Source organism: Pseudomonas sp. C1C7, assembly GCF_013359595.1.
GTDB lineage: Bacteria > Pseudomonadota > Gammaproteobacteria > Pseudomonadales > Pseudomonadaceae > Aquipseudomonas.
The window spans coordinates 1-55267 of the sequence record NZ_JABFMP010000011.1; the positions used below are offsets into that span (position 1 = coordinate 1).

At 57.5% G+C, this 55267-nt stretch carries 64 protein-coding genes and 4 tRNA genes (1 of these 68 cut by a window edge); 55 read left to right on the forward strand and 13 right to left on the reverse strand.

The window, feature by feature from the left end:
- Positions 1–139: 139 nt before the first annotated feature.
- The 49 genes from birA (at position 140) to bfr (ending at position 35513) form a co-directional block, all read left to right on the forward strand.
- On the forward strand, positions 140–1099 hold the full coding sequence (birA, locus tag HNO86_RS11275; protein WP_175377077.1) for a bifunctional biotin--[acetyl-CoA-carboxylase] ligase/biotin operon repressor BirA: 960 nt from the start codon (positions 140–142) through the stop codon (positions 1097–1099).
- Positions 1089–1838, forward strand: a complete 750-nt coding sequence (locus tag HNO86_RS11280) for a pantothenate kinase (protein WP_175377078.1) — start codon at positions 1089–1091, stop codon at positions 1836–1838. Before birA ends, HNO86_RS11280 begins: the two co-directional genes overlap by 11 nt.
- Positions 1839–1845: 7 nt before the next feature.
- Positions 1846–2286 (forward strand): hypothetical protein, encoded by a 441-nt coding sequence (locus HNO86_RS11285; protein WP_175377079.1) that lies wholly within the window; start codon positions 1846–1848, stop codon positions 2284–2286.
- Between the two features lie 142 nt (positions 2287–2428).
- A tRNA-Tyr gene (locus HNO86_RS11290) sits at positions 2429–2513 on the forward strand.
- 23 nt (positions 2514–2536) lie between these two features.
- Positions 2537–2610: transfer RNA gene (locus HNO86_RS11295), tRNA-Gly, on the forward strand.
- Positions 2611–2636: 26 nt separating this feature from the next.
- A tRNA-Thr gene (locus HNO86_RS11300) sits at positions 2637–2712 on the forward strand.
- 167 nt (positions 2713–2879) lie between these two features.
- A tRNA-Trp gene (locus HNO86_RS11305) sits at positions 2880–2955 on the forward strand.
- A 45-nt stretch (positions 2956–3000) separates the two neighbouring features.
- The gene (gene secE, locus HNO86_RS11310) at positions 3001–3369 is read left to right on the forward strand and encodes a preprotein translocase subunit SecE (RefSeq protein WP_110965138.1); all 369 of its coding nucleotides are present in this window, start codon (positions 3001–3003) and stop codon (positions 3367–3369) included.
- Positions 3370–3378: 9 nt separating this feature from the next.
- Positions 3379–3912, forward strand: coding sequence for a transcription termination/antitermination protein NusG (nusG, locus tag HNO86_RS11315; RefSeq protein ID WP_007957598.1), 534 nt, complete (start codon positions 3379–3381; stop codon positions 3910–3912).
- Positions 3913–4029: 117 nt separating this feature from the next.
- On the forward strand, positions 4030–4461 hold the full coding sequence (gene rplK, locus HNO86_RS11320; protein ID WP_007933726.1) for a 50S ribosomal protein L11: 432 nt from the start codon (positions 4030–4032) through the stop codon (positions 4459–4461).
- Entirely contained in the window at positions 4461–5156 is a 696-nt protein-coding gene (gene rplA, locus HNO86_RS11325; protein WP_166226257.1) for a 50S ribosomal protein L1, read from the forward strand. Before rplK ends, rplA begins: the two co-directional genes overlap by 1 nt.
- A 198-nt stretch (positions 5157–5354) precedes the next feature.
- Entirely contained in the window at positions 5355–5855 is a 501-nt protein-coding gene (gene rplJ / locus HNO86_RS11330) for a 50S ribosomal protein L10 (protein ID WP_175377080.1), read from the forward strand.
- A gap of 78 nt (positions 5856–5933) precedes the next feature.
- On the forward strand, positions 5934–6299 hold the full coding sequence (gene rplL / locus HNO86_RS11335; RefSeq protein WP_007957596.1) for a 50S ribosomal protein L7/L12: 366 nt from the start codon (positions 5934–5936) through the stop codon (positions 6297–6299).
- Positions 6300–6517: 218 nt separating this feature from the next.
- Positions 6518–10591: a DNA-directed RNA polymerase subunit beta gene (gene rpoB / locus HNO86_RS11340; protein WP_175377081.1), complete on the forward strand. Its 4074-nt coding sequence runs from the start codon at positions 6518–6520 to the stop codon at positions 10589–10591.
- A gap of 64 nt (positions 10592–10655) precedes the next feature.
- Positions 10656–14855 (forward strand): DNA-directed RNA polymerase subunit beta', encoded by a 4200-nt coding sequence (rpoC, locus tag HNO86_RS11345; protein WP_175377082.1) that lies wholly within the window; start codon positions 10656–10658, stop codon positions 14853–14855.
- A gap of 216 nt (positions 14856–15071) precedes the next feature.
- Entirely contained in the window at positions 15072–15443 is a 372-nt protein-coding gene (gene rpsL, locus HNO86_RS11350; protein WP_003186084.1) for a 30S ribosomal protein S12, read from the forward strand.
- Positions 15444–15552: 109 nt separating this feature from the next.
- Positions 15553–16026 (forward strand): 30S ribosomal protein S7, encoded by a 474-nt coding sequence (gene rpsG, locus HNO86_RS11355; protein ID WP_007957592.1) that lies wholly within the window; start codon positions 15553–15555, stop codon positions 16024–16026.
- A gap of 30 nt (positions 16027–16056) precedes the next feature.
- Positions 16057–18156 carry an elongation factor G gene (gene fusA / locus HNO86_RS11360; RefSeq protein ID WP_175377083.1) on the forward strand — a complete coding sequence of 700 codons (2100 nt, stop codon included), beginning with the start codon at positions 16057–16059 and terminating at the stop codon, positions 18154–18156.
- Between the two features lie 38 nt (positions 18157–18194).
- On the forward strand, positions 18195–19388 hold the full coding sequence (gene tuf, locus HNO86_RS11365; RefSeq protein WP_010220303.1) for an elongation factor Tu: 1194 nt from the start codon (positions 18195–18197) through the stop codon (positions 19386–19388).
- Between the two features lie 156 nt (positions 19389–19544).
- On the forward strand, positions 19545–19856 hold the full coding sequence (rpsJ, locus tag HNO86_RS11370) for a 30S ribosomal protein S10 (protein ID WP_003186070.1): 312 nt from the start codon (positions 19545–19547) through the stop codon (positions 19854–19856).
- A gap of 80 nt (positions 19857–19936) precedes the next feature.
- Complete coding sequence (gene rplC, locus HNO86_RS11375; protein WP_175377084.1) at positions 19937–20572, forward strand: 50S ribosomal protein L3; 636 nt, start codon at positions 19937–19939, stop codon at positions 20570–20572.
- A 12-nt stretch (positions 20573–20584) separates the two neighbouring features.
- The gene (gene rplD, locus HNO86_RS11380) at positions 20585–21187 is read left to right on the forward strand and encodes a 50S ribosomal protein L4 (protein WP_080925911.1); all 603 of its coding nucleotides are present in this window, start codon (positions 20585–20587) and stop codon (positions 21185–21187) included.
- On the forward strand, positions 21184–21483 hold the full coding sequence (gene rplW / locus HNO86_RS11385; protein ID WP_002555488.1) for a 50S ribosomal protein L23: 300 nt from the start codon (positions 21184–21186) through the stop codon (positions 21481–21483). The genes rplD and rplW overlap by 4 nt, the downstream gene beginning before the upstream one ends.
- Before the next feature lie 14 nt (positions 21484–21497).
- Complete coding sequence (gene rplB, locus HNO86_RS11390) at positions 21498–22322, forward strand: 50S ribosomal protein L2 (RefSeq protein WP_007924198.1); 825 nt, start codon at positions 21498–21500, stop codon at positions 22320–22322.
- A 16-nt stretch (positions 22323–22338) separates the two neighbouring features.
- The gene (rpsS, locus tag HNO86_RS11395) at positions 22339–22614 is read left to right on the forward strand and encodes a 30S ribosomal protein S19 (protein ID WP_002555486.1); all 276 of its coding nucleotides are present in this window, start codon (positions 22339–22341) and stop codon (positions 22612–22614) included.
- A gap of 11 nt (positions 22615–22625) precedes the next feature.
- A complete protein-coding gene (rplV, locus tag HNO86_RS11400; RefSeq protein ID WP_003103908.1) occupies positions 22626–22958 on the forward strand; it encodes a 50S ribosomal protein L22 in 333 nt (110 codons plus the stop codon).
- A 13-nt stretch (positions 22959–22971) separates the two neighbouring features.
- Positions 22972–23658, forward strand: a complete 687-nt coding sequence (gene rpsC / locus HNO86_RS11405; protein ID WP_007924192.1) for a 30S ribosomal protein S3 — start codon at positions 22972–22974, stop codon at positions 23656–23658.
- Between the two features lie 12 nt (positions 23659–23670).
- Positions 23671–24084, forward strand: a complete 414-nt coding sequence (rplP, locus tag HNO86_RS11410) for a 50S ribosomal protein L16 (RefSeq protein ID WP_003228729.1) — start codon at positions 23671–23673, stop codon at positions 24082–24084.
- Complete coding sequence (gene rpmC, locus HNO86_RS11415; RefSeq protein WP_002555481.1) at positions 24084–24275, forward strand: 50S ribosomal protein L29; 192 nt, start codon at positions 24084–24086, stop codon at positions 24273–24275. Before rplP ends, rpmC begins: the two co-directional genes overlap by 1 nt.
- A 2-nt stretch (positions 24276–24277) precedes the next feature.
- Positions 24278–24544 carry a 30S ribosomal protein S17 gene (gene rpsQ / locus HNO86_RS11420; RefSeq protein WP_003444370.1) on the forward strand — a complete coding sequence of 89 codons (267 nt, stop codon included), beginning with the start codon at positions 24278–24280 and terminating at the stop codon, positions 24542–24544.
- Positions 24545–24567: 23 nt separating this feature from the next.
- Positions 24568–24936 carry a 50S ribosomal protein L14 gene (gene rplN, locus HNO86_RS11425; protein WP_002555479.1) on the forward strand — a complete coding sequence of 123 codons (369 nt, stop codon included), beginning with the start codon at positions 24568–24570 and terminating at the stop codon, positions 24934–24936.
- Positions 24937–24947: 11 nt separating this feature from the next.
- A complete protein-coding gene (gene rplX / locus HNO86_RS11430) occupies positions 24948–25262 on the forward strand; it encodes a 50S ribosomal protein L24 (protein WP_003186046.1) in 315 nt (104 codons plus the stop codon).
- Between the two features lie 20 nt (positions 25263–25282).
- Entirely contained in the window at positions 25283–25822 is a 540-nt protein-coding gene (rplE, locus tag HNO86_RS11435) for a 50S ribosomal protein L5 (protein WP_003210069.1), read from the forward strand.
- Positions 25823–25835: 13 nt separating this feature from the next.
- On the forward strand, positions 25836–26141 hold the full coding sequence (rpsN, locus tag HNO86_RS11440) for a 30S ribosomal protein S14 (RefSeq protein WP_003228726.1): 306 nt from the start codon (positions 25836–25838) through the stop codon (positions 26139–26141).
- A gap of 209 nt (positions 26142–26350) precedes the next feature.
- Complete coding sequence (gene rpsH, locus HNO86_RS11445) at positions 26351–26743, forward strand: 30S ribosomal protein S8 (protein WP_003228724.1); 393 nt, start codon at positions 26351–26353, stop codon at positions 26741–26743.
- 12 nt (positions 26744–26755) lie between these two features.
- On the forward strand, positions 26756–27289 hold the full coding sequence (gene rplF, locus HNO86_RS11450) for a 50S ribosomal protein L6 (RefSeq protein ID WP_175377085.1): 534 nt from the start codon (positions 26756–26758) through the stop codon (positions 27287–27289).
- A gap of 10 nt (positions 27290–27299) precedes the next feature.
- A complete protein-coding gene (rplR, locus tag HNO86_RS11455; RefSeq protein WP_010443919.1) occupies positions 27300–27650 on the forward strand; it encodes a 50S ribosomal protein L18 in 351 nt (116 codons plus the stop codon).
- A 3-nt stretch (positions 27651–27653) separates the two neighbouring features.
- Entirely contained in the window at positions 27654–28154 is a 501-nt protein-coding gene (gene rpsE, locus HNO86_RS11460) for a 30S ribosomal protein S5 (protein WP_175377086.1), read from the forward strand.
- A gap of 2 nt (positions 28155–28156) precedes the next feature.
- A complete protein-coding gene (gene rpmD, locus HNO86_RS11465) occupies positions 28157–28333 on the forward strand; it encodes a 50S ribosomal protein L30 (RefSeq protein WP_003176408.1) in 177 nt (58 codons plus the stop codon).
- A gap of 3 nt (positions 28334–28336) precedes the next feature.
- Positions 28337–28774: a 50S ribosomal protein L15 gene (gene rplO / locus HNO86_RS11470; protein WP_011336169.1), complete on the forward strand. Its 438-nt coding sequence runs from the start codon at positions 28337–28339 to the stop codon at positions 28772–28774.
- Complete coding sequence (secY, locus tag HNO86_RS11475) at positions 28775–30103, forward strand: preprotein translocase subunit SecY (protein ID WP_003228718.1); 1329 nt, start codon at positions 28775–28777, stop codon at positions 30101–30103.
- Between the two features lie 27 nt (positions 30104–30130).
- Positions 30131–30247, forward strand: a complete 117-nt coding sequence (gene rpmJ, locus HNO86_RS11480) for a 50S ribosomal protein L36 (protein WP_002555468.1) — start codon at positions 30131–30133, stop codon at positions 30245–30247.
- Positions 30248–30377: 130 nt separating this feature from the next.
- On the forward strand, positions 30378–30734 hold the full coding sequence (rpsM, locus tag HNO86_RS11485; protein ID WP_008374135.1) for a 30S ribosomal protein S13: 357 nt from the start codon (positions 30378–30380) through the stop codon (positions 30732–30734).
- Between the two features lie 30 nt (positions 30735–30764).
- Positions 30765–31154, forward strand: a complete 390-nt coding sequence (gene rpsK, locus HNO86_RS11490; protein ID WP_002555466.1) for a 30S ribosomal protein S11 — start codon at positions 30765–30767, stop codon at positions 31152–31154.
- A gap of 18 nt (positions 31155–31172) precedes the next feature.
- Positions 31173–31793, forward strand: coding sequence for a 30S ribosomal protein S4 (gene rpsD, locus HNO86_RS11495; protein ID WP_122852423.1), 621 nt, complete (start codon positions 31173–31175; stop codon positions 31791–31793).
- Positions 31794–31815: 22 nt separating this feature from the next.
- The gene (rpoA, locus tag HNO86_RS11500; protein WP_007924176.1) at positions 31816–32817 is read left to right on the forward strand and encodes a DNA-directed RNA polymerase subunit alpha; all 1002 of its coding nucleotides are present in this window, start codon (positions 31816–31818) and stop codon (positions 32815–32817) included.
- 42 nt (positions 32818–32859) lie between these two features.
- Entirely contained in the window at positions 32860–33246 is a 387-nt protein-coding gene (gene rplQ / locus HNO86_RS11505; RefSeq protein ID WP_110965127.1) for a 50S ribosomal protein L17, read from the forward strand.
- Positions 33247–33444: 198 nt separating this feature from the next.
- Positions 33445–34899, forward strand: a complete 1455-nt coding sequence (locus HNO86_RS11510) for a catalase (protein WP_175377087.1) — start codon at positions 33445–33447, stop codon at positions 34897–34899.
- 149 nt (positions 34900–35048) lie between these two features.
- On the forward strand, positions 35049–35513 hold the full coding sequence (bfr, locus tag HNO86_RS11515) for a bacterioferritin (protein WP_110965125.1): 465 nt from the start codon (positions 35049–35051) through the stop codon (positions 35511–35513).
- A gap of 62 nt (positions 35514–35575) precedes the next feature.
- Here the strand turns inward: bfr and uvrA are convergent, their stop codons facing one another.
- The gene (gene uvrA, locus HNO86_RS11520) at positions 35576–38413 is read right to left on the reverse strand and encodes an excinuclease ABC subunit UvrA (RefSeq protein ID WP_175377088.1); all 2838 of its coding nucleotides are present in this window, start codon (positions 38411–38413) and stop codon (positions 35576–35578) included.
- A 191-nt stretch (positions 38414–38604) separates the two neighbouring features.
- Here uvrA and HNO86_RS11525 point away from each other — a divergent pair, with 191 nt between their 5' ends.
- Together HNO86_RS11525 and HNO86_RS11530 are read left to right on the forward strand one after the other, a co-directional pair.
- Positions 38605–40002, forward strand: coding sequence for an MFS transporter (locus tag HNO86_RS11525; protein WP_175377089.1), 1398 nt, complete (start codon positions 38605–38607; stop codon positions 40000–40002).
- Between the two features lie 9 nt (positions 40003–40011).
- A complete protein-coding gene (locus HNO86_RS11530; RefSeq protein WP_110965122.1) occupies positions 40012–40524 on the forward strand; it encodes a single-stranded DNA-binding protein in 513 nt (170 codons plus the stop codon).
- Positions 40525–40593: 69 nt separating this feature from the next.
- Here the strand turns inward: HNO86_RS11530 and HNO86_RS11535 are convergent, their stop codons facing one another.
- The 7 genes from HNO86_RS11535 to HNO86_RS11565 all read right to left on the reverse strand — a co-directional run bounded on the left by HNO86_RS11535 (position 40594) and on the right by HNO86_RS11565 (position 45789).
- Complete coding sequence (locus HNO86_RS11535) at positions 40594–41751, reverse strand: glutathionylspermidine synthase family protein (protein WP_175377090.1); 1158 nt, start codon at positions 41749–41751, stop codon at positions 40594–40596.
- Between the two features lie 12 nt (positions 41752–41763).
- On the reverse strand, positions 41764–42477 hold the full coding sequence (locus tag HNO86_RS11540; protein WP_175377091.1) for a DUF1190 domain-containing protein: 714 nt from the start codon (positions 42475–42477) through the stop codon (positions 41764–41766).
- Positions 42478–42493: 16 nt separating this feature from the next.
- Entirely contained in the window at positions 42494–42922 is a 429-nt protein-coding gene (locus HNO86_RS11545; protein WP_175377092.1) for a DUF350 domain-containing protein, read from the reverse strand.
- Between the two features lie 14 nt (positions 42923–42936).
- Entirely contained in the window at positions 42937–43617 is a 681-nt protein-coding gene (locus HNO86_RS11550) for a DUF2491 family protein (protein WP_175377093.1), read from the reverse strand.
- Between the two features lie 71 nt (positions 43618–43688).
- Positions 43689–44387 (reverse strand): PspA/IM30 family protein, encoded by a 699-nt coding sequence (locus HNO86_RS11555; RefSeq protein WP_175377094.1) that lies wholly within the window; start codon positions 44385–44387, stop codon positions 43689–43691.
- 36 nt (positions 44388–44423) lie between these two features.
- Positions 44424–45005: a YjfI family protein gene (locus HNO86_RS11560; protein ID WP_175377197.1), complete on the reverse strand. Its 582-nt coding sequence runs from the start codon at positions 45003–45005 to the stop codon at positions 44424–44426.
- 232 nt (positions 45006–45237) lie between these two features.
- Positions 45238–45789 carry a cysteine hydrolase family protein gene (locus tag HNO86_RS11565; protein WP_175377095.1) on the reverse strand — a complete coding sequence of 184 codons (552 nt, stop codon included), beginning with the start codon at positions 45787–45789 and terminating at the stop codon, positions 45238–45240.
- A 102-nt stretch (positions 45790–45891) separates the two neighbouring features.
- Here HNO86_RS11565 and HNO86_RS11570 point away from each other — a divergent pair, with 102 nt between their 5' ends.
- The 3 genes from HNO86_RS11570 to HNO86_RS11580 all read left to right on the forward strand — a co-directional run bounded on the left by HNO86_RS11570 (position 45892) and on the right by HNO86_RS11580 (position 49040).
- Positions 45892–46884, forward strand: a complete 993-nt coding sequence (locus HNO86_RS11570) for a GlxA family transcriptional regulator (protein WP_175377096.1) — start codon at positions 45892–45894, stop codon at positions 46882–46884.
- Between the two features lie 298 nt (positions 46885–47182).
- On the forward strand, positions 47183–48292 hold the full coding sequence (locus HNO86_RS11575) for a DUF3182 family protein (RefSeq protein WP_175377097.1): 1110 nt from the start codon (positions 47183–47185) through the stop codon (positions 48290–48292).
- Entirely contained in the window at positions 48282–49040 is a 759-nt protein-coding gene (locus HNO86_RS11580) for a S9 family peptidase (RefSeq protein WP_175377098.1), read from the forward strand. The genes HNO86_RS11575 and HNO86_RS11580 overlap by 11 nt, the downstream gene beginning before the upstream one ends.
- Positions 49041–49176: 136 nt before the next feature.
- On the opposite strand, the gene HNO86_RS11585 is transcribed toward HNO86_RS11580, so the two are convergent.
- The 5 genes from HNO86_RS11585 to HNO86_RS11605 all read right to left on the reverse strand — a co-directional run bounded on the left by HNO86_RS11585 (position 49177) and on the right by HNO86_RS11605 (position 54543).
- The gene (locus HNO86_RS11585; RefSeq protein WP_175377099.1) at positions 49177–50163 is read right to left on the reverse strand and encodes a lysylphosphatidylglycerol synthase domain-containing protein; all 987 of its coding nucleotides are present in this window, start codon (positions 50161–50163) and stop codon (positions 49177–49179) included.
- Complete coding sequence (clsB, locus tag HNO86_RS11590; RefSeq protein WP_175377100.1) at positions 50150–51442, reverse strand: cardiolipin synthase ClsB; 1293 nt, start codon at positions 51440–51442, stop codon at positions 50150–50152. The genes HNO86_RS11585 and clsB overlap by 14 nt, the downstream gene beginning before the upstream one ends.
- Positions 51439–52236, reverse strand: a complete 798-nt coding sequence (locus tag HNO86_RS11595; RefSeq protein ID WP_175377101.1) for an endonuclease/exonuclease/phosphatase family protein — start codon at positions 52234–52236, stop codon at positions 51439–51441. Before HNO86_RS11595 ends, clsB begins: the two co-directional genes overlap by 4 nt.
- Entirely contained in the window at positions 52233–53159 is a 927-nt protein-coding gene (locus tag HNO86_RS11600; RefSeq protein ID WP_175377102.1) for a DUF72 domain-containing protein, read from the reverse strand. Before HNO86_RS11600 ends, HNO86_RS11595 begins: the two co-directional genes overlap by 4 nt.
- 181 nt (positions 53160–53340) lie before the next feature.
- The gene (locus tag HNO86_RS11605) at positions 53341–54543 is read right to left on the reverse strand and encodes an MFS transporter (RefSeq protein WP_175377103.1); all 1203 of its coding nucleotides are present in this window, start codon (positions 54541–54543) and stop codon (positions 53341–53343) included.
- A 177-nt stretch (positions 54544–54720) separates the two neighbouring features.
- Between HNO86_RS11605 and HNO86_RS11610 the strand changes: the two genes are divergently transcribed.
- Positions 54721–55267, forward strand: partial view of a mechanosensitive ion channel family protein gene (locus tag HNO86_RS11610; RefSeq protein ID WP_175377104.1) — the 5' portion only. 1565 nt of this gene lie beyond the right edge of the window; the window shows 547 of its 2112 coding nt (coding positions 1–547); its start codon is at positions 54721–54723; its stop codon lies beyond the right edge, outside the window.

A 55267-nucleotide genomic window follows, 5' to 3' on the forward strand; every position in this document is an offset into this window, starting at 1 on the left:
AAGATTAAATTCCGAAACCCCAATTGCGAAAGCAGTTGGGGTTTTGTTTTTGCGCGCGGAAAAGTTCGTTTCGCCACATTTCTATGCAATAGCTCCGGGCGTGGCTATCATGCGGGCCTCATGGTGAGGCGAGACTTGCATGCTGACGTTGTTAAAGCTTCTTAAGGATGGTCGATTTCACTCGGGCCAAGCTCTGGGTTCTGCCTTGGGTGTCAGTCGCAGTGCTGTATGGAAGCAGCTTCAACAGCTAGAGGCTGAGCTGGGGCTGACCATTCACAAAGTGCGAGGGCGTGGCTATCAATTGTCTGCGCCGCTGACGCTACTTGATCCCGCAGAAATCAAGAAAATGCCGCCGTACCGCGATTGGCCTGTGCTGGTCTTCGACTCAATCGACTCTACGAACGCTGAGGCCCTGCGGGCGATCGAGCGGCTTCAGGCTGCGCCATTTCTGGTGCTCGCTGAGCGGCAGACAGCTGGGCGCGGGCGGCGCGGTCGGAAGTGGGTAAGTCCGTTCGCGGAAAACGTCTACTACAGCCTGGTGCTGCGTATTGATGGTGGGATGCGCCAGCTTGAAGGCCTGAGCCTTGTTGTTGGGCTCGCCGTTATGCAGTCTTTGCGTGAGCTTGGTGTTCCTGGTGTGGGCTTGAAGTGGCCTAACGATGTCTTGGTCGGCCAAAAGAAAATCGCAGGGATATTGCTTGAGTTGGTTGGTGATCCTGCTGATGTGTGTCACGTGGTGCTGGGTGTCGGTATAAATGTGAACATGCAGATGACTGATGAGGTTGATCAGCAGTGGACCTCTATGCGCTTGGAGGCCAGCAGGGCCTTCGATCGTAATCGTTTGGTTGCAGAGCTGGGGGGGATGCTTCAGAAATACCTCGAACAGCATCGGGTCGGCGGGTTTGCAGCAGTCCAGGCTGAGTGGGAGCAAAACCATCTATGGCAGGGGCGCGCAGTGTCGCTAATTGCAGGGGCCAACCAGATCGATGGTGAAGTATTAGGTATCGATAGTCAGGGCGCCTTGCGTCTGAAGGTAGGTGGTGTGGAAAAGGTCTTCAGTGGCGGCGAGCTCAGCTTGAGGTTGCGCAATGATTCTTGAGCTTGACTGTGGAAACAGCTTTATCAAGTGGCGTGTACTCGGCGCGAATGCCTGCCTGCTGGTGGGGGAGGGTGTTGCCGATTCTGATCATGCGCTGATTGACGGTTTGAATGCGCTGGGTGGGTTGTCCTTGAAGTTTTGTCGGCTGGTGAGTGTCCGCACTGCCGAGGAAACTGGTGTGTTAATCGCATTGCTAAAGGCATCCTTTGATGTTTCGGTGGTCTGTGCCACTCCAGTACAGGAAATGTCCGGCGTTCGTAATGGTTACGAAGAATTTGAGCGGCTGGGACTTGATCGCTGGCTCGCCTTGTTGGGGGGGTATCACCTGGCTGCGGGCGCGTGCCTTGTATTGGATTTTGGTACGGCAGTTACAGCGGATTTCGTTGCCGCGGATGGCGAGCATCTTGGTGGGTTCATTTGTCCGGGGATGCCGTTGATGCGTAATCAGCTCCGTACCCATACCCGGAAAATTCGCTATGGCGATGCTGCGGCTGAACGTGCGTTGGAGAACCTTGTCCCGGGTCGTACGACGGTTGAGGCGGTCGAGCGTGGTTGTCTGCTGATGTTGCGTGGTTTCGTTCTCACTCAGCTTGAATTGGCGCGCGACTATTGGGGGCAAGACTTCACGGTCTTTCTTACAGGTGGGGATGCATCCCAGGTCTCGGAGATGGTGTCGCAGGCCAAGGTGGTTCCGGATCTGGTATTTGTTGGCTTGGCCATGGCTTGTCCCTTGCCCTGAGGTCTTTATGCGCTGGTTGTTTTTACTGCTGCTTGTTCTGAACGTCTTTTACTATATCTGGCATCAGCAAGAGGCTCCTTTGCGGGCAAAGGACGTAACGCCTCTGAGTTTATATAAAGGAGGGCAGCAGGATATTCGGCTTCTGAGTGAGGCACCTGACACAGCTAGGGAGAAGGGCAAGGTGGTTCAGGCTGATGGTGGTTGTCTTTACTTGGGTGGTTTTGCTCGGCAGGACGCAGCTCAGGGGCTTGAGCGCAGGTTGACGGGTATGGAAGTCAAGTTTCAAAGTTTGCCCAGGGCGGGCTCGGAAACCGCGTCGTACTGGGTGCGTGTTGCCCCGGAAAGCAGGCGCTGGCTGGATGACCTGCAGCTGATAAACCTTTCTAAAGAATTCAATGAGTTAAAACATAAAATAATGCCTTGCGAGGGGGTTGCGCCTTCCGAATAGTTTGCATAGAATGGCGCCCGCTCCACAGCGAAGACCTAAAGCGGTAAGCGGTGTGAAGCGAAGTCAAAGCAGCTAACCTCAAGATTTTAATGAGAAAATGCTTGACAGAAGGCTGGCATAGTATAGAATGCCGGCTCGCTTAGGAGGGGTTCCCGAGCGGCCAAAGGGATCAGACTGTAAATCTGACGTCTACGACTTCGAAGGTTCGAATCCTTCCCCCTCCACCATTTTAGCGAGAGCTGCAAGCCTCGCGGGTATAGTTTAGTGGTAGAACCTCAGCCTTCCAAGCTGATGATGCGGGTTCGATTCCCGCTACCCGCTCCAAGTTTGCAGGTTTTGCATAGTGTTACGCTCTTGTAGCTCAGTTGGTAGAGCACACCCTTGGTAAGGGTGAGGTCAGCGGTTCAAATCCGCTCAAGAGCTCCATATGACAAGGCAGATATGAAAATATCTGCCTTTGTTTTAATGGCCTGCAGTGGTTGTGTTGGGTTCGGCAGTGTTGTACCGCTGGATTCCTGTATAGACCGGGTCATTGATTAAGCTGTTGTAAAGTCTCCTTCAGGTCAGCATAATGGTCGGCCTGATTTTGTTTTAGGTCAGTAGCTCAATTGGCAGAGCGACGGTCTCCAAAACCGTAGGTTGGGGGTTCGATTCCCTCCTGACCTGCCAGATTCACCAGGTGTATCTGGCTTTCTTTTCACAGGATCTTCATAGATGACTCCTAAAGCTGAAGCTCAAGGCTCTCGCTTCGATCTGCTCAAGTGGCTAGTGGTAGTCGCTTTGGTGGTTGTTGGCGTTGTTGGCAATCAGTACTTCTCTGCTTCGCCGATCCTGTACCGTGTGCTTGCTTTGCTCGTGATTGCTGCTGTCGCTGCGTTTGTGGGTTTGCAGACTGTCAAGGGTAAGTCTTTCTTTGTTCTGGTGAAGGAAGCGCGCACCGAAATTCGTAAAGTCGTATGGCCAACTCGTCAGGAAACCACTCAGACCACGTTGATCGTTGTGGCTGTTGTACTGGTTATGGCGTTGCTGTTGTGGGGTCTTGATTCCCTGCTCGGCTGGCTTGTTTCCTTGATTGTCGGTTAAGGGTGTCCCGTGGCTAAGCGTTGGTATGTTGTTCATGCTTACTCGGGTTACGAGAAGCACGTAATGCGCTCATTGATCGAGCGTGTAAAGCTGGCTGGTATGGAAGATGGCTTCGGCGAGATTCTGGTCCCCACTGAAGAGGTGGTTGAGATGCGGAATGGCCAGAAGCGCAAAAGTGAGCGCAAATTCTTTCCAGGCTATGTGTTGGTCCAAATGGATATGAACGAGGGTACTTGGCACTTGGTCAAGGATACTCCTCGTGTCATGGGCTTTATCGGTGGGACCGCTGATAAACCTGCGCCGATTACTGACAAAGAAGCAGAGGCAATTCTGCGTCGTGTCGCTGATGGTAGCGATAAGCCGAAGCCTAAGACTCTGTTTGAGCCGGGTGAGACTGTTCGTGTCAACGACGGTCCGTTCGCTGACTTTAATGGCGTTGTTGAAGAAGTTAACTACGAAAAGAGCCGGATCCAAGTGGCAGTGCTCATTTTCGGTCGCTCTACTCCGGTAGAGTTGGAGTTCAGCCAGGTCGAAAAGGTCTAGTTGAGCAAGCATCCCAACCCCGCAGCCATAGGCTGTGGGGTTTTGTCGTCACTGGGATAAACGCGCAAGCAACCGGGGAGCCTTTCGAGGCGTTTGAACCCGTAATTGGAGTGCCTCATGGCCAAGAAGATTACCGCTTACATCAAGCTGCAAGTGAAGGCCGCTCAGGCTAACCCAAGCCCACCTGTTGGTCCTGCTCTGGGTCAGCACGGCGTGAACATCATGGAATTCTGCAAGGCTTTCAACGCCCGTACTCAGGGTCTTGAGCCAGGTCTGCCGACTCCAGTGATCATCACTGTTTACAGCGACCGTAGCTTCACGTTCGAAACCAAATCCACCCCTGCTTCGGTTCTGCTGAAGAAGGCGGCAGGTCTGACCAGCGGTTCCGCTCGTCCGAACACCGTTAAGGTTGGCACCGTAACTCGTGCTCAGCTGGAAGAAATCGCGAAAACCAAAAACGCGGATCTGACTGCAGCTGATATGGAAGCAGCCGTGCGTACTATCGCCGGTTCTGCTCGTAGCATGGGCCTTAACGTGGAGGGTGTGTAATGGCTAAGCTGACCAAGCGTCAAAAGGCTATCGCCGGCAAAATCGAAGCAGGCAAGGCCTACAACATTGTAGACGCCGCTGCACTGCTGGCCGAGCTGTCGACTGTCAAGTTCAGCGAGTCGTTCGACGTTGCTGTAAACCTGGGCGTTGACCCACGTAAATCCGACCAGGTCGTTCGTAGCGCTACCGTGCTGCCGCACGGCACTGGCAAGACCGTTCGCGTTGCCGTGTTCACCCAGGGTCCAGCTGCTGAGGCCGCTCTGGCTGCCGGCGCTGACCGTGTAGGTATGGACGAACTGGCTGCCGAAATGAAAGGTGGCGACCTGAACTATGACGTAGTGATTGCATCTCCTGATGCAATGCGTGTCGTAGGTCAGCTGGGTCAGATCCTCGGTCCACGTGGTCTGATGCCTAACCCTAAAGTCGGCACCGTAACGCCAGACGTAGCTACCGCGGTTAAAAACGCCAAGGCTGGTCAGGTTCGTTATCGCACCGATAAAAACGGCATCATCCACACTTCCGTTGGCAAGATCGGCTTCGACGCCGTCAAGCTGAAGGAAAACGTTGAAGCCCTGATCGCTGACCTGAAGCGTATCAAGCCAGCTTCTTCGAAAGGTATCTACGTCAAGCGCGTAACCCTGAGCACCACCATGGGCCCAGGTCTGGTGATCGACCAGAGCTCGCTGGACGCGTAAGACGCGAATTGGCGCAAGCGATTGCGCCAATTGAAAAATTGGGGTCCCTGCCTGGCGGGGGCTGTCCAAGACCGTAGGCGACGAAAGTCTTAAACCACAAGCCTACGCAGATGGTGCTCCCGGTTCCTTACCGAATCAGACACCAAAACGACATCCGGTTTCGACTGGATGAAACGGTAACAAGCAGGAGTTAAACCCGTGGCAATTAAACTCGAAGACAAGAAGGCCATCGTCGCTGAAGTCAACGAGGCTGCCAAAGTCGCTCTGTCCGCTGTCGTGGCTGATGCCCGTGGCGTAACAGTAGGCGCAATGACCGGACTCCGTAAAGAGGCTCGTGAAGCTGGCGTTTATGTACGTGTCGTACGTAACACCCTGCTTAAGCGCGCTGTTGATGGCACTGAGTTCAGTGTTCTCAACGACGTGTTCACCGGCCCTACCCTGATCGCTTTCTCCAACGAACACCCGGGCGCTGCTGCTCGTCTGTTCAAAGAGTTCGCCAAGGGTCAGGACAAGTTCGAGATCAAGGCAGCTGCGTTTGATGGCAAGTTCCTTGCCGCTAACCAGATCGACGTGTTGGCTACTTTGCCGACCCGCGACGAAGCTATTGCGAAACTGATGAGCGTGATCCAAGGCGCTACCAGCAAGCTGGCTCGTACCCTGGCAGCCGTTCGCGACCAGAAAGAAGCTGCTGCAGCCTAAGGCGCAGTCGAATCTTTCAAAATCATATGTTTAATTTGATGGCTGCGTAGGCTGTCACCCCAATACAGGATTCAAGTCATGTCTCTGACTAACGAACAAATCATCGAAGCAATCGGCCAGAAAACCGTTCTGGAAGTTGTTGAGCTGATCAAAGCAATGGAAGAAACCTTCGGCGTGACCGCTGCTGTTGCTGCTGCTGGTCCAGCTGCTGCTGCCGCTGTTGTTGAAGAGCAAACCGAGTTCAACGTTGTTCTGGTTGAAGCCGGCGAGAAGAAAGTAAACGTGATCAAGGCAGTTCGTGAACTGACCGGTCTGGGCCTGAAAGAAGCCAAAGAGAAAGTCGACGGCGCTCCTCAGGTTGTAGCTGAAGGCGTTTCGAAAGAAGCTGCTGAAGACGCTAAGAAGAAGCTGGAAGAAGCAGGCGCTAAAGTCGAGCTGAAGTAAGCATCGACTTTGCTCCTCCAGCCCGAGCGTCAAGCGAAAGGCTGATGGCTGGTGGCTTTTGCCACCGGCCTTTTTCCGTTATTGGCGCTCGACTGGGTCGGCGCCTATAACGAGCTGTACCACCCGATGCGGTGGCGCAAACCATGGGGTTTGCACGATTTTCTGGCTACTCCCGTCGGGAGGGCCAAACAAGCAGGTGACCAAGCTGGGGAACGCTGATGGCTTACTCATACACTGAGAAAAAACGTATCCGCAAGGACTTTAGCAAGTTGCCGGACGTCATGGATGTGCCTTACCTCCTGGCCATCCAGCTGGATTCGTATCGTGAATTCTTGCAAGCGGGAGCGACTAAAGATCAGTTCCGCGACGTGGGCCTGCATGCGGCCTTCAAATCCGTTTTCCCGATCATCAGCTACTCCGGCAATGCTGCGCTGGAGTACGTCGGTTATCGTCTGGGCGAACCGGCATTTGATGTCAAAGAATGCGTATTGCGCGGTGTAACTTACGCCGTACCTTTGCGGGTAAAAGTGCGCCTGATCATTTTCGACAAAGAATCGTCGAACAAAGCGATCAAGGACATCAAAGAGCAAGAAGTCTACATGGGTGAAATCCCCCTGATGACTGAAAACGGTACCTTCGTAATCAACGGTACCGAGCGTGTGATCGTTTCCCAGCTGCACCGTTCTCCGGGTGTGTTCTTCGACCACGACCGTGGCAAGACGCACAGCTCCGGTAAGCTGCTGTACTCCGCGCGCATCATTCCTTACCGCGGTTCGTGGCTGGACTTCGAGTTCGACCCGAAAGACTGCGTATTCGTGCGTATCGACCGTCGTCGCAAGCTGCCTGCATCGGTATTGCTGCGCGCGCTCGGCTACACCACTGAAGAAGTGCTGGACGCGTTCTACACCACCAACGTATTCCACCTGAGCGGCGAAACGCTCAGTCTGGAACTGGTGCCTTCCCGCCTGCGTGGCGAAGTTGCTGTTCTGGACATCCAGGATGCCAGCGGCAAAGTCATCGTTGAGCAGGGTCGTCGTATTACCGCGCGCCACATCAACCAGATCGAAAAAGCCGGCATCAAGATGCTGGACGTGCCTCTGGACTACGTCCTGGGTCGTACTACCGCCAAGGCGATCGTGCATCCGGCTACCGGCGAAATCCTGGCCGAGTGCAACACCGAGCTGAGCACCGAGATTCTGGCAAAAATCGCCAAGGCTCAGGTCGTTCGCGTCGAGACGCTGTACACCAACGACATCGACTGCGGTCCGTTCATCTCCGATACGCTGAAGATCGACTCCACCAGCAACCAATTGGAAGCGCTGGTCGAGATCTATCGCATGATGCGTCCAGGCGAGCCGCCAACCAAAGACGCTGCCGAAACGCTGTTCAACAACCTGTTCTTCAGTCCTGAGCGCTATGACCTGTCCGCGGTCGGCCGGATGAAGTTCAACCGTCGTATCGGTCGTACCGAAATCGAAGGTTCGGGCGTGCTGTGCAAGGAAGACATCGTCGCGGTACTGAAGACTCTGGTCGACATCCGTAACGGTAAAGGAATCGTCGATGACATCGACCACCTGGGTAACCGTCGTGTTCGCTGTGTAGGCGAGATGGCCGAGAACCAGTTCCGCGTTGGCCTGGTGCGTGTTGAGCGTGCGGTCAAAGAGCGTCTGTCGATGGCGGAAAGCGAAGGCCTGATGCCGCAAGACCTCATCAACGCCAAGCCAGTGGCTGCGGCGGTCAAAGAGTTCTTCGGTTCCAGCCAGCTGTCCCAGTTCATGGACCAGAACAACCCGCTGTCCGAAATTACCCACAAGCGTCGTGTTTCCGCACTCGGCCCAGGTGGTTTGACTCGTGAGCGCGCCGGCTTTGAAGTTCGTGACGTACACCCGACTCACTACGGTCGCGTATGCCCGATTGAAACGCCGGAAGGTCCGAACATCGGTCTGATCAACTCCCTGGCTGCGTATGCGCGCACCAACCAGTACGGCTTCCTCGAGAGCCCGTACCGCGTGGTGAAAGACGCTCTGGTCACTGACGACATCGTATTCCTCTCCGCCATCGAAGAAGCTGATCACGTGATCGCTCAGGCTTCGGCCACGATGAACGAGAAGAAGTACCTGGTCGATGAGCTGGTAGCCGTTCGTCACCTGAACGAGTTCACCGTCAAGGCGCCAGAAGACGTCACCTTGATGGACGTATCGCCGAAGCAGGTTGTTTCGGTTGCAGCGTCGCTGATCCCGTTCCTCGAGCACGACGACGCCAACCGTGCGTTGATGGGTTCGAACATGCAGCGTCAAGCTGTACCAACCCTGCGTGCTGACAAGCCGCTGGTAGGTACCGGTATGGAGCGTAACGTGGCTCGCGACTCCGGCGTTTGCGTCGTGGCTCGTCGTGGCGGCGTGATCGACTCTGTCGACGCCAGCCGTATTGTTGTTCGTGTTGCAGATGACGAAGTTGAAACCGGTGAAGCCGGTGTGGACATCTACAACCTGACCAAATACACCCGCTCCAACCAGAACACCTGCATCAACCAGCGTCCGCTGGTGCGTAAAGGTGATCGGGTTCAGCGCAGCGACATCATGGCCGACGGTCCGTCCACCGACATGGGTGAACTGGCTCTGGGTCAGAACATGCGCATCGCGTTCATGGCATGGAACGGCTTCAACTTCGAAGACTCCATCTGCCTGTCCGAGCGTGTGGTTCAGGAAGACCGTTTCACCACGATCCACATTCAGGAACTGACCTGTGTGGCGCGTGACACCAAGCTTGGCCCAGAGGAAATCACTGCGGACATCCCGAACGTGGGTGAGGCTGCACTGAACAAGCTGGACGAAGCCGGTATCGTGTACGTTGGTGCCGAAGTTGGCCCGGGCGACATCCTGGTTGGTAAGGTCACTCCGAAAGGCGAGACCCAACTGACTCCGGAAGAGAAACTGCTGCGCGCGATCTTCGGTGAGAAGGCCAGCGACGTTAAAGACACTTCCCTGCGCGTACCAACCGGTACCAAGGGTACTGTCATCGACGTTCAGGTCTTCACCCGCGATGGCGTTGAGCGCGACAGCCGTGCCCTGTCCATCGAGAAGAGCCAGCTCGACGAGATCCGCAAGGATCTGAACGAAGAGTTCCGTATCGTTGAAGGCGCTACCTTCGAGCGTCTGCGTTCCGCTCTGGTCGGCCACGTAGCCGAAGGTGGCGCAGGTCTGAAGAAAGGTCAGGTCATCTCTGATGAAGTCCTCGACGGTCTTGAGCATGGTCAGTGGTTCAAACTGCGCATGGCTGAAGATGCTCTGAACGAGCAGCTCGAGAAGGCTCAGGCCTACATCGTTGATCGCCGCCGTCTGCTGGACGACAAGTTCGAAGACAAGAAGCGCAAACTGCAGCAGGGCGATGACCTGGCTCCAGGCGTGCTGAAAATCGTCAAGGTGTACCTGGCAATCCGTCGTCGCATCCAGCCGGGCGACAAGATGGCCGGTCGTCACGGTAACAAGGGTGTGGTCTCCGTGATCATGCCGGTTGAAGACATGCCGCACGATGCCAACGGCACACCGGTCGATGTGGTCCTCAACCCGTTGGGCGTACCTTCGCGTATGAACGTTGGTCAGATTCTCGAAACCCACCTGGGCTTGGCGGCCAAAGGTCTGGGCGAGAAGATCAACCGCATGGTCGAAGAGCAGCGTAAGGTCGCTGAACTGCGCACCTTCCTGGATGAGATCTACAACCAGATCGGTGGTCGTAACGAAGCGCTGGATACGTTCTCCGACCAGGAAATCCTGGATCTGGCTCAGAACCTGCGCAACGGTGTTCCTATGGCCACTCCGGTATTCGACGGTGCCAAGGAAGTTGAAATCAAGGCCATGCTGAAACTGGCTGATCTGCCAGAAAGCGGCCAGATGCAGCTGACCGACGGCCGTACCGGCAACAAATTCGAGCGCCCGGTTACCGTTGGCTACATGTACATGCTGAAGCTGAACCACTTGGTAGACGACAAGATGCACGCGCGTTCTACCGGTTCGTACAGCCTGGTTACCCAGCAGCCGCTGGGTGGTAAGGCGCAGTTCGGTGGTCAGCGTTTCGGGGAGATGGAGGTCTGGGCACTGGAAGCATACGGTGCTGCATACACTCTGCAAGAAATGCTCACAGTGAAGTCGGACGATGTGAACGGTCGGACCAAGATGTACAAAAACATCGTGGACGGCGATCACCGTATGGAGCCGGGCATGCCCGAGTCCTTCAACGTGTTGATCAAAGAAATTCGTTCCCTCGGCATCGATATCGATCTGGAAACCGAATAACACGTGACGCGAATCGAGAGCGGGGCAGGATTGCCCGCTCTCTGCTCCGCCAGGAGGAAAGGCCTTGAAAGACCTACTGAATTTGCTGAAAAACCAGGGTCAAGTCGAAGAGTTCGATGCCATCCGTATCGGATTGGCATCGCCTGAGATGATCCGTTCGTGGTCGTTCGGTGAAGTTAAAAAGCCGGAAACCATCAACTACCGTACGTTCAAGCCTGAGCGTGACGGTCTGTTCTGCGCCAAGATCTTTGGCCCGGTAAAGGATTACGAGTGCCTGTGCGGTAAGTACAAGCGCTTGAAGCACCGCGGTGTGATCTGCGAGAAGTGCGGCGTTGAAGTTGCGCTGGCAAAAGTTCGTCGTGAGCGCATGGCGCACATTGAACTGGCATCGCCGGTTGCCCACATCTGGTTCCTGAAGTCGCTGCCGTCCCGTATCGGGTTGCTGATGGACATGACCCTGCGTGATATCGAGCGCGTTCTCTACTTCGAGAGCTACGTCGTTATCGACCCAGGCATGACCACCCTTGAAAAAGGTCAGCTGCTGAACGACGAGCAGTACTTCGAAGCCCTCGAAGAATTCGGTGACGATTTCGATGCCCGCATGGGTGCCGAAGCTGTCCGCGAACTACTGCACGCCATCGATCTGGAACACGAGATTGGCCGTCTGCGTGAAGAAATTCCGCAAACCAACTCCGAAACCAAAATCAAGAAGCTGTCCAAGCGTCTGAAGTTGATGGAAGCCTTCCAGGGTTCCGGCAACCTGCCAGAGTGGATGGTGTTGACCGTTCTGCCGGTTCTGCCGCCAGATCTGCGTCCACTGGTCCCACTGGATGGCGGTCGTTTCGCGACTTCCGACCTCAACGATCTGTATCGTCGAGTGATCAACCGTAACAACCGCTTGAAGCGTCTGCTCGATCTGTCCGCTCCGGACATCATCGTGCGCAACGAAAAGCGTATGTTGCAGGAAGCTGTCGACGCACTGCTCGACAACGGTCGTCGTGGCCGCGCTATCACCGGTTCCAACAAGCGCCCTCTGAAATCCCTGGCTGACATGATCAAGGGTAAGCAAGGTCGTTTCCGTCAGAACCTGCTCGGTAAGCGTGTTGACTACTCCGGTCGTTCGGTAATTACCGTAGGTCCGACCCTGCGTCTGCACCAGTGCGGTCTGCCGAAGAAAATGGCTCTCGAGCTGTTCAAGCCGTTCATTTTCGGCAAGCTGGAAATGCGTGGTCTCGCAACCACCATCAAGGCCGCCAAAAAGATGGTCGAGCGCGAGCTGCCGGAAGTTTGGGACGTTCTCGCTGAAGTGATTCGCGAACACCCGGTCCTGCTCAACCGTGCACCGACCCTTCACCGTCTGGGTATCCAGGCGTTTGAACCGGTACTGATCGAAGGTAAGGCTATCCAGTTGCACCCGCTGGTCTGTGCTGCGTACAACGCCGACTTCGACGGCGACCAAATGGCCGTGCACGTACCGCTGACACTGGAAGCCCAACTGGAAGCGCGTGCGTTGATGATGTCGACCAACAACATTCTGTCGCCAGCCAACGGTGAGCCGATCATCGTTCCGTCGCAGGACGTTGTATTGGGTCTGTACTACATGACTCGTGAAGCGATCAACGCCAAGGGCGAAGGTCGTGTGTTCGCGGATCTGCAGGAAGTTGACCGCGTATTCCGCGCTGGCGAAGCCGCGCTGCACGCGAAAGTCAAAGTGCGGATCAACGAAACTGTTAACGATCGTGATGGCGGCAGCGTGACCAGCACCCGTATCGTCGACACCACCGTCGGCCGTGCGCTGTTGTTCCAGGTCGTACCAAAAGGTCTGTCTTTCGACGTCGTCAACTTGCCGATGAAGAAAAAGGCGATCTCGAAGCTGATCAACCAGTGCTACCGCGTGGTTGGTCTGAAAGAGACCGTGATCTTCGCTGACCAGTTGATGTACACCGGTTTTGCCTATTCGACCATTTCCGGCGTTTCCATCGGTGTTAACGACTTCGTTATCCCTGATGAAAAAGCCCGCATCATCGGTACCGCTACCGACGAAGTGAAAGAGATCGAAAGCCAGTACGCTTCCGGCCTGGTAACCCAGGGCGAGAAGTACAACAAGGTGATCGACCTCTGGTCCAAGGCGAACGACGAAGTTTCCAAGGCGATGATGGCCAACCTCTCGAAAGAGAAAGTCATCGACCGTCACGGTGACGAAGTCGACCAGGAATCCTTCAACTCGATGTACATGATGGCCGACTCGGGTGCGCGGGGTTCTGCTGCGCAGATCCGTCAGCTCGCCGGTATGCGTGGTCTGATGGCCAAGCCGGACGGTTCCATCATCGAGACGCCGATTACTGCGAACTTCCGTGAAGGTTTGAGCGTACTTCAGTACTTCATCTCCACTCACGGTGCTCGTAAGGGTCTGGCGGATACCGCTTTGAAGACTGCGAACTCCGGTTACCTGACTCGTCGTCTGGTAGACGTGGCGCAGGATCTGGTTGTAACCGAGATCGATTGCGGCACTGAGCACGGCCTGCTGATGACTCCGCACATTGAAGGCGGTGACGTTGTAGAGCCGCTGGGTGAGCGCGTATTGGGTCGTGTTATCGCCCGTGATGTATTCAAGCCAGGTACCGAGGACGTCATCGTTCCTGCCGGCACGCTGGTTGACGAGAAGTGGGTTGAGTTCATCGAGCTAAACAGCATCGACGAAGTGATCGTGCGTTCGCCGATCAGCTGCGAAACCCGCTATGGCATTTGCGCCAAGTGCTACGGCCGTGATCTGGCTCGTGGTCACCAGGTGAACATCGGTGAATCGGTCGGCGTTATCGCTGCCCAGTCCATTGGTGAGCCGGGTACCCAGCTGACAATGCGTACGTTCCACATCGGTGGTGCTGCAAGCCGGACCTCCGCAGCCGACAGCGTTCAGGTGAAGAATGGCGGTACCGTCCGTCTGCACAACCTGAAGCACGTTGAGCGAGCAGATGGTCACCTGGTGGCGGTATCCCGTTCCGGTGAGCTGGCTATCGCTGATGACTTCGGTCGTGAGCGCGAGCGTTACAAGCTGCCATACGGTGCTGTGATTTCGGTTAAAGAAGGTGACAAGGTCGACGCCGGCGCCATCGTGGCCAAGTGGGATCCGCACACTCACCCGATCGTTACCGAAATGAAAGGTACCGTGACCTACGTGGGTATGGAAGAAGGCATCACGATCAAGCGTCAGACTGACGAATTGACCGGTATGACCAACATTGAAGTACTTGATCCGAAAGATCGTCCAGCTGCTGGCAAGGATATCCGTCCTGCCGTGAAGATGGTCGACGACAACGGCAAGGATCTGTTGCTGCCAGGCACTGACGTTATCGCTCAGTACTTCCTGCCAGCTAACGCCTTGGTCGGTGTTGCGGACGGTGCGAAAATCGCGATCGGTGACGTTATTGCGCGTATTCCGCAAGAAACTTCGAAGACTCGTGACATCACCGGTGGTCTGCCGCGTGTTGCCGACTTGTTCGAAGCTCGTCGTCCGAAAGAGGCTTCGATTCTGGCGGAAGTCAGCGGTACCATCGCATTCGGTAAAGAGACCAAAGGCAAGCGCCGTCTGGTCATTACCCCGAACGACGGTAGCGATCCGTATGAGGAGCTGATTCCGAAGTGGCGTCACCTGAACGTCTTCGAAGGCGAACAAGTGAACCGCGGCGAAGTTATCTCCGACGGTCCAAGCGATCCACACGACATCCTGCGTCTGCTGGGTGTGAGTGCGCTGGCCAAGTACATCGTTAACGAGATCCAGGACGTTTACCGTCTGCAAGGCGTGAAGATCAACGACAAGCACATCGAGACCATCCTGCGTCAGATGCTGCGTAAAGTTGAGATCTCCGAGTCCGGCGACTCCAGCTTCATCAAGGGCGACCAGATGGAACTGACTCACGTACTGGTAGAGAACGAGCGTCTGAACGCGGAAGACAAGTTTGTCGCCAAGTTCACCCGCGTTCTGCTGGGTATCACCAAGGCGTCGTTGTCCACCGAATCGTTCATCTCGGCGGCTTCCTTCCAGGAAACCACTCGCGTACTGACCGAGGCGGCGGTAACCGGCAAGCGCGATTATCTGCGCGGCCTGAAAGAAAACGTAGTCGTGGGTCGCCTGATCCCGGCTGGTACCGGTCTGGCTTATCACAGCGAGCGTAAGCGTCGCCGTGATGCAGACAAACCGTTGCGCGTTAGCGCCAGTGAAGTGGAAGCTGCACTGACCGAAGCGCTGAACTCGAGCGGTAACTGAGTTCTGCGGTAAATAAGCGTTAGGCCCTGGCCGCTCCGTTCATCGAATCCAGACAAATTGTCGAGGTTGGATATGCGGGGAGGGCGGGGCCTTGCCTTGACTGGGGGCAGGATCCTCTTTAGACTCTTGTACCCCTAAATTTGGCGGGGATTCGTTCCTGCCATTTTGCTTTTCTTGCAAGACAATAGCGTCGCAAGACAACAGTGGAGCTAGTAGATGGCAACTATCAACCAGCTGGTACGTCAGCCGCGTAAGCGTATCGTCGAGAAATCCGACGTGCCTGCGCTGCAGAACTGCCCGCAACGTCGTGGCGTGTGCACCCGTGTGTACACCACCACGCCGAAAAAACCTAACTCGGCACTGCGTAAAGTATGCCGTGTGCGTCTGACCAACGGTTTCGAGGTTTCCTCGTACATCGGTGGTGAAGGCCACAACCTGCAAGAGCACAGCGTGGTACTGATCCGCGGCGGTCGTGTAAAAGACTTGCCAGGTGTTCGTTACCACACCGTTCGCGGTTCTTTGGATACTTCCGGCGTTAAAGGTCGTAACCAGGGTCGTTCGAAGTACGGTACCAAGCGTCCGAAGTAATCGGCCGCTCTGCAGTTATCTATTTTATTGAGTCGATAAGAGTAAGGTCGGGCACGCATCTCTCGAGATCTGTTCCGAACTAACCTGAAGACCGTTTGAGGGCTTATCAATGCCAAGACGTCGCGTAGCAGCAAAGCGTGAGATTCTGGACGATCCGAAATACGGAAGCCAAATCCTCGCCAAATTCATGAACCACGTTATGGAAAGCGGCAAGAAAGCCGTTGCCGAGCGTATCGTTTATGGTGCCCTGGAAACCGTTGCGGCTCGTAAGACCGGCACCGATCCCCTGGAACTCTTCGAAAAAGCACTCGACGCCATCGCTCCGCTGGTCGAAGTGAAGTCGCGCCGCGTTGGTGGTGCTACTTACCAGGTTCCGGTCGAGGTTCGTCCTTCCCGTCGTAACGCTCTGGCAATGCGCTGGTTGGTAGACTTCGCCCGTAAGCGTGGCGAGAAGTCTATGGCTCTGCGTTTGGCTGGCGAACTGCTGGATGCCGCTGAAGGTAAAGGTGCTGCAGTTAAGAAGCGTGAAGACGTGCACCGTATGGCTGAAGCCAACAAGGCTTTCTCGCACTACCGCTTCTAATTTTAGCGTCACTCATTTTGCGAGGGCTTTATGGCTCGTACTACACCGATTAATCGCTACCGTAACATTGGTATCGTTGCACACGTGGATGCTGGTAAAACCACCACCACCGAGCGCGTCCTTTTTTACACTGGCAAAAGCCACAAAATGGGCGAGGTGCATGACGGCGCCGCGACCACAGACTGGATGGTTCAGGAGCAGGAGCGTGGTATTACCATTACTTCTGCTGCGATCACCACGTTCTGGCAGGGTTCCCAGAAGCAATTCAAGGACCAGCACCGTTTCAACGTCATCGACACCCCAGGCCACGTAGACTTCACCATTGAGGTTGAGCGTTCCCTGCGTGTACTCGACGGCGCGGTCGTTGTGTTCTGCGGTACTTCTGGCGTTGAGCCACAGTCCGAAACCGTATGGCGTCAAGCCAACAAGTACGGTGTTCCACGTCTTGTTTATGTAAACAAGATGGACCGTGCCGGTGCCAACTTCCTGCGCGTGATCGGTCAGATCAAGCAGCGTCTGGGTCACACTCCGGTGCCGATCCAGCTGGCTATCGGTTCGGAAGACAACTTCCAGGGTCAGATCGATCTGATGACCATGGAAGCGGTTTACTGGAACGATGCCGACAAGGGTACCGTGCCGCGTCGTGAGGCTATCCCTGCTGAACTGCAGGAGCTGGCTGAAGAGTGGCGCAACAACATGGTTGAGGCTGCGGCCGAAGCCAGCGAAGAGCTGATGAACAAGTACCTGGAAGGCGAAGAGCTGTCGATCGAAGAGATCAAAGCCGCTCTGCGTCAGCGTACTATCGCCGGCGAAATCGTTCTGGCCGTTTGCGGTTCGTCCTTCAAGAACAAGGGTGTTCCCCTGGTTCTCGACGCCGTTATCGACTTCCTGCCTGCTCCGACCGACATTCCTGCGATCAAGGGTTCCAACCCGGATGATCCGGAACAAGAGATGGAGCGTCATGCAAGTGACGACGAGCCATTCTCGGCTCTGGCGTTCAAGATCGCTACCGACCCATTCGTGGGTACTTTGACTTTCGTCCGTGTTTACTCGGGCGTGTTGAACTCCGGCGACGGCGTTATCAACTCGGTCAAAGGCAAAAAAGAGCGTGTCGGTCGTATGGTGCAGATGCACGCAAACAACCGTGAAGAGATCAAGGAAGTACGCGCTGGTGACATCGCGGCCCTGATCGGCATGAAGGACGTCACCACTGGTGAAACCTTGTGCAATGCTGAAAAGCCAATCATCCTCGTTCGCATGGACTTCCCGGAGCCGGTTATTTCGGTGGCCGTTGAGCCTAAGACCAAGGATGACCAGGAAAAAATGGGTATCGCACTGGGCAAACTCGCTCAGGAAGACCCTTCTTTCCGCGTCAAGACTGATGAAGAGACCGGTCAAACGATCATCTCTGGCATGGGCGAGCTGCACCTGGACATCCTGATTGACCGGATGCGCCGCGAGTTTAACGTCGAAGCCAACATCGGTAAGCCTCAGGTTTCCTATCGTGAGAAGATCACGAAGAACTGCGAAATCGAAGGCAAGTTCGTTCGTCAGTCCGGTGGTCGTGGCCAGTTCGGTCACTGCTGGATTCGTTTCGCCCCTGCTGACGATGGTCAGGAAGGTCTGGTGTTTGCGAACGAAGTAGTGGGTGGTGTGGTTCCTAAGGAATACATCCCGGCTATCCAGAAGGGTATCGAAGAGCAGATGAAGAACGGCGTCGTTGCCGGCTATCCGCTTATCGGTCTGAAGGCTACCGTGTTTGATGGTTCTTACCACGACGTCGACTCCAACGAGATGGCGTTTAAGGTGGCTGCTTCCATGGCGACCAAGCAACTGGCCCAGAAGGGTGGCGGTGTGGTGCTTGAGCCGATCATGAAGGTAGAGGTTGTTACACCTGAAGACTATATGGGTGACGTGATGGGCGACCTTAACCGTCGTCGCGGCATGATTCAGGGTATGGAAGATACGGTCTCCGGCAAGGTAATTCGCGCCGAAGTTCCGCTGGGCGAGATGTTCGGTTATGCGACCGACGTTCGCTCCATGTCCCAGGGTCGCGCAAGTTACTCTATGGAATTCGAGAAGTACTCTGAAGCTCCGTCGCACATCGTCGAAGCTATTGTTAAAAAATAAGGCTGTTTCAGTCCCCTTTAGGCAAGGAGTTAATTGTCGTGGCTAAAGAAAAATTTGATCGTTCCCTACCGCACGTAAACGTTGGCACCATCGGTCACGTTGACCACGGTAAAACCACTCTGACCGCTGCTCTGACTCGCGTCTGCTCCGAAGTTTTCGGTTCGGCCGTAGTTGAATTCGACAAGATCGACAGCGCTCCAGAAGAAAAAGCTCGCGGTATTACCATTAACACCGCGCACGTTGAGTACAACTCGAACATTCGTCACTACGCTCACGTTGACTGCCCAGGTCACGCTGACTACGTGAAGAACATGATCACTGGTGCTGCCCAGATGGACGGCGCGATCCTGGTTTGCTCGGCTGCCGATGGTCCGATGCCGCAAACCCGTGAGCACATCCTGCTGTCCCGTCAGGTAGGCGTTCCGTACATCGTGGTTTTCCTGAACAAGGCTGACCTGGTAGACGACGCTGAGCTGCTGGAACTGGTTGAGATGGAAGTTCGCGACCTGCTGAGCACTTACGACTTCCCAGGTGATGACACTCCAATCATCATCGGTTCCGCTCGTATGGCGCTGGAAGGCAAAGACGACAACGAAATGGGCACTACCGCTGTTAAGAAGCTGGTAGAAACTCTGGACAGCTACATCCCAGAGCCAGAGCGTGCTATCGACAAGCCGTTCCTGATGCCAATCGAAGACGTATTCTCGATCTCCGGTCGTGGTACTGTTGTGACTGGTCGTATCGAGCGCGGTATCGTTCGCGTTCAAGACGCACTGGAAATCGTTGGTCTGCGTGACACCACCACCACCACCTGCACCGGTGTTGAAATGTTCCGCAAGCTGTTGGACGAAGGTCGTGCTGGCGAGAACTGCGGCGTTCTGCTGCGTGGTACCAAGCGTGACGACGTTGAGCGTGGTCAGGTTCTGGTTAAGCCGGGTTCGGTTAAGCCGCACACCAAGTTCACCGCAGAAGTTTACGTTCTGAGCAAGGAAGAAGGCGGTCGTCACACTCCGTTCTTCAAAGGCTACCGTCCACAGTTCTACTTCCGTACTACTGACGTGACCGGTAACTGCGAACTGCCAGAAGGCGTTGAAATGGTAATGCCAGGTGACAACATTCAGATGACTGTTACCCTGATCAAAACCATCGCAATGGAAGACGGTCTGCGCTTCGCTATCCGTGAAGGCGGCCGTACCGTTGGTGCTGGTGTTGTAGCTAAAATCATCGAGTAATCTCTTATTGAGATAGCTTTGATGCTTTGAAAAAGCCCCCGCTCAGCGGGGGCTTTTTTATTGGGTTGACACCTATCTGGGGCGTCTATAGAATTGCGCCTCCTTTTAACGGGCGTATTGCGCCCGGTGGGAATAGCAGCCGGAGTCTGAAATCCAATGCAAAATCAGCAAATCCGTATCAGGTTGAAGGCTTTCGACCATCGCCTGATCGACCAATCAACCCAGGAAATCGTGGAAACCGCGAAACGTACTGGTGCTCAAGTGCGTGGTCCAATTCCATTGCCTACCCGTAAAGAGCGGTTCACCGTTCTGGTCTCCCCGCACGTCAACAAAGACGCGCGTGACCAGTACGAGATCCGTACTCATAAGCGCGTTCTGGACATCGTCCAGCCAACGGATAAAACCGTTGATGCTCTTATGAAGCTTGATCTTGCGGCCGGTGTGGAAGTGCAGATCAGCCTCGGCTAAGACTCGGTCTTAGTCGTGTAACGCTCTGAAATGGGCGGCCATAGCGGGTGAAAGCCCCGTACACTCATGAGGTTTACAACATGACTATTGGTGTAGTCGGTCGAAAAGCGGGTATGACCCGTATTTTCACCGAAGAAGGTGTCTCCATTCCGGTCACGGTCATTGAGATCGAGCCGAATCGTGTCACCCAGTTCAAAACTGAAGAGACCGATGGCTATCGTGCAGTGCAAGTCACTGTCGGCGAGCGTCGTGCTTCGCGTGTAACAGCAGCTCAGGCTGGCCACTTCGCCAAGGCGAACGTTGCCGCTGGTCGTACCGTAATGGAATTCCGTCTTGAAGAAGGCGAATACCAGGCCGGCGATCTGATCAAAGCCGAACTCTTCGCCGCTGGTCAGCTGGTTGATGTAACCGGTCAGTCCAAAGGTAAAGGCTTCCAGGGTACGATCAAGCGTTGGAACTTCCGCGGGCAAGATAACACCCACGGTAACTCCGTATCCCACCGCGTTCCAGGCTCTATCGGCCAGTGCCAGACTCCTGGTCGTGTATTCAAGGGCAAGAAAATGTCCGGTCATATGGGCGCTGAGCGCGTGACCGTACAGTCCCTCGAAGTAGTGCGCGTGGACGCTGAACGCAATCTGTTGTTGGTCAAGGGCGCTGTTCCTGGCGCTACTGGCGGCAACGTGGTTGTACGTCCAGCAGCCAAGGCTCGCGGTTAAGGGGAAGCTGACATGCAATTAAATGTAAATGACGCTCAAGCGATCGAAGTTTCCGAACTGACATTTGGCGGCGAATTCAACGAGACGCTGGTTCACCAAGCAGTCGTGGCCTACATGGCTGGTGGCCGTCAGGGTAGCAAGCAGCAGAAGACCCGTTCCGACGTTTCCGGTGGCGGCAAGCGCCCATGGCGTCAGAAAGGTACTGGCCGTGCTCGTGCCGGTACTATCCGTAGCCCAATCTGGCGTGGCGGCGGTACCACTTTCGCAGCTCGTCCTCAGGATCACTCCCAAAAGCTGAACAAGAAAATGTATCGCGCTGCGCTGCGTTCGATTCTTGCTGAGCTGGTGCGTACTGATCGTCTGGTCGTGGTTCAGGATTTCGCTGTTGAAACTCCGAAAACCAAAGACCTGCTGGGCAAGCTGAACAACATGAGCCTGACCGACGTTTTGATCGTGTCGGACGCTGTTGATCAGAACCTGTACCTGGCTGCTCGCAACCTGCCGCACGTAGATGTTCGTGATGTGCAAGGTTCCGATCCAGTTAGTCTGATCGCATACGACAAGGTGTTGATCACCGTGTCGGCCGTGAAGAAATTCGAGGAGCTGCTGGGATGAACCAGGAACGCGTATTTAAAGTTCTGCTTGGCCCGCACGTTTCCGAGAAGGCTACGGTTCTGGCAGACAAGAAAGGCCAGTTCGTTTTCAAGGTTGCTACTGACGCAACCAAGCTGGAAATCAAGAAGGCCGTCGAAAGCCTGTTCAGCGTGAAAGTAGAACGCGTTACTACCCTGAATGTTCTGGGTAAGAGCAAGCGTACTGCTCGCGGTCTGGGCAAGCGTAATGACTGGAAGAAGGCAGTTATCTCCCTTCAGCCAGGCCAAGATCTCGATTTCAGCAGCAGTGCTGAGTAAGGAAGGGGTGCATCATGGCAATCGTTAAATGCAAACCGACTTCCCCTGGCCGCCGTTTTGTGGTCAAGGTGGTCAACCAGGAGCTGCATAAAGGCGCTCCTCACGCACCGCTGCTCGAGAAGAAATCGAAGTCTGGTGGTCGTAACAACAATGGCCGTATTACCACTCGTCACGTTGGTGGTGGTCATAAGCAGCATTATCGTCTGGTCGACTTCCGTCGCAACGACAAAGATGGCATCGCTGCCACTGTCGAGCGTATCGAATACGATCCAAACCGTACTGCTCACATCGCTCTGCTGCTGTACGCAGATGGCGAGCGTCGCTACATCATCGCCCCTAAAGGCGTGAGCGCTGGCGACCAGCTGATCGCAGGTGCTCTGGCGCCGATCAAGCCGGGCAACGCTCTGCAACTGCGTAACATTCCAGTTGGTAGCACCGTACACGGCATCGAGTTGAAGCCAGGTAAAGGCGCTCAGATCGCTCGTTCCGCTGGTGCTTCGGCTCAGCTGATCGCTCGTGAAGGTGTCTACGTGACCCTGCGTCTGCGTTCTGGTGAGATGCGTAAAGTGCTGGCTGAGTGCCGCGCGACCCTGGGTGAAGTCTCGAACTCCGAGCACAGCCTGCGTTCGCTGGGTAAAGCTGGTGCCAAACGCTGGCGTGGCGTTCGCCCAACCGTTCGTGGTGTTGCCATGAACCCGGTTGACCACCCGCATGGTGGTGGTGAAGGTCGTACCTCCGGTGGTCGTCATCCGGTATCGCCATGGGGCTTCCCGACTAAGGGCGCGAAGACTCGTGGTAATAAGCGTACCGACAAAATGATCGTCCGTCGTCGCAAGTAAATAGAGGGATACGACAGTGCCACGTTCTCTGAAAAAAGGTCCTTTTATCGATCTTCACCTACTGAAGAAGATCGAAGTGGCGGCGGAGAAGAACGATCGCAAACCAGTGAAAACCTGGTCGCGCCGTTCGATGATCCTGCCACAAATGGTCGGTTTGACCATCGCTGTACACAACGGTCGTCAGCACGTCCCAGTTCTCGTGAACGAAGACATGGTCGGCCACAAACTGGGCGAGTTCGCCGGTACCCGCACTTATCGCGGGCACGTGGCAGACAAGAAAGCCAAGCGTTAAGGGGTTAGGAAATGGAAGTAGCCGCTAAGTTGTCGGGCGCTCGAATCTCCGCCCAGAAAGCCCGCTTGGTCGCCGACCAGATCCGCGGGAAGAAGGTGGGCGAAGCGCTCAACCTGTTGGCTTTCAGCAGCAAGAAAGCCGCCGAGATCATGAAGAAAGTGCTGGAGTCGGCCGTAGCCAACGCCGAGCATAACGAAGGCGCAGACGTTGATGACCTGAAGGTCAGCACCGTTTTCGTCAACGAAGGGCGTTCGCTGAAGCGCATCATGCCACGTGCCAAAGGCCGTGCTGATCGCATCGTCAAGCGGTCTTGCCATATCACTGTCAAGGTTGCTGACAAGTAACGGAGTCGAAGAGATGGGTCAGAAAGTACATCCCATTGGCATTCGCCTGGGAATCGTCAAGGAGCACACCTCCGTCTGGTACGCAGACGGTCGGACTTATGCGGACTATTTGCTCGCAGATCTGAATGTGCGTGAGTATCTCCAAGACAAACTAAAAAGCGCGTCCGTAAGCCGTATCGATATCCATCGTCCGGCTCAAACTGCACGCATCACCATCCACACCGCTCGTCCAGGTATCGTTATCGGGAAGAAAGGTGAAGATGTTGAGAAACTGCGTCAGGACCTGACCAAGCAAATGGGTGTGCCTGTGCACATCAATATCGAAGAGATCCGCAAGCCGGAACTCGACGGTATGCTGGTTGCGCAGAGCGTAGCTCAGCAGCTGGAGCGTCGCGTAATGTTCCGTCGCGCTATGAAGCGCGCAGTACAGAACGCCATGCGCATTGGTGCCAAAGGCATCAAAATCCAAGTGAGCGGTCGTCTCGGCGGTGCTGAAATCGCACGTACTGAATGGTATCGCGAAGGTCGTGTGCCACTGCACACCCTGCGTGCCGATATCGACTATGCCACCTACGAAGCTCACACCACTTACGGTGTGATCGGTGTGAAGGTTTGGATCTTCAAAGGCGAAGTAATTGGTGGTCGCCAAGAAGAGCTGAAGCCACAAGCACCAGCGCCTCGTAAAAAAGCTGCTAAGTAAGGGGTACGCAAAATGTTGCAACCAAAGCGTACGAAGTTCCGCAAGCAGATGACCGGGCACAACCGTGGTCTGGCACTGCGCGGTAGCAAAGTCAGCTTCGGCGAGTTCGCGCTGAAGTCTGTTGCTCGTGGTCGTCTCACCGCTCGTCAGATCGAGTCAGCGCGTCGTGCTCTGACCCGTCACGTAAAGCGTGGCGGCAAGATCTGGATCCGTGTATTCCCGGACAAGCCTATTTCCAAAAAGCCTCTCGAAGTTCGGATGGGTAAAGGTAAGGGTAACGTCGAATACTGGGTTGCCCAGATTCAGCCAGGCAAAGTCCTGTATGAAATCGAGGGTGTTTCTGAAGAGCTGGCGCGTGAGGCTTTCGCCCTGGCTGCTGCAAAGCTGCCGCTCGCCACCTCCTTTGTTAAGCGGACGGTGATGTGATGAAAGCGAATGAACTTCGTGAAAAATCCGCACAGCAGCTGAACGAGCAACTGCTCGGCTTGCTGCGCGACCAGTTCAATCTGCGCATGCAGAAAGCAACTGGCCAGTTGGGGCAGTCGCATCTGCTCTCGCAAGTTAAGCGTGACATCGCTCGCGTGAAGACTGTGCTCAACCAGCAGGCAGGTAAGTGATCATGGCTGAAGCCGAAAAGACTGTCCGTACGCTGACTGGCCGTGTTGTCAGCGACAAGATGGACAAAACCATCACCGTTCTGATCGAGCGTCGCGTTAAGCACCCGATCTACGGTAAATATGTTAAGCGTTCGACTAAGCTGCACGCGCACGACGAAACCAACCAGTGCCACATCGGCGACAAAGTCACTATTCGTGAAACTCGTCCTTTGGCCAAGACCAAGTCTTGGGCGCTGGTTGATATTCTCGAACGCGCTGTGGAAGTCTAAGGACTAGGGGTCGGAGAAATTATATGATTCAGACTCAATCCATGCTCGATGTGGCCGATAACAGCGGCGCTCGCCGCGTTATGTGCATCAAGGTGCTGGGTGGCTCCCATCGTCGTTACGCTGGTATCGGTGACATCATCAAAGTTACCGTCAAGGAAGCAATTCCTCGCGGTAAAGTGAAAAAAGGCCAAGTGATGACTGCTGTTGTAGTCCGCACTCGTCACGGCGTACGTCGTGCTGATGGCTCCATTATCCGCTTTGATGGCAACGCTGCTGTTCTGCTGAACAACAAGCAAGAGCCGATCGGCACCCGTATCTTTGGGCCAGTGACCCGTGAACTTCGTACTGAGAAGTTCATGAAGATCGTCTCGCTCGCCCCAGAAGTGCTGTAAGGAGATCCGACATGCAAAAGATTCGTCGTGACGACGAGATCATCGTGATCGCCGGCAAAGACAAAGGTAAGCGCGGTAAGGTGCTGAAGGTTCTGGCTGACAACCGTCTGGTTGTTGGTGGTCTGAACCTGGTCAAGCGTCATACCAAGCCTAACCCGATGTCGGGCGTACAAGGCGGTATCGTCGAGAAAGAAGCGCCACTGCACGCTTCCAACGTCGCCATCTTCAACGGCGAAACCAACAAGGCTGACCGCGTTGGTTTCAAAGTAGAAGACGGTAAGAAAATTCGTGTCTTCAAGTCGACCCAAAAAGCGGTTGATGCTTGAACACTGCTAGGTAGAAGACCATGGCACGACTAAAAGAGATTTACCGGAAGGAAATCGCACCGAAACTTAAGGAAGAACTTAAGCTTTCGAACGTGATGGAAGTTCCGCGCGTTACCAAGATCACCCTGAACATGGGTCTGGGCGAAGCGATCGGCGACAAGAAAGTCATCGAGCACGCTGTTGCTGACCTGGAAAAGATCACCGGCCAGAAAGTCGTTGTGACCTACGCTCGCAAATCCATCGCAGGCTTCAAAGTCCGTGAAGGTTGGCCGATCGGCGTCAAAGTGACCCTGCGCCGTGAGCGTATGTACGAGTTCCTGGATCGTCTGCTGTCGATCTCCCTGCCTCGGGTTCGCGACTTCCGCGGCCTGAATGCCAAGTCCTTCGACGGTCGTGGCAACTACAGCATGGGCGTGAAAGAGCAGATCATTTTCCCGGAAATCGATTACGACAAGATCGATGCTCTCCGCGGTCTGGACATTACCCTGACCACCACTGCCAAGAACGATGACGAAGGCCGCGCACTGCTGCGTGCTTTCAAATTCCCGTTCCGCAACTGATTGGAGTAGGAAAATGGCCAAGAAGAGCATGAAAAACCGTGAGCTGAAGCGTCAGCTCACCGTTGCCAAGTACGCCACCAAGCGTGCAGCGCTGAAAGCTATCATCGTCGATCTGAACGCAAGTCCAGAAGCGCGTTGGGAAGCTACCGTAGCTCTGCAGAAGCAACCACGTGACGCAAGCGCCTCGCGCATGCGTAACCGTTGCCGCCTGACTGGTCGTCCGCACGGCGTTTACCGCAAGTTCGGCCTGGGCCGTAACAAACTGCGTGAAGCGGCAATGCGTGGTGACGTACCAGGTCTGGTTAAAGCCAGCTGGTAAGTACTGTCAAAGTCTCGGCGATCAGGCTCGCAAGATCCTGACCGCCGGTGGCCTTGAATCTGAATCAAGCCCCTTATGGGGCTTGATTCATTTCTGGTGTGTGTCTAGAATACCCGGCTCGCCTGAGCCCGGGTTTTTTATGCCCGGAGATTCTCGGCGACACGTAGTAGCCGCAAGGCTAATTTTTCTGTTTTAGGAGCGTCTAGCCCATGAGTATGCAGGACCCGTTAGCGGACATGCTAACTCGAATCCGTAATGCCCAGATGGCTGAAAAGTCCGTCGTAAGCATGCCATCTTCCACGTTGAAGGTAGCTGTTGCCAAAGTCCTGAAGGACGAAGGTTACATTGCGGGTTATCAGATCAGCAGCGAAACCAAACCACTGCTGTCTATCGAGCTGAAGTACTTCGAAGGCCGTCCGGTTATCGAAGAAGTGAAGCGCGTTAGCCGTCCAGGCTTGCGTCAGTACAAGTCCGTCGAAGATCTGCCGAAAGTTCGTGGCGGTCTGGGCGTGTCTATCGTCTCCACCAACAAGGGTGTGATGACTGATCGTGCTGCGCGCGCTGCCGGTGTCGGCGGCGAAGTTCTTTGCACTGTGTTCTAAGGGGGGATAAGCATGTCTCGCGTCGCTAAGAACCCCGTTAAGCTGCCAGCCGGCGTCGAAGTAAAATTCGCAGGCCAACAGCTTTCGGTGAAGGGTGCCAAGGGCACTCTCGAACTGAACGTCCATTCGTCCGTTGAGATCGTTGAAGAAGCCGGTGAGCTGCGTTTCGCTGCTCGCAATGGCGATCAGCAGACTCGCGCAATGGCCGGTACCACTCGTGCGCTGGTTAACAACATGGTCCAGGGCGTAAGCCAAGGCTTCGAGCGCAAGCTCCAGCTGGTCGGTGTTGGTTACAAAGCGCAAGCAAAAGGCACAGTGCTGAACCTGGCTCTTGGCTTCTCGCATCCAGTGGATTACGAACTGCCGGCAGGCATCACTGCTGAGACTCCTAGCCAGACCGATATCCTGATCAAGGGCATCGACAAGCAGCTGGTAGGTCAAGTGGCCGCCGAGATCCGCGACTTCCGTCCACCAGAGCCGTACAAAGGCAAAGGTGTGCGCTACGCGGACGAAGTCGTCCGTCGTAAAGAAGCCAAGAAGAAGTAGGGCATAGCAAATGACCGACAAAAAAGTTACTCGACTGCGTCGCGCTCGCAAAGCACGCCTGAAAATGCACGAACTCGAAGTCGTGCGTCTCTGCGTGTTCCGCTCTTCGCAGCACATCTACGCCCAGGTCATTTCGGCCGACGGCAACAAAGTCCTGGCAAGCGCCTCGACTTTGGATAAAGAACTGCGTGATGGTGCCACCGGCAACATCGACGCGGCCACTAAGGTTGGCCAGCTGGTCGCTTCGCGTGCTAAGGCCGCTGGCGTCTCGCAGGTGGCTTTCGACCGCTCTGGCTTCAAGTACCACGGCCGCGTTAAGGCGCTGGCTGATGCTGCTCGTGAAGCTGGGCTGGAGTTCTAAGTTATGTCAAATAACGACCAAAAGCGCGACGAAGGCTACATCGAGAAGCTGGTTCAAGTTAACCGCGTAGCCAAAACCGTTAAAGGCGGCCGTATCTTCACTTTCACCGCGTTGACCGTGGTTGGTGATGGTAAAGGGCGTGTTGGCTTCGGCCGTGGCAAGTCGCGTGAAGTGCCTGCTGCGATCCAGAAGGCAATGGAAGCTGCTCGCCGCAACATGATCCAGGTTGATCTGAACGGCACCACTCTGCAGTACTCCACGAAGTCCGCTCACGGCGCTTCGAAGGTTTACATGCAGCCTGCTTCTGAAGGTACCGGTATCATCGCTGGCGGCGCTATGCGTGCCGTTCTCGAAGTTGCTGGCGTTCAGAACGTTCTGGCCAAGTGCTATGGCTCGACTAACCCTGTAAACGTGGTTCACGCCACTTTCAAGGGTCTGAAGGCTATGCAATCTCCTGAGTCCATTGCCGCCAAGCGTGGCAAAAGCGTGAAGGAGATCATCTGATCATGGCTACCGTAAAAGTTACGCTGATCAAAAGCATGACCGGCCGCATCCCTAACCACAAACTGTGCGTTAAGGGTCTGGGTCTGCGTCGCATCGGTCACACTGTAGAAGTCCAGGATACTCCCGAGAACCGCGGGATGATCAACAAGGCTTACTACATGCTGCGTGTCGAGGGTTAATCGATGAAACTCAATGATCTGAGTCCAGCGCCGGGTTCCCGCCGCGAAAAGCATCGTCCGGGCCGTGGTATCGGTAGTGGTTTGGGTAAGACTGGTGGCCGTGGTCACAAAGGTCAGACTTCCCGCTCCGGTGGCACCATTGCTCCAGGCTTTGAAGGCGGTCAACAGCCGCTGCATCGTCGCCTGCCGAAGTTCGGTTTCGTTTCCCTGAAAGCCATGGATCGCGCAGAAGTGCGTCTGTCCGAGCTGGCTAAAGTGGAAGGCGACATCGTCACCGTGCAGTCCCTGAAAGATGCCAACGTGATCAACGTCAACGTACAGCGCGTGAAAATCATGCTGTCCGGTGAAGTGGCTCGCGCTGTAACCATCGGAAAGGGAATCGGCGCCACCAAAGGTGCGCGTGCGGCTATCGAAGCAGCTGGCGGCAAGTTCGAGGAATAAATGGCTAAGCAAGGTGCTCTCTCTGCGCTCGGCAAAGGCGGTATGTCTGAACTCTGGGCTCGTCTGCGTTTTCTGTTCCTGGCGATTATCGTCTACCGAATAGGCGCACACATCCCGGTTCCAGGTATCAACCCGGACCGACTCGCGGACCTGTTTCGACAGAATGAGGGGACCATTCTTAGCTTGTTCAACATGTTTTCCGGCGGCGCGCTGGAGCGAATGAGCATCTTTGCACTGGGGATCATGCCGTACATTTCGGCATCGATCATCATGCAGCTCATGACCGCTGTCAGCCCGCAGCTGGAGCAGTTGAAGAAGGAAGGTGAAGCTGGCCGTCGCAAGATCAGCCAGTACACCCGCTACGGCACTGTCGTTCTCGCTCTCGTTCAGGCTATTGGCATGTCCATTGGTCTGGCGGGGCAGGGCGTAGCGTTCACTGGTGACTTTGGCTTCCATTTCGTCGCGGTATCCACTTTTGTGGCTGGCGCGATGTTCATGATGTGGCTGGGTGAGCAGATTACTGAGCGTGGTGTTGGCAACGGTATCTCGATGTTGATTTTTTCGGGTATCGTCGCCGGTCTTCCGAGAGCGATCGGGCAGTCTTTCGAGTCTGCGCGTCAGGGTGATATCAACATCTTCGCCCTGGTTGCCATCGGTTTGCTGGCAGTAGCGATTATCGGTTTCGTGGTGTTCATTGAGCGTGGTCAGCGTCGTATCGCCGTTCACTACGCCAAGCGTCAGCAGGGCCGCAAGGTCTTCGCTGCGCAGACCAGCCACTTGCCGTTGAAGGTGAACATGGCCGGCGTTATTCCGGCCATTTTCGCGAGCAGCATCTTGCTGTTCCCGGCTTCGTTGGGTGCCTGGTTCGGCCAGTCTGAAGGTATGGGCTGGTTGCAGGACATCTCGCAGTCGATCGCTCCTGGTCAGCCGTTGAATATTCTGCTGTTTAGTGCAGGGATTATTTTCTTCTGCTTCTTCTATACGGCGTTGATGTTCAATCCGAAAGACGTAGCGGAAAACCTGAAGAAGTCCGGTGCCTTTATTCCGGGCATCCGTCCAGGTGAGCAGTCTGCGCGCTACATTGATGGCGTTCTGACTCGCTTGACCATGTTCGGTGCTCTTTACATGACGGCCGTCTGCCTGTTGCCCCAGTTCCTGGTGGTTGCAGCCAACGTTCCGTTCTACCTTGGCGGGACCTCGTTGCTGATCGTGGTCGTGGTTGTGATGGACTTCATGTCCCAAGTACAATCGCACCTCGTTTCGCACCAGTACGAATCCCTGATGAAGAAAGCCAACCTGAAGGGTTACGGCAGCGGCATGTTGCGCTGAGTACCCATAAGGTTCGAGGAGTTGGTGATGAAAGTTCGTGCATCGGTGAAAAAGCTGTGCCGTAACTGCAAGATTATTCGCCGCGAAGGTGTTGTTCGAGTAATTTGCAGCGCGGAACCGCGTCACAAACAGCGCCAAGGCTGAGTGTGATTGTGCTTCAAGCCCGGCAGCTAGTGCGCTGCCGGGTTGATTATTTGTTATTACAGCGATATTATCTCGCGCCCTATTTCTTGGCTTCCGGGGCGTAGGTAGCTGTCAATTGGAGTCCCACTGAATGGCCCGTATTGCAGGCGTTAACATTCCAGATAACAAGCATACTGTTATCTCGCTGACCTACATCTATGGTGTTGGTCGCACTACTGCGCAGAAAATCTGTGCAGACACTGGGGTAAACCCAGCAGCGAAGATCAAGGATCTGAGCGACGAGCAAATTGAACAGCTGCGTGGCGAAGTGGCGAAGTTCACCACTGAAGGTGACCTGCGTCGCGAAATCAACATGAAAATCAAGCGCTTGATGGACCTCGGTTGCTATCGCGGTCTGCGTCATCGTCGTGGTCTGCCAGTACGCGGTCAGCGTACCAAGACCAACGCGCGTACCCGTAAAGGTCCGCGTAAGCCGATCCGCAAGTAATCGCCCCAGCGAATCGACAGGAATTTAATCATGGCAAAACCTGCTGCTCGTCCTCGTAAAAAAGTTAAAAAGACAGTGGTTGATGGCATCGCCCACATCCATGCTTCTTTTAACAACACCATCGTGACCATTACCGACCGTCAAGGTAACGCTCTTTCCTGGGCTACCTCCGGTGGTTCGGGTTTCCGCGGTTCCCGCAAGTCCACCCCGTTCGCCGCTCAAGTAGCTGCTGAGCGTGCTGGTCAAGCTGCGCTGGAATACGGCCTGAAAAACCTCGACGTAAACGTCAAGGGCCCAGGTCCAGGTCGTGAATCCGCAGTCCGCGCTTTGAACGGCTGTGGCTACAAGATCGCCAGCATCACCGACGTGACGCCAATCCCGCACAACGGGTGCCGTCCGCCGAAGAAGCGCCGCGTGTAATCCAGGAGATTGTAAAGAATGGCTCGTTACATTGGTCCAAAATGCAAACTCGCTCGTCGCGAAGGCACCGATCTCTTCCTGAAGAGCGGCGTGCGCGCGATCGAATCGAAGTGCAACATTGAAGCAGCACCTGGTATCCACGGCCAGCGCCGCGGTCGCCAGTCCGATTACGGCACCCAACTGCGTGAAAAGCAGAAGGTCCGTCGTATCTACGGCGTTCTCGAGCGTCAATTCAGCGGCTACTACAAAGAAGCTGCTGGCAAGAAAGGCGCAACCGGCGAAAACCTGTTGCAACTGCTCGAATGCCGTCTGGACAACGTTGTATACCGTATGGGCTTCGGTTCGACTCGTGCCGAATCCCGTCAGCTGGTATCGCACAAGTCGATCAGCGTAAACGGCAAAACCGTTAACGTTCCGTCCTACCAGGTTCGTGCTGGTGACGTGGTTGCTGTTCGCGAGAAAGCTAAAAACCAACTTCGCATTGTCCAAGCTCTCGATCTGTGTGCTCAACGTGGCCGCGTAGAGTGGGTAGAAGTAGACACTGAGAAGAAGTCGGGCGTTTTCAAGAACGTTCCAGCTCGCAGTGATCTGTCCGCCGACATCAACGAAAGCCTGATTGTCGAGCTCTACTCCAAGTAAGGGCTAGAAAATAGGTGCATCCATGCAGATTTCGGTAAATGAGTTCCTGACACCCCGTCACATTGATGTGCAGGTTGTCAGTCCAACCCGCGCCAAGATCACTCTCGAGCCTCTCGAGCGTGGTTTTGGCCACACCCTGGGCAACGCGCTGCGCCGCATCCTGTTGTCCTCAATGCCTGGCTGTGCAGTAGTCGAGGCCGAGATTGACGGTGTGCTCCACGAGTACAGCGCCATCGAAGGTGTACAGGAAGACGTAATTGAAATCCTGTTGAACCTTAAGGGTCTGGCTATCAAGCTGCACGGCCGTGACGAAGTTACGCTGACCTTGTCGAAGAAGGGTTCGGGGGTGGTTACCGCTGCCGATATTCAGCTGGATCATGATGTCGAGATCGTTAATCCCGATCACGTAATCGCTAACCTGGCGTCTAACGGCGCCCTGAACATGAAGCTCGTAGTAGCTCGTGGTCGTGGTTATGAGCCGGCAGACTCGCGTCAGAGCGATGAAGACGAAAGCCGCAGCATTGGTCGCTTGCAGCTCGACTCTTCGTTCAGCCCGGTTCGCCGTATCGCATACGTGGTGGAAAACGCCCGTGTCGAGCAGCGTACTAACCTGGACAAGCTGGTTATTGATCTGGAAACCAACGGTACTCTGGATCCTGAAGAGGCTATCCGCCGTGCTGCAACCATCCTGCAACAGCAGTTGGCTGCGTTCGTCGACCTCAAAGGTGACAGCGAACCAGTGGTAATCGAGCAGGAAGACGAGATCGATCCGATCCTGCTTCGCCCGGTTGACGATCTGGAACTGACTGTACGTTCGGCTAACTGCCTTAAGGCGGAAAACATCTACTACATCGGCGACCTGATTCAGCGTACCGAAGTAGAGCTGTTGAAGACTCCGAACCTGGGCAAGAAATCCTTGACTGAAATCAAGGACGTTCTGGCCTCCCGCGGTCTGTCCCTCGGCATGCGCCTCGACAACTGGCCGCCTGCAAGTCTTAAGAAGGACGACAAGGCGACTGCCTGATCGTCGTAATCACCGAACGTAGTGTTTGGTAAGGAATGAACCATGCGTCATCGTAAAAGTGGGCGTCACCTGAGCCGCACCAGCTCGCACCGCAAGGCCATGTTCCAGAACATGGCGGTGTCGCTGTTCGAGCACGAGCTGATCAAAACTACTCTGCCAAAAGCCAAAGAACTGCGCCGCGTTGCCGAGCCGCTGATCACTCTGGCCAAGACAGACAGCGTTGCTAACCGTCGTCTGGCTTTCGACCGTACTCGTTCGAAAGCTATCGTAGGCAAGCTCTTCAACGACCTGGGCAAGCGTTACGCTACCCGTGAGGGTGGCTACCTGCGCATCCTCAAGTGCGGTTTCCGCGCTGGCGACAACGCTCCTATGGCGTACGTCGAGTTGGTTGATCGTGCTACCGGCGGCGAAGCTGTTTCCGCTGAGTAAGACGTCAGTCTGAAACAAAGAACCGGGCCCAGTGCCCGGTTTTTTGTGTGCGTTCGAAAAGTGGATCTAGGGTCTCTTGGTATTGCTTGTCTCTATCGATCGAGATGAGTTAATGAATTAGATGGTGTCATGTTCATCGTCAATACTTCCTTTCAGCCGATTAGCCGGCAGTTCAAGACCGATAAAGGAAGAGATCGCATGAGCCAAAACAAGATGCTTACCACTGCCAGTGGCGCTCCTGTCGCTGATAATCAGAATTCCCGCTCCGCCGGCCCACGTGGGCCGCTGCTGCTCGACGACTTCCACCTGATCGAGAAGTTGGCGCACTTCAACCGTGAAAACATTCCCGAGCGCCGCGTGCACGCCAAAGGCTCAGGGGCATACGGCACCTTCACCGTTACTCGTGATATCACCGAGTACACCAGCGCCAAGCTGTTCGCGGCTGTCGGCAAGCAAACCCCAACCTTCCTGCGATTCTCCACTGTGGGTGGTGAACGTGGTTCGGCTGACACTGAGCGCGACCCACGGGGTTTTGCGCTGAAGTTCTACACCGAAGAAGGTAACTGGGACATTGTGGGTAACAACACGCCAGTGTTCTTTATCCGCGATCCCTTGAAATTCCCGGACTTCATCCACACCCAAAAACGTCTGCCGCAAAGCAACCTGAAAAGCGCGCAAGCGATGTGGGATTTCTGGTCGCACTCCCCTGAGGCACTGCACCAGGTCACGATCCTGTTCTCGGACCGCGGCATTCCCGACGGCTATCGCCACATGCACGGCTTCGGCAGCCACACATACAGCCTGATCAGCGCCAAGGGCGAACGGCACTGGGTGAAATGGCACTACAAAACCAAACAGGGCATCAAGAACCTGGCGCCGGCAGAGGCTGCGCGCCTGGCCGGTACCGACCCGGATTACGCCCAGCGCGACCTGTTCGAAGCCATCGAGCGCGGTGATTTCCCGAAATGGAGCGTGTGCATCCAAATCATGACCGAGGCCCAGGCCGCTGCGCATTACGAAAACCCGTTCGACGTGACCAAAACCTGGTCGCAGAGGGAGTTTCCGCTGATCGAGGTCGGTGAGCTGGAATTGAACCGCAACCCGCTCAACTACTTCGCGGAAGTAGAGCAAGCGGCCTTCGGCCCTAGCAACATGGTGCCAGGTGTCGGCCTGTCTCCGGATCGCATGCTGCAAGGCCGGGTCTTCGCTTATGCCGACGCGCACCGCTACCGTGTGGGCACCAATCACCAGCAACTGCCGGTGAACGCCCCGCGTAGCCCGGTCAATAGCTATCAGCGCGATGGTTCGATGGCGTTCGGTACCAATGGTGGCGCAGCGCCGAATTACGAGCCAAACAGCTACGTCGATTCGCCAAAGCAGACCCCGCACTATGCCGAGCCGCCGTTGGCTCTGAGTGGCGCTGCCGATCGCTACGATCATCGCGAAGACACGGACTACTACAGCCACGCAGGCGCGCTGTTCCGCCTGATGAGCGATGAACAGAAGGCGTTGCTGGTCAGCAACATCGCAGGTGCGATGGCAGGTGTATCGAGCGATGTCGTCGACCGCCAGTTGCAGCATTTCTTCAGGGCTGATCCGGCGTATGGAGAAGCAATCGCAAAGCTGCTCAATGTACAGCTTAACGAAGTCTAAATGAGAAGCAGAACCGCCCTTGTTTGGGCGGTTTTTGCGTTATTTAAGCTGCTTTTCTAAGAATATCTTCGCTTTTATTGCGTTTGGCCCGTGACGATAGGGTCGTGTTGGTTCAAACTACAGACTTTCAAGCAGGGAGATGTAGGGCGATGAAAGGCCACCCAGACGTTATCGATTACCTCAACACGTTGCTGACCGGCGAACTGGCCGCGCGTGACCAATATTTCGTGCACTCGCGGATGTATGAGGACTGGGGTTTCACCAAGCTCTACGAACGAATCAACCACGAGATGGAAGAAGAAGCCGGGCATGCCGATGCACTGATGCGCCGCATTCTGATGCTCGAAGGCACGCCACGCATGCGTCCTGATGATCTCGATGTCGGCACCACGGTGCCGGAGATGCTGGAAGCGGACCTGCGCCTGGAGTACAAGGTGCGCGCCGCTCTCTGCAAAGGCATTGAGCTCTGCGAGAAGCACCAGGACTACATCAGCCGCGAGATCCTCGAAGTTCAGCTCAACGACACCGAAGAAGATCACACCTATTGGTTGGAAAAGCAGTTGGGTCTGATCAAGCTGATCGGAATCCAGAACTACCTGCAGTCCCACGCCTGATTCACCCAGATACAAAAAAGCCCCGGCCACTGACACAGTGACCGGGGCTTTTTCATAGGCCTTTATCGGGCCCGATCACGCTCCAGCAGCGGTTTGAGGTAGTAGCCGGTATGAGATTGTTTCATCTCGGCGACCTCCTCCGGTGTGCCAACGGCGATGATCTGGCCACCTTTGGAGCCGCCTTCCGGCCCCAGGTCCACCAGCCAGTCGGCAGTCTTGATCACGTCCAGGTTGTGCTCGATTACCACCACCGTGTTGCCGTGATCGCGCAAGCGGTGCAATACATCGAGCAGTTGCTGGATGTCCGCGAAGTGCAGGCCGGTTGTCGGCTCGTCGAGGATGTACAGAGTCTTGCCGGTATCGCGCTTGGACAGCTCGCGGGACAGCTTGACTCGCTGAGCCTCGCCACCGGACAGCGTGGTCGCCGATTGCCCCAGTTTAATGTAGGACAGGCCGACGTCCATCAACGTCTGTAGCTTGCGCGCCAGGGCCGGTACCGCGTCGAAGAACTCCCGGGCTTCCTCGATGGTCATCTCGAGGGTCTCGTGGATGCTCTTGCCCTTGTATTTGATCTCCAGGGTTTCGCGGTTGTAGCGCTTGCTCTTGCAGACGTCGCACGGCACGTAGATGTCCGGCAGGAAGTGCATTTCGACCTTGATCAGGCCATCGCCCTGACAGGCTTCGCAGCGCCCACCCTTCACGTTGAACGAGAAGCGCCCCGGACCATAACCGCGGGAGCGAGACTCTGGCACGCCGGCGAACAGCTCGCGAATCGGCGTGAACAACCCGGTGTAAGTCGCCGGGTTGGAGCGCGGCGTGCGGCCGATCGGGCTCTGATCGATATCGACCACCTTATCCAGATGTTCCAGCCCCTTGATGCTGTCGTGAGGAGCCGCTTCGAGTGTCGTCGCACCGTTCAGCGCCGTGGCGCTCAGAGGGAAAAGCGTGTTGTTGATCAACGTGGATTTGCCCGAGCCGGACACACCCGTCACGCAAGTCAGCAAGCCGATCGGAATATCCAGATCGACATTGCGCAAGTTGTTGCCACGTGCGCCTTTTAGCGACAGCGACAGCTTCTTGTTGCGCGGTGTGCGCTTGGCCGGTACTTCGATCTTCACCCGACCCGACAGGTACTTGCCGGTCAGCGAATCCGGATGTGACATCACCTCGTCCGGCGTGCCCTCGGCAACGATGGCGCCACCATGGACCCCGGCGCCCGGGCCGATATCCACCACGTAGTCGGCCAGGCGAATGGCGTCCTCGTCGTGCTCGACCACGATCACCGTGTTGCCGATGTCGCGCAGGTGCTTCAGAGTGCCCAGCAGGCGGTCGTTATCGCGCTGGTGCAGGCCAATTGAAGGTTCGTCGAGGATGTACAGCACGCCGACCAGCCCCGCACCGATCTGGCTGGCCAGACGGATACGCTGTGCTTCACCGCCCGACAGCGTGTCCGCGCTGCGGTCCAGCGACAGATAGTCGAGGCCGACGTTGACCAGGAACTGCAGGCGCTCTCGGATTTCCTTGAGGATCTTGTCGGCGATCTCGCCACGGCGACCGGTCAGCGACAGCCCGCCGAAATAATCGCAGGCGTCGCCGATTGGCAGGTTGGTCACTGCCGGCAGGTTTTTCTCGCCCACCCACACATGCCGCGCCTCGCGCCGCAGACGGGTGCCGCGGCAGTCCGGGCAGGATTGGGTGCTGAGGAACTTGGCCAGTTCTTCGCGCACCGAAGCCGATTCGGTTTCGCGATAGCGACGTTCCAGATTCGGCACGATGCCTTCGAACGGGTGCGAGCGTTTGACGATGTCGCCGCGGTCGTTCAGGTACTTGAAGTCGACGTTCTGCGAGCCGGTGCCGTGCAGGATCTGCTTCTGCTTGTCGGCCGGCAGCTCGTTGAACGGCACTTCCAGGCTGAACTTGAAGTGGCTGGCCAATGAGCCAAGCATCTGGAAGTAGTAGACGTTACGCCGGTCCCAGCCGCGAATCGCGCCTTCTGCCAGGGTGAGTTCGCCATTGACCAGTCGCTTGATGTCGAAGAACTGCTTGACCCCCAGGCCATCGCAGGTCGGGCAGGCGCCGGCCGGGTTGTTGAAGGAAAACAGTTTGGGTTCGAGCTCGCTGATGGCATGGCCGCAGATCGGGCAGGCGAAGCGTGCGGAGAAGATCATCTCCTCGCCCGGTTCGTCGTCCATCGGCGCCACCAGAGCAATGCCGTCCGCCAGCTTGAGCGCGGTTTCGAAAGATTCGGCCAGACGCTGTTGCAGATCGGCGCGGACCTTGAAGCGGTCGACCACCACGTCAATGGTGTGTTTCTTCTGTTTGTCGAGCTTTGGCGCTTCGTCCAGCTCATAGAGCTTGCCGTTGATCCGGGCACGAACGAAACCCTGGGCCCGCAGCTCTTCGAAGACCGACAGGTGTTCGCCTTTGCGCTCGCGAATCACCGGTGCCAGCAGCATGAGCTTGCTGCCCTCCGGCTGCGCGAGGACCAGGTCGACCATCTGGCTGACGGTCTGCGCTTCCAGCGGGATGTCGTGATCCGGGCAGCGCGGGATGCCGACGCGGGCATACAGCAAACGCAGGTAGTCGTAGATCTCGGTGATGGTGCCGACGGTCGAACGCGGGTTGTGCGAGGTCGACTTCTGCTCGATGGAGATGGCCGGCGACAGGCCTTCGATGGTGTCGACGTCGGGCTTTTCCATCATCGACAGGAATTGTCGTGCGTAGGCTGACAGCGATTCGACGTAGCGACGCTGGCCTTCGGCGTACAGTGTGTCAAAGGCCAGCGACGACTTGCCGGAGCCGGACAGGCCGGTGATGACGATCAGCTTGTCCCGTGGCAGGGTCAGGTCGATGTTCTTCAGGTTGTGGGTTCGAGCCCCACGGATCAGGATCTTGTCCAAAGTGGCCTCGCTTGGCGGGCGTCGAAAACGTAGGAGTATACGGCCAAATACTGGATGGATGCACACTATCGAATGATGTCATTGCAGGCTTACATGAAAGGTCTTTCATCTACACGCGGCAAAGCGTCGCGATATACCCTGCCAATCGATCGGACTGGTAGAATCGCCGCCGGTTCACACGAGGTTTTTCCATGCACGATCCCCACAGCGAACGCATGAGTGGCAGCGAGACCCGCGCGGCGAGCGGTCTGGCCCTGGTGTTCGCCTTCCGTATGCTGGGCATGTTCATGGTGTTGCCGGTACTGGCGACCTATGGCATGGACCTCGCCGGAGCGACCCCGGCCCTGATCGGGCTGGCGATTGGCGCTTATGGCCTGACCCAGGCAATTTTCCAGATTCCCTTCGGTATCATTTCCGACCGTATCGGCCGCCGACCGGTGATTTACCTCGGCCTGGTGGTCTTTGCCCTTGGCAGCGTGCTGGCGGCTGGCGCCGATTCGATCTGGGGCGTGATCGCCGGTCGGATCCTGCAGGGCGCCGGAGCGATTTCCGCGGCGGTCATGGCGTTGCTGTCCGATCTGACTCGCGAACAGCATCGCACCAAGGCCATGGCCATGATCGGCATGACCATCGGCCTGTCATTCGCGGTGGCGATGGTGGTCGGTCCCTTGCTGACCCGGGCTTTCGGCCTGTCCGGATTGTTCCTCGCCACCGGTGGCATGGCGCTGGTGGGCATCGTGATCGTGATGTTCATGGTGCCGCGTTCCACCGGTCCCTTGCAGCACCGTGAGTCCGGCGTCGCGCGCCAGGCCTTGATGCCGACGCTCAAGCACCCGGACCTGTTGCGCCTGGACCTGGGCATCTTTGTGTTGCACGCCATGTTGATGTCCAGCTTCGTGGCCCTGCCGCTGGCGCTGGTCGAGAAGGCCGGGCTGCCCAAGGAACAGCACTGGTGGGTGTACCTCACGGCGCTGCTGATCTCTTTCTTCGCCATGATCCCGTTCATTATCTACGGCGAAAAAAGACGCAAAATGAAACGAGTTCTGCTCGGTGCCGTCGTGACGCTGATGCTCACTGAGCTATTCTTCTGGCAGTTCGGCGACAGCCTGCGGGCTCTGGTGGTGGGTACGGTGGTGTTCTTCACCGCGTTCAACCTGTTGGAGGCTTCGCTGCCGTCGCTGATCAGCAAGGTTTCACCGGCTGGCGGCAAGGGCACGGCGATGGGGGTTTACTCCACCAGTCAATTCCTCGGTTCGGCATTGGGCGGAATTCTCGGCGGCTGGATGTTCCAGCACGGCGGTTTGTCGGTTGTGTTCCTGGGATGTGCGGCTCTGGCTGCACTCTGGCTGGCCTTTGCTGTTACCATGCGTGAACCTCCCTACGTGACAAGCCTGCGCTTGCCGTTGTCGCCCGAGGCGATCCGCGAAGCGGGTCTGGTCGAGCGCCTGAAGGCCGTCGTAGGGGTAACAGATGCAGTGATAGTCGCTGATGAAGCGGCCATTTACATCAAATTGGACACCGAACTATTGGATCGCAGCACCCTGGAAGACCTGGTGAACAACCCGGCCGGGGCAGCGTGCGTAGCCTAGGAGAACGTAATGGCCCGTGGGGTTAACAAAGTCATATTGGTCGGCACTTGCGGCCAGGATCCTGAAGTTCGCTACCTGCCGAACGGCAACGCCGTGACCAACCTGAGTCTGGCCACCAGCGAACAGTGGACCGACAAGCAAACCGGTCAGAAAGTCGAAAAGACCGAATGGCACCGTGTATCGATGTTCGGCAAAGTGGCGGAAATCGCCGGCGAATACCTGCGTAAAGGTTCGCAAGTCTACATCGAAGGCAAGCTGCAGACCCGCGAGTGGGAAAAAGACGGTATCAAGCGTTACACCACTGAAATCGTGGTCGACATGCAAGGCACCATGCAACTGCTGGGCGGTCGTCCACAGCAGGGCGATCAACAAGGCGGTGGCAACAACTACCAGCAGTCCGCACCCCGCCAGCAGGCTCCACGCCCGCAGCAGTCGGCACCGCAGCAGCGTCCAGCGCCACAACAGGCCGCTCCGCAGCCAGCTCCGGATTTCGACAGCTTTGATGACGATATCCCGTTCTAAGTAAACGCTTGGAACAAAAAGAGCCCGGCATTCCCAAAGGATGCCGGGCTTTTTGTTGGCGGCGATTTTTCAGTCGAGTATCAGGTGTGGCAAGAACCGGCTCGAGTCCTTGGTGATCAGGCTGTTGTCTTCCCGGACACCGATGCCCGCCGCCTGATCGCCGATGACCCAGGAGCCGATCAGCGTATAGCTGTCGTCGAACTTCGGCAGCGGTGCGAATTCCTGCAGGATGAACGGCGCGTCCGTGTAGGGGCCATCCTCCTTGACGATCAGGCCTTCGGCGGTTTGCAACTCGATGTTGGCGCCTTCCCGCGAGAAGTATGGTTTGCGAACCCAGCCCTTGGGTACCGCTTTGCCTGGCTCGGTATCCAGTTGGGCGGCGAGCAGGTTCGGATGACCTTTGTTGAACTCCCACAGCAGCGGCAGGATGCCCTTGTTGGAGAGGATCGACTTCCAGGTCGGCTCGAAAAACTGCGTGTCACTCTCGGCAATCGCCGCGCCGAAGGGCTCGTGGAAGATGAACTCCCAGGCATGCAGCTTGAACAGGTGAGGGATCCAGCGATCTTCAAGGTCGACGAAACGGCCTTCACTGGTCAGTCCGATGTCTTCGATATCGATGTGCCGTGATTCGATGCCGACTTTTTCGGCGATCAGGCGCAGGTAGTCAGTGGTGCCCCTGTCTTCCACCGAGTCTTTCATCGAGGCGAAGTAGAACGGCTGCTTGAGCTGCAGCTGGGCGAAAGCCTGATGCAGCTTGGTGTCGATGCTGTTGAACTGGTCGGCACTCTTGGGCAGCAGGCCACGCTCGATGCATTGCTCCAGCCAGCCCCATTGAAAGGCGGCAGCCTCGTACAGGCTGGTGGGGGTGTCGTAGTTCAGCTCCAGCAACTTGGCGGGGCCACTACCGCTGTAGGAGAAATCCATGCGCCCGTACAGGTGCGGATGGCCTTCGAGCCACGACGTGCGGATCAGGTCGTGAAAGGGCGCAGGAATGCTCAGGCGCTCCAGCAGCTCTTCGCTCTTGACCACACGGGCCACCAGATCCATGCACATTTCGTGGATCTCGGTGGTCGGGTCTTCCAGATCGTTTTCGATCTGTTTGAGCGTGAACTGGTAGTACGCGCTTTCGTCCCAGTAGGGTTCGTCGTCGATGGTATGGAACAGAAAGCCGAGGCTCTCGGCCGTCTGTTTCCAGTCATGCCGCTCTGCGCAGTGGATTTTCTTCATGGCCTTGCGTCCTCAGCTGCTCGATCCGCCGCCCCAGCCGCTGCGGGCACTGGCCTTGCTGCCGAAGCCGCCACGGGAGGTGGAAGAAGCCACGGAAATCGGTTTCTTGGCCGGACGCGTGGTGGTGGTGCTGTAGCCGCTGCCGTATTTCGCCTGGTTGGAGCGGTAGAACGTTGAGCCCTTGGCGATTCGCTGACTGAGCGTGGAAGAACCGTAGCTGCCGCGATCGTCGCGATAGCGATAGACCGGCTCGGAGTAGTAGCTGTTGCGGTTGTTGCTCAGCATGTTGCCGATCAGCAGGCCGGTCAGCAGGCTGCTGGTGGAAAAGCCCGAACCGCCGCTGCTGCTGGCTTCCGACGCAGGCAACTGGGCCCGCGCGGCGTCCACCTGGGATTGCGTGACCTGGCCATCCGCCGTCAGTTCGAAGCCGCCCAGCCGGGGGATGAACTTGCCGGCCGAGTCCTGCTGGCACCAGTCGGCGACGAAGTCGGCATCGCAATCGGCCTGATTGTCGTACACCGGGGCCATGCGGCGATGCTCGGTCAGGGCGGTCATGTAGGCGTCGGAGCAGACATCCACCGGGAGCTTTTCATCGGCGCACTGCTGAACGGACTGGAAGTTGTACTTCTTCTGCACCGCGTAGGTTTTTTCCGTTGGTCCGCAGCCCGATATCGCCATGGCGACCGACGCGGCCATCGAAAGCTGTACGTACTTGCTTCGTTTCATTCGGCGCTCCCTGCCGTCAGTTCTGGGAAGGGGTCATGCACGCAGCGTTCAGCATGCCGACGCTGATGGCCACTGCCGCCACATAGATCCCCGCCGCGATTTCACCTTTCTGGATACGTTCGGACACGCCCTTGAGCACCAGGCTGGTTATCAGGAACGCCAGCAATTGGACGAACGCGGCGATCACCGCCCAGACAACGAAATCCAGAATGCTGATGGAGTAGGCGATGACATTGCTGGCCGGAATGGCGAAACCGATGATCGCGCCACCCAGGGCAATCGCCGCGGCCACGTTGCCCGAGCGGATCAGTTCGAATTCCTTATGGGGCGTGATTCGGGTGTAGATCAGCTGAAACAGCGCGAATAACACCGCAGCGCCGCCGAGGTACAAGACAAACCCGAGCACGGCGGCTTTGTTCAGGGAGATGGAGAGTGCTTCCAGCATGGATAACTTCCTGTTTAAAAAATAGTCAGATCGGTGGTGTACAGCGAGATGCCCCGGGACGTGCTCAGGCTGATGGTGCCTTCTGCGTCTTCCTCGACGGAAAACAGCAGGAACTCCCGGCGATTGGTCAGGCCGGTGTCGCGGGCGTAGAGCATCGAATGGTGTTCGATGCGGTAAGTTTCCTCGGGATTGCTCAGGTTTTCGCTCAGCGACACCAGTTCCGTCTGGCCGGCCTCGCTGCCCCATTCGCGGGTGAAAACGACGCCGTCGTGGGTGTAGGTCGGCAGGCCGATCAGGCTGTCGGGACCGGCCAGCCGGCGCAGCTCAGCTTCGGTGCTGATGGTGACGTAGTCCAGATAATTGAACAGGATCACCGACTCGACTTGCCCGGCGATAGCGCCGGTGGTGTGCACTTGCAGCCAGTGATCTTCGTCGTTCAGGTAGTAACGCGACAGCCAGGTCGATTGACCGAGTTCGATGGTGCCGGCGCTCCAGATCTGCTGGGACTCGGGGATCGCCACGGTGGTTTTCCCGTCGAGCAGCAGTTTCAGGGTCGAGTCGAACATCACGCCCTTGCCGAACGCCAGGCCCAGCGGCCCGGCGAGCGCCTCATTGAACGGCACGCTGTCGTTGGCGATCCACTTCGAATCCGAGTTTGGAGCTTCGAGCCCCATGAACTTTTTAAACCATCCCATCGAAGACCTCGAATCGACAAAATGAAAGAAGGGCAATCAATGCCCTTCCTGTTGCGCGGTTACCGCCTGGATCACTCGGCGGACTGTTTTTTCAAGCGCTCGAGAATGGCGTTGGCGCTGCCTGCGTCCGGGGTGATGCCGGCCTCGCGCAGTTTGCGATCCAGATCGTTGCCGGTCGAAGCCTCGGCCAGTTCGTCCTGGGCGTTCAGCTCAGCCGCGCGCTGCTGTTGCCTGGCTTGCAGGCGATTGAGGGTGCCGACCGCGGTTTCCAGCTTGCCGTTGGCGCCGCCGCTGGCGATCGACGCGCTGACCTGGGCCTTCTGCACGCTTTCACGGGCCTTGGCCATGTCCACTTGCTGGCGCAGGCTCTTGATCCGCGCTTCGGCCTTGTTGATGTCCTTGCGCATGTTGTCGGCGTAGGTGCCGAACTCGGTGGCCTGCTTCTGCTCGACATCCAGATCGTTGGTCAGGGTCGAAATGGCTTCGGCCACTTCCAGCGCCAGGTCCTCGCGATTGGCCTGGATCGCGGCCAGTGCCTTGGACTCCAGGTCCTTGATCTTGGCGTTGTACTCACCGACGCGATCGGCAGAGAGTTTGTGTTTGGCCATGATGGTGACCAGCTCGCGCCGGGCATTGGCCAGGGCGCTGTCGGCGTCGCGGATTTCCTGGTCGAGGATGCGCAGGGCCTGCTGGTCGACGATGGCCTCGCCGACTTCGCTGGCGCCGCCGCGCAATGCGGTGAACAACTTGCTCCAGATGGACTGAGTCATTGGATTTTCCCTGTTTGCGAATGGCTTGGAAGAGGATTACTTGAAGAAGTGTTCGAAGGCTTCGCTGGCGCGATGCACGTTGTCCACCAGGGTTTTGATCTCGGTGACCACGTTGGTCAGGCTCGAGTCGGAGCTCAGCGCGCCGAACATGTTGTAGACAGTCTGCCCGTTCGGCATGGATTCGATACCGATCGAGGACAGCGGGAACAGCTCGCGGCTACGCAGCACGGCATCGTTGAAGGCACGCACGTCGCTGATCGAGTCGATGTCGACCAGTACGGTGTCGACGATGATCTGCTCGCCGACTACCGCGATGTAGATCGGCAGGCCGCCAAACTCGTTCATTTCCAGCTTGATGCTGGACTCGGAGCCTTGGACGAGGGAGAGGGTGATTTCTTGCGATACCACTTCGTCCAGGGCCTGAAGGGCGGTGAACAGGCGGTCGATGGTCCAGTTGTTACCTGCGCTCATGTATTTCTCCGACATGAATGAGCCAGCCAGAATCGGTTGGCGTAGCTGTTGCTCCATTTGCTTGAGCAGGCTTCGATTTTCCGGAAGCACCCAAGTCTCGTGTTTCACATAACCGGCAGCGGCCAGTGCGGCGCGCATCTGCTTCATGTAGAAGCTCGAGGGCTTTTTCGTGGACGGTTTCGAGCGCTCTTCCTTGCCGGCGGATGATCCTGCCGCAGAGCTGCTTTTCATGGTGACCACTCCCGTTATGAAAACTCACGCGCTGAAACACTACAGTCAATTCTGACAGCTCACAATGGCTCACGCGTGAGATTTTCAGACACACAGAAAAGGCCGGTGACCTGTGTGAGGTTACCGGCCTTGAGCGTTTGCGGGTCGATCAGCTGGCGGACAGGAACTCTTCGGTCGATATCACTTTGGCATAGGCAAAACCGAGAGCCGACATGAACGCGGCATGCACATGCGCCGCCGGAACGGTCGTACCGTTGAATTCCAGGTCGCGGGAGGCACAGGCGTCGTGGATCACCGTGACGCTGTAGCCCAGATCATTGGCGGCACGGGTGATGCCGTCGATGCACATGTGGCTCATGCTGCCGGCCACCACCAGTTCCTTGATGCCTTGTTCGTCCAGGATCGACTTCAGTTCGGTTTCGCGGAACGAATTGACGAAGTGCTTGAGCACCACCGGCTCATTGTTCTGGTTGAGGACTTTGGGGTGCAGTTTTGCGCCTTCCGAGCCCGGAGTGAAGAATGGAGCGGCGTCGGAGGTGAATTCGTGGCGGATATGCACCACCGAATCGCCGGCTTCACGGAAGGACTTGAGCAGGCGTACGGCGTTGTCCGCGGCAGCATCGGCGCCGGCCAGCGGCCACTTGCCTTGTGGGAAGTAGTCGTTCTGGATATCAACTACGATGAGTGCTTGCTTGGCCATGACTGTTTCCTCGAAGTGCGGTTTGGGTGTGGAATGAAGTATTGGCGCTGGCGCTCCGATCGGGGATTGGCCGCACCGACAATAGACGGGGGAAAACTGACAATGGATGCACAAAGGGCAATCGTCGAACTGGGCGTGTTGATCTATCCCGGCGCGCAGATGGCGGCGGTGCATGGGTTGACCGACCTGTTCGGGGTGGCCAACCGGATTGCCGCCGAGCATCAGGCGGCGCAATTGCCGGTATTGCGCGTGAGTCACTGGCGGGTCGAGGGCGATCAGGCCCCGGCGCGGGTGTATGACAGCCATGGCGGTGCGGACGGTCCGCTGGTGGCGGTGTTGATTCCACCGTCGATTGCCGGCTTCAGCGAAGGCCAGGCGCCGCGCCTCCTGCTGGACTGGCTGCGGCAGCAGCATGCCAACGGCGCGACCCTGGGCGGGGTGTGCGTGGGTTCGCTGCTGTTGGCCGAAAGCGGTCTGCTCGACGGTCGCAGCGCCACGACCCACTGGACCTCGGCCAAATCCTTCGCTGAACGCTACCCGGCGATCAAGCTCAAGGCCGACACGCCCATCGTCGATGACGGCGACTTGATCACCACCGCCGGGCTGATGGCCTGGTCCGAACTGGGCCTGCGTTTGGTCGACCGTCTGTTGGGGCCGAGCATCGCCACCGGTACCGCGCGTTTTCTGGTGGTGGAACACAGCGACAGCGCCAGCGAGTGCGGCAGCAATTTCGCGCCGATCCTGAGCCATGGCGATGCTTCGATCCTCAAGGTGCAGCACTGGCTGCAGAGTACCGGCGCCACCGATGTGTCGCTGAGCGCAATGGCCGAGCGCGCGGGGCTGGAGGAGCGCACGTTTTTGAGGCGTTTTCGTGCGGCGACCGGACTCAAACCCACCGAATACTGCCAGCACCTGCGGGTGGGCAAGGCGCGGGAGATGCTCGAGTTCACCAATGGAACTATTGATCACATTGCCTGGACTGTCGGGTATCAGGACCCGGGCGCGTTTCGTTCGACCTTCAAGAAAATCACCGGGCTGGCGCCGAGTGATTATCGGACGCGGTTTGGGGTGACGCCGGGGAATGCTCCCCGTTAGCCGCCACACCACAAATCCACCCGTGGGCTTGCTCGCGAAAGCGGTGAGTCAGTCGCCATAGAGGTCAACTCACACACCGCATTCGCGAGCAAGCCCGCTCCCGCATTGGATCTGTACAAGGCATTGAATCGTGCAAAATGCCGGATGTGCGCGCGCCCTCGTGCAGAATCAAACAGGCCCCATGCCATCACCCATTCCCTATCCAGCTGATTTGAAAGGCTTTTGCGCACACCCCCGATTGGCCTGATCCCTGCACCCCTCTCGCTACATTCATCTAGCGCCGATTGAAGGGGGACGCATGACCCCACCCAACGCCAGAAAGCTGATGGTCGCCCATTCGGTGCGGCCCGATGCACCGCTGCATGAAGTGGAAACCAACCGCGCCCTGGCCAAGTGGCTGGCGCAGATTCTCGGGCTCAAGTTCGGCGGCAGCTTCGATCCGCAGCAGCATCGCGGCAAGGACCTGTACGTGCTGCCGACCCAGACCCTGGTGGGCGCGACCGCCGCGCGCGAGCTGGCGGTCAGAGGCCCGGAAGATCTGTGGGGCGGCTACGTCGAGCATGATTTCATCTGCACCAAAGCCATCACCCACGGCTTGCGCAGCCATCAGGCCCATGCGCCGCCCGGCTGGGCACCGCTGTTTTCCGAGCGAGTGCGCAGCGTCGTGCTCGACGGCCTCAGCGTGTTCTCCCTGGAGGACGCTCGGCCAGCGGCGGAGCATCTGCTGTACACCGGCCCGATCCGCCTCAAGCCGATTCACGCTTGCGCCGGTCGCGGTCAGGAAGTGATCGAAAGCCTCGACCAGTTCGACGAGATCCTCGCCCGCCCCGAAGCCAGAACCCTGTTCACCGAAGGCGTGGTGCTCGAGCAGGATCTGGACAAGGTGGTCACCCACAGCGTTGGCCAGAGTTTTTTTGGCGACAAGGTACTCAGCTACTGCGGTGACCAATACCTGACCGAGGATGCCGAGGGCGAAGAGGTCTACGGCGGCTCAAACCTGCTGGTAGTGCAGGGTGGCTACGATGAATTGTTGAAGCTGGACCTGCCTGACGACGTGCGCCTGGCCATCCAGCAGGCCCAGGTGTTCGACAGCGCGGCAGATGAAGCCTATCCGGGCTTCTACGCGTCTCGACGCAACTACGACATCGCCCAGGGCATCGACTGCAACGGCAAACAGCGCAGCGGCGTGCTCGAACAATCCTGGCGCATGGGCGGGGCCAGCAGCGCGGAAGTCGCGGCCTTGCAGAGCTTCGTCAACGACCCGCAGATGCGCGCGATCCGGGTGTCTTCCGTGGAGACCTATATCGATCAGCCGTTGCCGGCGCACGCCATCGAGGTGTATCGCGGGCCTGCGCAAAACAGTGAATTCCTCCTCAAGTATGTGACGGTCAAACCCTATGACGGCTAGAAGCGAAAGCATTCAAATCGACATTGATGATGAACAGATGAGCGGGACCTTTCTCAGTCCCAAATCGAAAGTCCCCGGCGTGCTGTTCGTGCACGGCTGGGGAGGGAGTCAGGAGCGGGACCTGGAGAGGGCCAAGGGCATTGCGGGTCTGGGGTGCGTGTGCCTGACCTTCGACCTGCGCGGCCATACCGGCGGCACCGGCATTCCGCTGACGCGGGTGACTCGCGAAGACAACCTGCGCGACCTGCTGGCGGCCTATGACCGTCTGCTGGCGCATCCGGCGCTCGATACTTCGGCGATTGCCGTGGTGGGCACCAGTTATGGCGGTTACCTGGCCTCGATCCTGACCTCATTGCGTCCGGTGCGCTGGCTGGCGCTGCGGGTGCCGGCGCTGTATCGCGACGATCAATGGCACACGCCCAAGCGCGACCTGGACAAGCTCGACTTGCGCGATTATCGCAGCACCCTGGTGCGCGCCGACAGCAATCGGGCGCTGCATGCCTGTTCGCAATTCACCGGGGATGTGTTGCTGGTGCAGTCGGAAACCGATGACTACGTGCCTCATGCGACCATCATGAGTTACCGCGCAGCGTGTCAGCAGACACATTCGCTGACGCACCGGATCATTGATGGGGCTGACCATGCGCTGAGTGATCCGGTTTCGCAGCAGGCTTACACCTCGATCCTCGTGGACTGGATCACGGAAATGGTGGTGGGGGAGCGGTTGAGTATTATTCAGTCCAGGTAATGTGGTGTTTTTGCGGGCCTCTTCGCGGGCAAGCCTCGCTCCTACAGTGTCCGAGTCGTTCACGAAATTTGTGTCCACAGAAGACCCTTGTAGGAGCGAGGCTTGCCCGCGAAGAGGCCCGCCCAGACACCACAAGTCACTTGGGCTTTTTGGCAATCCGCAACGACTTGGCCTTGGCCTCCACCACCAGATACATCACCAGCGTGATCAACAACGGCAGCAGAAAATAAATCGCCCGATAAGCCAACAACCCCGCCACCAGACTCCCCCGCGATACCTCGTGTTGCAGCAACGCCACGAACACCGCTTCCAGCACCCCGAGCCCCGCCGGGATGTGGGTGATGACCCCGGCGATGGCGCTGATCAGCAACACGCCCAGCACCAACGGGTAATCGAGTTTGCTCGGCAGCAGGGTGAAGATCACCGCCGCCATCAGTGACCAGTTCAGCGCCCCAAGGCCCAGTTGCAGGATCGCCATGCGCAACGACGGCAGGTTGATTTCCACGCCGCGAATCGCCCATTCGCGTCGCTTGGAAAACTGACACGCCGCCAGATACCCGGCACTGGCCAGCAGCAGCAAAACGCCGACGCCTTGCAGCGCATCGCTGCTCAGCTTCCAGCCCGGCGGCATGCGCACCAGCCCGCTGCTGAAGATCGCACCGGCGATCAGCATGTAGCCGAACCAGTTGGTCGCCAGGCTCAGCCCGAGGATTTTCGCGATGTTGCTCTTGCTCACGCCGAGCCGCGAATAGAGTCGGTAGCGCATGGCGATGCCGCCAACCCAGGCGCTCAGGTTGAGGTTGAAGGCATAGCTGATGATCCCCACCGGCAGGATCTGTTTCCACGTCAGGTCCTGGCGGATGTAGGTGCGGCCGATCAGGTCGAAACAGGCATAGACCAGAAAACTGGTCAGGGTCAGCCCGGCGGCGATGAGCAGCGTACGCATCTTGAATTCGGTCAGCGTGTGCAGCACTTCCGCCCATTCGATGCGCGAGGCGAACATTGTCAGCAGCACGATCAGCGCCAGGAAAAACAGCATTGTCAGCGGTCGTTTCCAGCGGCTTAAACGTGACTTGGCCGGGTGTTCGGCGTGGGCTGTCGCCTGGGCGTCACTTCGGCTCATGCTGATCGCTCCCGGTCGGTGAGGTGTAAGTTTTCAGGCGCGGTTTATGCGCCGGCAACCAACCGGCCATTGCCGGGAAATGGCGCAGGAAGTGGAACACCAGAAAGCCCACCGTCATGTGCCAGATTCGTCCGCGCGGCGCGGTGTCGACGGACATGAGCTTGCAGTGGTTTTCGCTGAGCTCTTCCAGCCGCTCGAACAGGTCGCGGTTGAAGGCGCGATCGCGGATCAGCACGTTGGCTTCCAGGTTCATCGACAGGCTCAACGGGTCGAGGTTGCTGGAACCCACGGTGCTCCAGTCTTCGTCCACCAGCGCGACCTTGCCGTGCAGTGGGCGGTCGCAGTACTCGTAGATCTTCACCCCGGACCTGAGCAGGTAATCGTAGGTCATGCGCGCGGCGAGCTTGGCCACCAGCATGTCGGGCTGGCCTTGCAGAATCAGGCGCACATCGACGCCACGGCGGGAGGCGTTGCGGATCTCGCGCAGCAGTCGGTAGCCGGGGAAAAAGTAGGCGTTGGCGATCACCACGCGGCGTTGGGCGGTGCGCAGGACCTGGCGGTAAATCTCCTCGATGTCGGTCGAGTGCTCGGCGTTGTCGCGGTACACCAGGCGAACCTGTCCGTCACAGTCATTGATGACCAGTTCCGAGCGACGCTGCCGGCGCCGTTGCCACCAGTATTTGGCCCGTGCGGGACGGCCGCATTGCAGCAGGGCGAAGTGGTGAATGTCGGCCACTGCCGGGCCCTGGACTTCCACCGAATAGTCCTGCTTGGCTTCGGGGCCGAAGTCGGCCAGATGGTCGCCGGAAAAGTTGATCCCGCCGATGAAGGCGACGGTCCCGTCCACCACCACGATCTTGCGATGCAGGCGGCGGAACCAGTTGGTGCGAATGCCCAAACGCTTGGGGGCCGGGTCGAACATCTGAAGATGCACGCCCGCGCCGCTTAGGGCAGTGAGATAACCCGTGCTCAGTTCTCCGCAACCGAAGCCGTCGAAGCTGGCGGTGACCCGCACCCCGCGCTGCGCCGCTTCGATGAGCACGGTCTTGAGTTCTTCGCCGACCTTGTCTTCGAAGACGATGAAGGTTTCCAGCAGGATCTCGGTCTTTGCCTGGCGCATCGCCTCGAACACCCTGGGAAAATAGGCTTCGCCGTTTTCCAGCAATTCGACGCGGTTGTTGCCTTGCCAGCGGTACTCGACATCCACCGCTGCCGGCTCGTTCGACGGCGGTGAGGTGATCGTTTCCACGGCGGTTTTTTCCATGGGCGAAGTGCTCATAGTTCGATCTCCACCGACAGGGGGGCGTGGTCCGAAAGGTGTGACCAGGGACGTGTCGTCAGCACCTGTGCCAGGGTGGCCTTGAGGTGGCGCACGTAGATGCGGTCCAGGCGCAGCACCGGCAAGCGGGCGGGAAAGCTGCGGGCCGGTTTGCCGTGCTGCTCGGCGAATACTTCGCGCAAACCGTGGGGCGTGAGCAGGGCATCGGCGCGCTGGCGCCAATCGTTGAAATCCCCGGCGACGATCACCGGCGCATCGTCCGGCAGCTCCTGAAGCCGTCGTGCGAGCAATTTGAGTTGGGCGTTGCGATGGCTTTCCCGCAGGCCCAGATGAACGCAGATCGCGTGCAGCTCGGGGCCGTCGCCGGGCAGGCGCAGCACGCAATGCAGCAGGCCGCGATTTTCGTGGCCGCTGATGGATACATCGAGGTTCTCGTGACGCACGATCTGGAATTTCGACAGCAGCGCATTGCCGTGATCGCCCGCTGGATACACCGCATTGCGCCCATAGGCGAACTGCGGCCACAGGGTGTCGGCGAGGAACTCATATTGCGGAATCGAGGGCCAGTTGTCGTAGCGCTTGGGGTGCTGTTCGTGGGTGCCGTGGACTTCCTGCAAGAACACCACATCGGCCGAGACACTGCGCACGGCTTCGCGCAGTTCAGGCAGGATGAAACGTCGGTTCAGTGCGGTGAAACCCTTGTGGGTGTTGACCGTCAGCACCGTGAAACGATGCACCGTGGTCTCGATGGCGGCCTGCTCGTCGGTGACGCCGACCGGTTCGGGAATCGTCATGGCAGCGCTCCTTCGGCAACGGGCTCACCGGGGGCGGTGGCCAGGTGTTGGTCGAGGTCTAAATGCTCCAGCAGACGACGGGCATCGAAGGGCGCGCGGACCTTGATGTCGTTATCGAAATAGCAAAACACTTCACGGGATTTGCGCACCCTGGGTTTCTCCCGGGGCGCGATCAACTGCGGGTCACTGGGTTGCCGGCCGTTGTGCCAGGCTTCGATCCTTTCGCCCCAGCGTTTCAAGGCCTGCGGTGTGTAACCGCTGGCGTACAGCTCTTCGGCACCGTGCAGGCGCAGGTAGACGAAGTCGCTGGTGATGTCTTCGCGATAGGGCCATCTGCCGGCGGTGTCGGCAATCACCAGGGCGGTGTTGTAGCGCTTGAGCAGACGGACGAAGGCGGGGTCGATGAAGCTGTCGTTGCGGATTTCCACGGCGTGGCGCACCGGCTTCTTTTTGTAGGCCTTCTGGCTCGCGTGGCCGTTCAGATGTAAGTCGTGCTGCCGGGCCAGGGCGGCGGCCTGTTCGGTGTTGTGGGGCAATTGTTCGAGAAAGCTTTCGAACAGTTCGGCATCGAATTTGAAGTTGGGCGGAAACTGCCAGAGGATCGGGCCGAGTTTTTCCCGCAGTTCCAGTAACCCGGAAGCGAAGAAATTCGCCAGGGGTTTCTGGATGTCCCGCAGACGCTTGATGTGGGTGATGAACCGCGGTGCCTTGACGCTGAACACGAAGTGCAGGGGCGTATCGGCGTACCACTGGGCGTAGCGTTCAGGCCGTTGCAGGGCGTAAAACGATCCATTGATTTCGATGCTGTTGACGGCCCGCGACGCGAATTGCAGTTCGCGTTTCTGCGGCAACCCCTTTGGGTAGAAATCCCCCCGCCAGGGCGTGTAGCGCCAACCTGAAATACCGATATGAATCGCCGCCATGTCGCCTCCCGTCCGAGTGCCCCATTTCTTTGCTGACTGTGGGGTGGCGGGGAAAGTTTCGGTGGGACTACGGACGGCAGTGCAACACATAACAACGTAGGAGCTGCCGCAGGCTGCGATCTTTTGATTTTGTTTTTCAAGATCAAAAGATCGCAGCCTGCGCCAGCTCCTACAGGGAGGATCAGTGGCCTGTGACGATACGGGTCGAGCTTGGGGCATACACCGGGCCCAACCGGTCAAGACGCCCACTCCACGCCGTCAACGCCAGCGCCACCAGCACCACCAGACCGCCGATCCACGCGGTATGGATCAAGCCCATGTGCGCCACGATCAAACCACCGCCCCAGGCGCCGCCGGCGATACCCAGGTTGAACGCGGCGATGTTCAGGCCCGAAGCCACGTCCACCGCACGCGGGGTGTGGTGTTCGGCCTGGCGCACCACATACACCTGCAGCCCCGGCACATTTCCGAATGCCACGGCGCCCCAGACCAGCACGGTGGCCAGCGCCAGCCATGGATTGCCGGCGGTGAAGGTCAGTGTGAACAGCACGGCGGCGAGCAGGGCGAAGATGATTTTCAGGGCGCTGACAGGGCCGCGCTTGTCCGCCAGTTTGCCACCCCAGATGTTGCCGACCGCCACGGAGACGCCGTACACCAGCAACACCAGGCTGACGGTGCTGGCGCTGAAGCCCGAGAGGTCCTGAAGGATCGGCGCCAGGAAGGTGAAGGCGATGAACGAGCCGCCGTAGCCGATGGCGGTCATGGCGTACACCAGCAGCAGGCGAGGTTGTTTGAGTACCTGCAATTGCTGCAACAGCGAAGCGGGTTTGCTGTGGGCGATGTTTTTCGGAACAAAGAGCAGGCTGCCGATAAAGGCGATCACGCCCAGGGCCGACACGGCGAGGAAGGTTTCACGCCAGCCCAAATGCTGACCGATGAACGTGCCCAGCGGCACGCCGGTGACCAGTGCCACGGTCAGGCCGGTGAACATGATGGCGATCGCGCTGGCGGCTTTTTCCTTGGGCACAAGGCTGGTGGCGATGGTCGAGCCGATCGAGAAAAACACCCCGTGGGCCAGGCCCGTGACGATGCGCGCCAGAATCAGCGACTCATAACTCGGTGCTTTCCAGGCCAACAGGTTGCCGAGGGTAAACAGCACCATCAGCGACAACAACAGCAGTTTGCGCGGGACTTTGCCGGTCAGTGCGGTCAGCACCGGCGCGCCGACGGCGACACCCAGGGCATACAGGCTGACCAACAGCCCGGCGGACGGCAGGCTGACCCCAAGGTCGGCGCCGATGGTGGGTAACAGGCCAACGATGACGAACTCGGTCGTCCCGATGGCAAAGGCGCTGAGGGTCAGCGCGAGCAAGGCAATGGGCATGGCTGCAACTCCAGTGGGTTGATTCGATGGAGCGCAGTGTCGGGGTTTGGGTTGTGCGGAAAAATACAGGGATGGGCATTTGATATTTGCGTGGGGGGCAAATATCCAGGGGGAGGGCGAACTTGCCGCCCATTTATCGATCAGTTCCTTACAGTCTCATCCAATGGAGCGCGTGCTTTGATCAAGCTCAAGACCGCGATATTAATGGGGGCGCTGCTGTTTCTGGGCAGCGAGGAACTGGAAGCCGCGACGATTCCCGGTGTGCCGGCCGCCGCGACACCGCCAGCGCATCCGCAGCCGCTGGTGGAAGGCGGGTTGCTGGGCGCCATCAGCTCCAGCCTCGATGAGGTCCAGGACAAACTCGACCTCAACGAAGACCTGCTCGACGCCTGGCGTTTGCGCGCCGACCGCGCCGCCGATGAGGTGGATCAGCTGGTCAATCGCCCATCGGCCCGTTCGGCGTGGAGCGTGTCCGGCGATTTCCTGTTGCTGACCGCCGTGTGGGCCGGAGTCTTCGGCCTGCTGTGGATGTTCGGCAAGTCGCTGACCGAGCGCCTGTGCCGCCATCGCCTGCTGCTCAGCCGCGAGCGTGGTCAGGCATTGCTGGGCTACGTGCTGCCCTGGAGCATTCCGGCGGTGGTCAGCCTGCCGCTGACGATTTACGCCAGCCACTGGCTGCCGATCTCCGCCGGTCGGGCCCTGGCGTTGTGTTTCGCCTACGCCA

Excerpts from the sequence above, each read along its gene's own strand:
- rpsC (WP_007924192.1), top strand. The coding sequence starts at position 22,972 with ATGGGTCAGAAAGTACATCCCATTGGCATTCGCCTGGGAATCGTCAAG.
- birA (WP_175377077.1), top strand. The coding sequence starts at position 140 with ATGCTGACGTTGTTAAAGCTTCTTAAGGATGGTCGATTTCACTCGGGC.
- rpoA (WP_007924176.1), top strand. The coding sequence starts at position 31,816 with ATGCAGATTTCGGTAAATGAGTTCCTGACACCCCGTCACATTGATGTG.
- rpmJ (WP_002555468.1), top strand. The coding sequence starts at position 30,131 with ATGAAAGTTCGTGCATCGGTGAAAAAGCTGTGCCGTAACTGCAAGATT.
- HNO86_RS11540 (WP_175377091.1), bottom strand. The coding sequence starts at position 42,477 with ATGAAACGAAGCAAGTACGTACAGCTTTCGATGGCCGCGTCGGTCGCC.
- rpsJ (WP_003186070.1), top strand. The coding sequence starts at position 19,545 with ATGCAAAATCAGCAAATCCGTATCAGGTTGAAGGCTTTCGACCATCGC.
- HNO86_RS11595 (WP_175377101.1), bottom strand. The coding sequence starts at position 52,236 with ATGACGATTCCCGAACCGGTCGGCGTCACCGACGAGCAGGCCGCCATC.
- rpsL (WP_003186084.1), top strand. The coding sequence starts at position 15,072 with ATGGCAACTATCAACCAGCTGGTACGTCAGCCGCGTAAGCGTATCGTC.
- rplL (WP_007957596.1), top strand. The coding sequence starts at position 5,934 with ATGTCTCTGACTAACGAACAAATCATCGAAGCAATCGGCCAGAAAACC.
- rpoB (WP_175377081.1), top strand. The coding sequence starts at position 6,518 with ATGGCTTACTCATACACTGAGAAAAAACGTATCCGCAAGGACTTTAGC.
- HNO86_RS11545 (WP_175377092.1), bottom strand. The coding sequence starts at position 42,922 with ATGCTGGAAGCACTCTCCATCTCCCTGAACAAAGCCGCCGTGCTCGGG.
- rplB (WP_007924198.1), top strand. The coding sequence starts at position 21,498 with ATGGCAATCGTTAAATGCAAACCGACTTCCCCTGGCCGCCGTTTTGTG.
- secY (WP_003228718.1), top strand. The coding sequence starts at position 28,775 with ATGGCTAAGCAAGGTGCTCTCTCTGCGCTCGGCAAAGGCGGTATGTCT.
- HNO86_RS11555 (WP_175377094.1), bottom strand. The coding sequence starts at position 44,387 with ATGACTCAGTCCATCTGGAGCAAGTTGTTCACCGCATTGCGCGGCGGC.
- rplO (WP_011336169.1), top strand. The coding sequence starts at position 28,337 with ATGAAACTCAATGATCTGAGTCCAGCGCCGGGTTCCCGCCGCGAAAAG.
- rpmD (WP_003176408.1), top strand. The coding sequence starts at position 28,157 with ATGGCTACCGTAAAAGTTACGCTGATCAAAAGCATGACCGGCCGCATC.
- bfr (WP_110965125.1), top strand. The coding sequence starts at position 35,049 with ATGAAAGGCCACCCAGACGTTATCGATTACCTCAACACGTTGCTGACC.
- rplK (WP_007933726.1), top strand. The coding sequence starts at position 4,030 with ATGGCCAAGAAGATTACCGCTTACATCAAGCTGCAAGTGAAGGCCGCT.
- rplC (WP_175377084.1), top strand. The coding sequence starts at position 19,937 with ATGACTATTGGTGTAGTCGGTCGAAAAGCGGGTATGACCCGTATTTTC.
- rpsE (WP_175377086.1), top strand. The coding sequence starts at position 27,654 with ATGTCAAATAACGACCAAAAGCGCGACGAAGGCTACATCGAGAAGCTG.
- HNO86_RS11585 (WP_175377099.1), bottom strand. The coding sequence starts at position 50,163 with ATGAGCCGAAGTGACGCCCAGGCGACAGCCCACGCCGAACACCCGGCC.
- clsB (WP_175377100.1), bottom strand. The coding sequence starts at position 51,442 with ATGAGCACTTCGCCCATGGAAAAAACCGCCGTGGAAACGATCACCTCA.
- rplA (WP_166226257.1), top strand. The coding sequence starts at position 4,461 with ATGGCTAAGCTGACCAAGCGTCAAAAGGCTATCGCCGGCAAAATCGAA.
- rplP (WP_003228729.1), top strand. The coding sequence starts at position 23,671 with ATGTTGCAACCAAAGCGTACGAAGTTCCGCAAGCAGATGACCGGGCAC.
- rpsG (WP_007957592.1), top strand. The coding sequence starts at position 15,553 with ATGCCAAGACGTCGCGTAGCAGCAAAGCGTGAGATTCTGGACGATCCG.
- rplF (WP_175377085.1), top strand. The coding sequence starts at position 26,756 with ATGTCTCGCGTCGCTAAGAACCCCGTTAAGCTGCCAGCCGGCGTCGAA.
- rpsH (WP_003228724.1), top strand. The coding sequence starts at position 26,351 with ATGAGTATGCAGGACCCGTTAGCGGACATGCTAACTCGAATCCGTAAT.
- rplW (WP_002555488.1), top strand. The coding sequence starts at position 21,184 with ATGAACCAGGAACGCGTATTTAAAGTTCTGCTTGGCCCGCACGTTTCC.
- rpsN (WP_003228726.1), top strand. The coding sequence starts at position 25,836 with ATGGCCAAGAAGAGCATGAAAAACCGTGAGCTGAAGCGTCAGCTCACC.
- HNO86_RS11510 (WP_175377087.1), top strand. The coding sequence starts at position 33,445 with ATGAGCCAAAACAAGATGCTTACCACTGCCAGTGGCGCTCCTGTCGCT.
- rplX (WP_003186046.1), top strand. The coding sequence starts at position 24,948 with ATGCAAAAGATTCGTCGTGACGACGAGATCATCGTGATCGCCGGCAAA.
- HNO86_RS11605 (WP_175377103.1), bottom strand. The coding sequence starts at position 54,543 with ATGCCCATTGCCTTGCTCGCGCTGACCCTCAGCGCCTTTGCCATCGGG.
- rpmC (WP_002555481.1), top strand. The coding sequence starts at position 24,084 with ATGAAAGCGAATGAACTTCGTGAAAAATCCGCACAGCAGCTGAACGAG.
- HNO86_RS11565 (WP_175377095.1), bottom strand. The coding sequence starts at position 45,789 with ATGGCCAAGCAAGCACTCATCGTAGTTGATATCCAGAACGACTACTTC.
- rplE (WP_003210069.1), top strand. The coding sequence starts at position 25,283 with ATGGCACGACTAAAAGAGATTTACCGGAAGGAAATCGCACCGAAACTT.
- rplD (WP_080925911.1), top strand. The coding sequence starts at position 20,585 with ATGCAATTAAATGTAAATGACGCTCAAGCGATCGAAGTTTCCGAACTG.
- HNO86_RS11560 (WP_175377197.1), bottom strand. The coding sequence starts at position 45,005 with ATGAAGCAGATGCGCGCCGCACTGGCCGCTGCCGGTTATGTGAAACAC.
- rplQ (WP_110965127.1), top strand. The coding sequence starts at position 32,860 with ATGCGTCATCGTAAAAGTGGGCGTCACCTGAGCCGCACCAGCTCGCAC.
- HNO86_RS11570 (WP_175377096.1), top strand. The coding sequence starts at position 45,892 with ATGGATGCACAAAGGGCAATCGTCGAACTGGGCGTGTTGATCTATCCC.
- HNO86_RS11575 (WP_175377097.1), top strand. The coding sequence starts at position 47,183 with ATGACCCCACCCAACGCCAGAAAGCTGATGGTCGCCCATTCGGTGCGG.
- HNO86_RS11600 (WP_175377102.1), bottom strand. The coding sequence starts at position 53,159 with ATGGCGGCGATTCATATCGGTATTTCAGGTTGGCGCTACACGCCCTGG.
- rpsQ (WP_003444370.1), top strand. The coding sequence starts at position 24,278 with ATGGCTGAAGCCGAAAAGACTGTCCGTACGCTGACTGGCCGTGTTGTC.
- HNO86_RS11580 (WP_175377098.1), top strand. The coding sequence starts at position 48,282 with ATGACGGCTAGAAGCGAAAGCATTCAAATCGACATTGATGATGAACAG.
- secE (WP_110965138.1), top strand. The coding sequence starts at position 3,001 with ATGACTCCTAAAGCTGAAGCTCAAGGCTCTCGCTTCGATCTGCTCAAG.
- rplR (WP_010443919.1), top strand. The coding sequence starts at position 27,300 with ATGACCGACAAAAAAGTTACTCGACTGCGTCGCGCTCGCAAAGCACGC.
- HNO86_RS11280 (WP_175377078.1), top strand. The coding sequence starts at position 1,089 with ATGATTCTTGAGCTTGACTGTGGAAACAGCTTTATCAAGTGGCGTGTA.
- HNO86_RS11285 (WP_175377079.1), top strand. The coding sequence starts at position 1,846 with ATGCGCTGGTTGTTTTTACTGCTGCTTGTTCTGAACGTCTTTTACTAT.
- fusA (WP_175377083.1), top strand. The coding sequence starts at position 16,057 with ATGGCTCGTACTACACCGATTAATCGCTACCGTAACATTGGTATCGTT.
- HNO86_RS11535 (WP_175377090.1), bottom strand. The coding sequence starts at position 41,751 with ATGAAGAAAATCCACTGCGCAGAGCGGCATGACTGGAAACAGACGGCC.
- HNO86_RS11550 (WP_175377093.1), bottom strand. The coding sequence starts at position 43,617 with ATGGGATGGTTTAAAAAGTTCATGGGGCTCGAAGCTCCAAACTCGGAT.
- rplV (WP_003103908.1), top strand. The coding sequence starts at position 22,626 with ATGGAAGTAGCCGCTAAGTTGTCGGGCGCTCGAATCTCCGCCCAGAAA.
- HNO86_RS11525 (WP_175377089.1), top strand. The coding sequence starts at position 38,605 with ATGCACGATCCCCACAGCGAACGCATGAGTGGCAGCGAGACCCGCGCG.
- rpsD (WP_122852423.1), top strand. The coding sequence starts at position 31,173 with ATGGCTCGTTACATTGGTCCAAAATGCAAACTCGCTCGTCGCGAAGGC.
- rpsK (WP_002555466.1), top strand. The coding sequence starts at position 30,765 with ATGGCAAAACCTGCTGCTCGTCCTCGTAAAAAAGTTAAAAAGACAGTG.
- rpsM (WP_008374135.1), top strand. The coding sequence starts at position 30,378 with ATGGCCCGTATTGCAGGCGTTAACATTCCAGATAACAAGCATACTGTT.
- HNO86_RS11530 (WP_110965122.1), top strand. The coding sequence starts at position 40,012 with ATGGCCCGTGGGGTTAACAAAGTCATATTGGTCGGCACTTGCGGCCAG.
- rplN (WP_002555479.1), top strand. The coding sequence starts at position 24,568 with ATGATTCAGACTCAATCCATGCTCGATGTGGCCGATAACAGCGGCGCT.